At 68.3% G+C, this 40,612-nt stretch carries 32 protein-coding genes and 1 pseudogene; 19 read left to right on the forward strand and 14 right to left on the reverse strand.

Going from position 1 to position 40,612, the window contains the following annotated elements; all coding sequences use genetic code 11:
* Positions 1-1,581: ATP-dependent DNA ligase (locus IAE24_RS26310; protein WP_200016403.1), on the reverse strand; the 1,581-nt coding region annotated here is incomplete at its 3' end.
* The gene (locus IAE24_RS26315; RefSeq protein WP_199960928.1) at positions 1,578-2,618 is read right to left on the reverse strand and encodes a ligase-associated DNA damage response exonuclease; all 1,041 of its coding nucleotides are present in this window, start codon (positions 2,616-2,618) and stop codon (positions 1,578-1,580) included. The genes IAE24_RS26315 and IAE24_RS26310, both read right to left, overlap by 4 nt.
* 189 nt (positions 2,619-2,807) lie before the next feature.
* Here IAE24_RS26315 and IAE24_RS26320 point away from each other — a divergent pair, with 189 nt between their 5' ends.
* Positions 2,808-3,065, forward strand: a complete 258-nt coding sequence (locus tag IAE24_RS26320; RefSeq protein ID WP_012204886.1) for a DUF2789 domain-containing protein — start codon at positions 2,808-2,810, stop codon at positions 3,063-3,065.
* Positions 3,066-3,074: 9 nt separating this feature from the next.
* Here IAE24_RS26320 and IAE24_RS26325 read toward each other — a convergent pair whose 3' ends face one another.
* Entirely contained in the window at positions 3,075-4,037 is a 963-nt protein-coding gene (locus IAE24_RS26325) for a TauD/TfdA dioxygenase family protein (RefSeq protein WP_063326491.1), read from the reverse strand.
* Between the two features lie 186 nt (positions 4,038-4,223).
* On the opposite strand from IAE24_RS26325, the gene IAE24_RS26330 reads away from it, so the two are divergent.
* From IAE24_RS26330 to IAE24_RS26350, 5 genes are all read left to right on the forward strand, one after another.
* Positions 4,224-5,456: a SpoIIE family protein phosphatase gene (locus tag IAE24_RS26330; RefSeq protein ID WP_199960929.1), complete on the forward strand. Its 1,233-nt coding sequence runs from the start codon at positions 4,224-4,226 to the stop codon at positions 5,454-5,456.
* A 9-nt stretch (positions 5,457-5,465) separates the two neighbouring features.
* On the forward strand, positions 5,466-6,038 hold the full coding sequence (locus tag IAE24_RS26335; RefSeq protein ID WP_013802972.1) for a SiaB family protein kinase: 573 nt from the start codon (positions 5,466-5,468) through the stop codon (positions 6,036-6,038).
* A 68-nt stretch (positions 6,039-6,106) separates the two neighbouring features.
* Entirely contained in the window at positions 6,107-6,508 is a 402-nt protein-coding gene (locus tag IAE24_RS26340; RefSeq protein ID WP_012204882.1) for a DUF1987 domain-containing protein, read from the forward strand.
* Positions 6,508-7,248, forward strand: coding sequence for a GGDEF domain-containing protein (locus IAE24_RS26345; RefSeq protein WP_199960930.1), 741 nt, complete (start codon positions 6,508-6,510; stop codon positions 7,246-7,248). Before IAE24_RS26340 ends, IAE24_RS26345 begins: the two co-directional genes overlap by 1 nt.
* A gap of 28 nt (positions 7,249-7,276) precedes the next feature.
* On the forward strand, positions 7,277-9,526 hold the full coding sequence (locus tag IAE24_RS26350) for a putative bifunctional diguanylate cyclase/phosphodiesterase (protein WP_199960931.1): 2,250 nt from the start codon (positions 7,277-7,279) through the stop codon (positions 9,524-9,526).
* 52 nt (positions 9,527-9,578) lie between these two features.
* Here the strand turns inward: IAE24_RS26350 and pdxR are convergent, their stop codons facing one another.
* On the reverse strand, positions 9,579-11,066 hold the full coding sequence (gene pdxR, locus IAE24_RS26355) for a MocR-like pyridoxine biosynthesis transcription factor PdxR (protein ID WP_353175103.1): 1,488 nt from the start codon (positions 11,064-11,066) through the stop codon (positions 9,579-9,581).
* Positions 11,067-11,298: 232 nt separating this feature from the next.
* Here pdxR and IAE24_RS26360 point away from each other — a divergent pair, with 232 nt between their 5' ends.
* The 8 genes from IAE24_RS26360 (at position 11,299) to aspA (ending at position 23,093) form a co-directional block, all read left to right on the forward strand.
* Positions 11,299-12,171: a carbon-nitrogen hydrolase family protein gene (locus IAE24_RS26360; protein ID WP_199960932.1), complete on the forward strand. Its 873-nt coding sequence runs from the start codon at positions 11,299-11,301 to the stop codon at positions 12,169-12,171.
* Positions 12,172-12,261: 90 nt separating this feature from the next.
* Positions 12,262-15,165: an aminotransferase class I/II-fold pyridoxal phosphate-dependent enzyme gene (locus tag IAE24_RS26365; protein ID WP_013802976.1), complete on the forward strand. Its 2,904-nt coding sequence runs from the start codon at positions 12,262-12,264 to the stop codon at positions 15,163-15,165.
* Positions 15,162-16,619: a biotin carboxylase gene (locus IAE24_RS26370; protein ID WP_013802977.1), complete on the forward strand. Its 1,458-nt coding sequence runs from the start codon at positions 15,162-15,164 to the stop codon at positions 16,617-16,619. Before IAE24_RS26365 ends, IAE24_RS26370 begins: the two co-directional genes overlap by 4 nt.
* Before the next feature lie 10 nt (positions 16,620-16,629).
* Positions 16,630-17,631 (forward strand): C45 family autoproteolytic acyltransferase/hydolase, encoded by a 1,002-nt coding sequence (locus IAE24_RS26375; RefSeq protein ID WP_199960933.1) that lies wholly within the window; start codon positions 16,630-16,632, stop codon positions 17,629-17,631.
* A gap of 114 nt (positions 17,632-17,745) precedes the next feature.
* On the forward strand, positions 17,746-19,062 hold the full coding sequence (locus tag IAE24_RS26380; protein ID WP_065348162.1) for a dicarboxylate/amino acid:cation symporter: 1,317 nt from the start codon (positions 17,746-17,748) through the stop codon (positions 19,060-19,062).
* 21 nt (positions 19,063-19,083) lie between these two features.
* Entirely contained in the window at positions 19,084-20,103 is a 1,020-nt protein-coding gene (locus IAE24_RS26385; RefSeq protein WP_199960934.1) for an amino acid ABC transporter substrate-binding protein, read from the forward strand.
* Positions 20,104-20,229: 126 nt separating this feature from the next.
* Positions 20,230-21,660, forward strand: a complete 1,431-nt coding sequence (locus IAE24_RS26390; RefSeq protein WP_199960935.1) for an amino acid permease — start codon at positions 20,230-20,232, stop codon at positions 21,658-21,660.
* Positions 21,661-21,674: 14 nt separating this feature from the next.
* Positions 21,675-23,093, forward strand: a complete 1,419-nt coding sequence (gene aspA, locus IAE24_RS26395; protein ID WP_199960936.1) for an aspartate ammonia-lyase — start codon at positions 21,675-21,677, stop codon at positions 23,091-23,093.
* A 10-nt stretch (positions 23,094-23,103) separates the two neighbouring features.
* Here the strand turns inward: aspA and IAE24_RS26400 are convergent, their stop codons facing one another.
* Positions 23,104-24,276 (reverse strand): MFS transporter, encoded by a 1,173-nt coding sequence (locus IAE24_RS26400; protein ID WP_199960937.1) that lies wholly within the window; start codon positions 24,274-24,276, stop codon positions 23,104-23,106.
* The gene (locus IAE24_RS26405) at positions 24,273-25,541 is read right to left on the reverse strand and encodes a serine hydrolase domain-containing protein (RefSeq protein ID WP_199960938.1); all 1,269 of its coding nucleotides are present in this window, start codon (positions 25,539-25,541) and stop codon (positions 24,273-24,275) included. The genes IAE24_RS26400 and IAE24_RS26405 overlap by 4 nt, the downstream gene beginning before the upstream one ends.
* A gap of 118 nt (positions 25,542-25,659) precedes the next feature.
* Here IAE24_RS26405 and IAE24_RS26410 point away from each other — a divergent pair, with 118 nt between their 5' ends.
* Positions 25,660-26,640 carry a LysR family transcriptional regulator gene (locus IAE24_RS26410; protein ID WP_199960939.1) on the forward strand — a complete coding sequence of 327 codons (981 nt, stop codon included), beginning with the start codon at positions 25,660-25,662 and terminating at the stop codon, positions 26,638-26,640.
* Positions 26,641-26,948: 308 nt separating this feature from the next.
* Positions 26,949-29,945, forward strand: a complete 2,997-nt coding sequence (locus IAE24_RS26415; protein WP_233626228.1) for a diguanylate cyclase — start codon at positions 26,949-26,951, stop codon at positions 29,943-29,945.
* A 67-nt stretch (positions 29,946-30,012) separates the two neighbouring features.
* On the opposite strand, the gene IAE24_RS26420 is transcribed toward IAE24_RS26415, so the two are convergent.
* The 7 genes from IAE24_RS26420 to IAE24_RS26450 all read right to left on the reverse strand — a co-directional run bounded on the left by IAE24_RS26420 (position 30,013) and on the right by IAE24_RS26450 (position 36,235).
* Positions 30,013-30,690 (reverse strand): DUF1028 domain-containing protein, encoded by a 678-nt coding sequence (locus IAE24_RS26420; RefSeq protein ID WP_199960941.1) that lies wholly within the window; start codon positions 30,688-30,690, stop codon positions 30,013-30,015.
* A gap of 53 nt (positions 30,691-30,743) precedes the next feature.
* Positions 30,744-31,178, reverse strand: coding sequence for a RidA family protein (locus IAE24_RS26425; protein ID WP_012204875.1), 435 nt, complete (start codon positions 31,176-31,178; stop codon positions 30,744-30,746).
* Positions 31,179-31,238: 60 nt separating this feature from the next.
* Positions 31,239-32,513 (reverse strand): flavin-containing monooxygenase, encoded by a 1,275-nt coding sequence (locus tag IAE24_RS26430; protein WP_199960942.1) that lies wholly within the window; start codon positions 32,511-32,513, stop codon positions 31,239-31,241.
* 115 nt (positions 32,514-32,628) lie between these two features.
* The gene (locus tag IAE24_RS26435) at positions 32,629-33,327 is read right to left on the reverse strand and encodes an ABC transporter ATP-binding protein (RefSeq protein WP_016448200.1); all 699 of its coding nucleotides are present in this window, start codon (positions 33,325-33,327) and stop codon (positions 32,629-32,631) included.
* Positions 33,320-34,147, reverse strand: a complete 828-nt coding sequence (locus tag IAE24_RS26440) for an ABC transporter ATP-binding protein (RefSeq protein WP_088165169.1) — start codon at positions 34,145-34,147, stop codon at positions 33,320-33,322. The genes IAE24_RS26435 and IAE24_RS26440 overlap by 8 nt, the downstream gene beginning before the upstream one ends.
* On the reverse strand, positions 34,137-35,318 hold the full coding sequence (locus IAE24_RS26445; RefSeq protein ID WP_026062742.1) for a branched-chain amino acid ABC transporter permease: 1,182 nt from the start codon (positions 35,316-35,318) through the stop codon (positions 34,137-34,139). Before IAE24_RS26445 ends, IAE24_RS26440 begins: the two co-directional genes overlap by 11 nt.
* Positions 35,318-36,235: a branched-chain amino acid ABC transporter permease gene (locus IAE24_RS26450; protein WP_063326506.1), complete on the reverse strand. Its 918-nt coding sequence runs from the start codon at positions 36,233-36,235 to the stop codon at positions 35,318-35,320. Before IAE24_RS26450 ends, IAE24_RS26445 begins: the two co-directional genes overlap by 1 nt.
* Before the next feature lie 286 nt (positions 36,236-36,521).
* Between IAE24_RS26450 and IAE24_RS26455 the strand changes: the two genes are divergently transcribed.
* The 3 genes from IAE24_RS26455 (at position 36,522) to IAE24_RS26465 (ending at position 40,268) form a co-directional block, all read left to right on the forward strand.
* The gene (locus IAE24_RS26455; protein ID WP_013802993.1) at positions 36,522-37,670 is read left to right on the forward strand and encodes a branched-chain amino acid ABC transporter substrate-binding protein; all 1,149 of its coding nucleotides are present in this window, start codon (positions 36,522-36,524) and stop codon (positions 37,668-37,670) included.
* Positions 37,655-39,184 (forward strand): 4-hydroxyphenylacetate 3-hydroxylase family protein, encoded by a 1,530-nt coding sequence (locus IAE24_RS26460; protein WP_325100571.1) that lies wholly within the window; start codon positions 37,655-37,657, stop codon positions 39,182-39,184. The genes IAE24_RS26455 and IAE24_RS26460 overlap by 16 nt, the downstream gene beginning before the upstream one ends.
* Before the next feature lie 133 nt (positions 39,185-39,317).
* Positions 39,318-40,268, forward strand: coding sequence for a LysR family transcriptional regulator (locus tag IAE24_RS26465; RefSeq protein ID WP_016448205.1), 951 nt, complete (start codon positions 39,318-39,320; stop codon positions 40,266-40,268).
* 29 nt (positions 40,269-40,297) lie between these two features.
* Here IAE24_RS26465 and IAE24_RS26470 read toward each other — a convergent pair.
* Positions 40,298-40,489 (reverse strand): annotated as a pseudogene (locus tag IAE24_RS26470) (dihydrofolate reductase family protein); the annotation flags it as partial.
* Positions 40,490-40,612 lie beyond the last annotated feature (123 nt).

Consider the following 40,612-nt stretch of genomic DNA (forward strand, 5'->3'; position numbering starts at 1 on the left):
GCTCTTGTGGCGTGCGCTGCGCGCAATGCCCTCGAAGCCCAGCTCGAACACCAGGGTGGGCCGCACGCTGCGCACAGGGCCGAAGCTCTCCACCGTGGTCTTGCGGATGACGGCGTCCACGCGTGCCATTTCTGCATCGGTCAGGCCCGAATAGGCCTTGGCGAAGGGCACGAGGGCGCGGCCCTCGGTGCCGGGCGGCGCGTTCCAGACGGCAAAGGTGTAGTCGCTGTAGAGGCTGGCGCGACGGCCGTGGCCGCGCTGGGCGTAGATGAGCACGGCGTCCACGCTCAGCGGATCGATCTTCCACTTCCACCACACGCCGCTGTCCTTGGTGCGGCCCACGCCGTAGGCGGCATCGCGGGCCTTGAGCATCATGCCCTCCACACCCAGGGAACGGGCCTGCTCGCGAAGTTCGGCCAGGGCGGCCCAGCTGTCGCCTTGCAGCACGGGGCTGGCCAGCAGTGCCGGATGCGCCACGGTGGCCACCAGCTGATCCAGCCTTGCGCGCCGTTCATGCTGGGGCAGCGCGCGCAGGTCCTGGCCGCCCTCCTCCAGCAAGTCATAGGCCAGCAGCACCACGGGCAGCTCGCGCAGCAGCTTGGGGCCCAGGGTCTTGCGGCCTATGCGCTTTTGCAGGTCGGCAAAGGGGCGCACATGGGCGGGCGCCTCGCCCTGCTGCGCGGCCCAGACGACGATCTCGCCGTCGATCACGGTGCCCGCAGGCAAGGCATCGCCCATGGCCTGCAGCTCGGGGAAGCGCTCGCTCACCAGTTCCTCGCCGCGCGACCAGATCCAGGTGCCCAGCGCGTCACCGCTGCCGCGCCGCACGATCTGGGCGCGTATGCCGTCCCATTTCCACTCCACCACCCATTGGGACGGCGGGCCGAGCACGGCGTCGAACTGCTCCAGCGGCAACTGCAGCGGATGGGCCAGGAAGAAGGGATAGGGGTGGCCGCGTGCTTCGCCCGAATGCGCGTCATCGCCCTCTTCCTCTCCCGCCACCAGCCGCAGGTAGTCGGCCGCCCCGGGCCGCGCGCCGATGTGGGTGTAGCCCATGAGCCGCTGGGCGATGCGCTTGGCATCCACCCCGCTGACGGCCGCCAGCGCCTGCGTGACCTGCAGCCGCGACACGCCGACCCGGAAGGCGCCGGTGATCAGCTTGAAGTAGACCAGCCGCTCATCGGCCGCCAGCCGCGCCCATTGCATGCGCAGCGTGTCCGCCAGCGCCTCGGGCGCCATGCCGCGCAGCGGCAGCAGGTGGTCCGTGACCCAGGTGGCCAGGCCCAGGTCGTGCGCGTCACCGGGTGGCGGCAGCAGCAGCGCAATGGTTTCGGCCAGGTCGCCCACGGCCTCGTAGCTTTCGTCGAACAGCCATTCGGGCAGGCCGGCAGCCTCGCGCGCCAGCTCCTTCAAGACCTTGGTGGGAACCAGCTGGCGCGGCTTGCCACCGGCCAGGAAATAGACGGCCCAGGCCGCATCGGCAGGCGCGGCGGCGCGCAGATAGGCCTGCAGCGCGGCCTGCTTGTCGCGGCTGGCGGTGCTGGCGTCCAGCGCGCGGTAGAGGGCGGCGAAATCCTTCATGGAGCGGGCGCCTCGTCCGGTGCAGCCTCAGCGGCGGCAGCCTCGTCCTCATCACCGTATTCGGTCTGGAAGGCTTGCGCATCCAGGCCCTGCTCGCGCAGCCAGCGCACCAGCACCGCCACGCTGCCGTGCGTGACGAAGACACGCTCGGCTCCCGTGGCGCCTATGGCGTACTGCAGGCCGGGCCAGTCGGCATGGTCGGACATGACAAAGCCCCGGTCCACGCCACGGCGCCGGCGCGTGCCGCGCAGCTGCATCCAGCCGCTGGCAAACGCATCGGCATGGCCGGGAAACCGGCGCATCCACGGCGTGCCCTGCGCCGAAGGCGGCGCCAGCACCAGGGCGGTCTTGAGCAGTTGTGCATCCACGCCGGGGTCGGTCACGCGCAGCGTGGGCGGCAGGTCCACGCCCGCTGCGCGGTACACGGCATTGAGCGGCTCCACCGCGCCATGCACGACGATGGGGCCGATGCGGCGGTCCACCCCATGCAGGATGCGCTGGGCCTTGCCGAAGGCATAGCACAGCAGCACCGAGGGCCTGCCCTGGGCGGCGTTGGCCTGCCACCAGGCGTTGATGTCGGCCATGAGCTCGGGCTGGCGGGGCCAGCGGTAGATGGGCAGGCCGAAGGTGGATTCGGTGATGAAGGTGTCGCAGCGCACGGGCTCGAAGGGGGTGCAGGTGCCATCGGCCTCGGTCTTGTAGTCGCCCGAGGCCACCCAGACCTGGCCGCCATGCTCCAGCCGCACCTGGGCCGATCCGAGCACATGGCCGGCCGGGTGCAGGGAGATGCGCACGCCGTGGTGTTCCACGGCTTCGCCATACGGCAGGGTCTGCAGCGTGATGTCAGCGCCCAGCCGTGCGCGCAGCACGCCCTCGCTGTCGTCATGGGCCAGGTAATGGGCATGGCCGGCGCGCGCGTGGTCGGAGTGGCCATGCGTGATCACGGCCCGGTCCACGGGCCGCCAGGGGTCGATGTAGAAGTCGCCGGCCGCGCAGTACAGGCCTTCGGGGCGGGCCACGATCAGGTCGGCGGGCATGCGGAAACGGGGAAAGCAGTGATCATGTCCCCATGCTAGTGGGGCGGTCGCCGCGCGCACGCTGGCCCGGAGCGCGGCAGGCTGTCAGCCTGCACCTACCCGCTCAACGAATGACCGCAACCGGTCCGCAGGGCCGGTCAAATCGGGGAAGATAGCGCCCTCTCATCCCACACACATCCACACGCCTTCATGAACAACTCCGTCGTACGCATGTCCAATCTCTTCCTGCAGCTGGGCCTGGATGCCAGTGACCAGGCCATTGCCGATTTCATCCGCGCGCACCAGCTGGCCGCCGATGTGGATGTGGTGGATGCGCCCTATTGGAGCGATGCGCAGCGCCAGTTCCTGGCCGAGCAGCTCAAGGCCGATGCGTCGTGGTCCATCGTCGTGGACCAGCTCAGCGAGTCGCTGCACGAAGACGCGGTCAGGCAGCGCGCTGCCCGATAGCACGGGCAGTCAGGCCGCCAGCGGCTCGGGCACCGTGATGTCCACGCTGTGGCGGCCGTCCACGCTGGTGGCCACGGTGCCGGTCACGGTGACGCGGCGCACCACGCGGTGGGCATCGCCGTAGTCGTTGATGGCGTAGTGCTGCGTGGCGCGGTTGTCCCAGATGGCCACGTCGCCCTGCGCCCACTGCCAGCGCACGGTGTTCTCCAGCCGGATGATGCGTTCGTTGAACAGCTGCAGCAGCGCCGTCGATTCATTGGCGCGCAGGCCCTTGATGCGCTTGGCGAAGTGGCCCAGCAGCAGCGCCTTCTCTCCAGTCTCGGGGTGCACATGCACCAGCGGCTGCTCCGACTCGATGGTCTTGCGCGTGAACACCTTGCGGTAGCTGGCGCGGCCTGCGGTCTCGGTCTGGCTGGCCGCGTTCTGGCGGAAGTTCTCGGCGTAGTCGTAGTCGTTGCCATGCACGGCCCACAGCTGCTCGGCCAGTTGCCTGAGCGGCTCGGGCAGGCCCTCATAGGCGGCCACGGTATTGGCCCAGACGGTGTCGCCGCCATGGCCGGGCAGCGTGACGGCGCGCAGCACGCAGACCTTGGGAAAGGCCGCCTTGAAGGTGACGTCGGTATGCCAGGAATCGGCGCGGCCGCCATGCTGGGAATTGAGCTCCAGAAAGGCCGTGCCGTCCGGGGCAGGCACGGTGGGGTGCGATTCGATCTCGCCGAACAGCCGCCCGAAGGCCTGGTGCGATGCATCCGTCAGATGGTGCTGGCCCCGGAAGAACAGCACGCGGTGGCGCAGCAGGGCCGCATGGATCTGCGTGAACTGTTCGGCCGCCAGCTCGCCCGACAGCCTGGCGCCGTGGACCACGGCGCCTATGCGGCCGGACAGGGGCTGGATCTGCAGCGGCTGTTGCCGGTCCTGCTCCAGGTCTTGGGCCACGGTGCTCAGGTGGCTGGCTTCGGTGACAGCGTTCACGGCGTCTCTCCTCAGTGCTTGCATGGGTGGAAGCCCCCATGCTAGTAACCGCCCTGCCACGCCACAACGAAGCTTTTGGCGCATGGTTATGCGCCAGAGACGTGCATGCCAACCAGGGCCGTGCGCGTCACAAAACTGCAACAAGGAAAACGTAACATTCCTTAACAATTTTGCGATGTGTCTTCCATGGATGAGTCCCGCGCCTACCTGAGCGATTCCAGGCCACGTTTCCGCCCACCCAGCGCTGCGGACCTGTGTACCCCCGTTCCCTGCATGACCGCCGACGAGACCAACGAGAAGGTGCTCGAGGTCTTCACGCGCCACCGGGACCTGATCAGCCTGCCCGTGGTGGAGGGCAACCGCCCCATCGGCCTGATCAACCGCAGCATCTTCCTGTCCCAGTTCAGCAAGCCGTTTCGCATGGAGCTGTACGGCAAGAAGAGCTGCATCGCCTTCATGGACAAGGAGCCGCTGGTGGTCGATGCCTCCACCGACATCGACACCCTGACCGTGAAGACCGTGGAGTACGGCGAAAAGGCGCTGACCGATGGCTTCATCATCACGCGCGACGGCCTGTTCGCGGGCGTGGGCAACGGTCTGCAGCTGATGCGCGCGGTGGCGGACATGCAGGTGGCACGCAACCGCCAGATCATGCACAGCATCGAATACGCCAGCGTGATCCAGCAGTCGCTGCTGCGCAGCTCGCGCGAGGCCCTGGCCCGCGCCTGCCCCGGCGCCGACCTGGTCTGGGAGCCGCGCGATGTGGTCGGCGGCGACTTCTACCAGTTCAGCCAGGACGGTGATGGCTGGTTTGCCACCGTGGCCGATTGCACGGGCCACGGCGTGCCCGGCGCCTTCATGACGCTGATCGCCACCAGCAGCCTGAGCCAGGCCATCAAGGAGCACGGCCCGCGCGACCCGGCCGCGCTGCTGGGCCATGTGAACCGCAGCGTCAAGCAGATGCTGGGCCAGCTCGATGGCAAGGATGGCACGCCGGGCTCCGACGACGGGCTGGACGCGGCCTGCTTCTGGTTCGAGCCCGCGCACCGGCGCCTGCGCTTTGCAGGCGCGCGCCTTGCGCTGTTCGTGCTGCGCCCCGGTGCCGAGGCAGTGGAGGTGCTCGATGGCCAGCGCAAGGGCGTGGGCTATGTGGACAGCGAGTTCGACTTCGCCTGGAACAACATCGACCTGGAGCTGCCCGCCGCCACCCTGGTCTTCATCACCACCGACGGCCTGATCGACCAGGTCGGCGGCCCGCGCGGCATCACCTTCGGCAAGAAGCGCGTGCGCGAGCTGCTGCTGGAGCAGGCAGGCCGCATGCCCGCCGAGATCAACCGCGCCCTGCTGGCCGCCCTGCAGGCCTGGCAGGGCGAACACCACCGCCGCGACGACCTGACCTTTTTCTGCTTCAGAACCTGAATGCCTCCCATGCCCTCCGCACAGATCGCCGACAAGTACGGCAGCTTCTTCCACCTGGCGCGCCAGCACCAGGTGATCTTCTACTACGTGGGCTACTTCTCGCAGAACATCGTCGCGGCCATGGCCGAGGCCGTGCGGCTGCAGCTGGAAGTGGCCGGCGTGCCGGGCCCCACGCGGCGCAAACTGTTCTCGTCCTTTGTCGAGATGGCGCAGAACATCATCCATTACTCGGCCGATGCCCTGACCCCGCCCCACCAGGACGATGGCGAGCTGCGCCACGGCGCGGTCTGCATCCGCCGCGAGGACGACGGCAGCTTCGTGCTGCTGTGCGCCAACCCCATCGAGCCGGGCATGGGCGAGGCACTGCGCGCCAAGCTCGACGCCCTGCGCAGCATGACGCTGGACGAGATCAAGAAGGCGTGCCGCCAGTCGCTGCGCGATGACGCGCCCGAAGGCAGCAAGGGCGCGGGCATGGGTTTCCTGACCCTGGCCCGCGATGCGCGCGAGCCGCTGCAGTTCGACTTCGATCCCGCCCAGACCGTGGACGGCCGGCCCGTCTTCTACCTGAAAGCCACGCTCTGAGCCGTCGCTCCGGCACCAGGCCTGGACAGGCCCGGCCCGCAGGCACGGACAACGCACCGAGATCACGCATGGACAACCTCTACATCGCACCGACTCCCAGTTCCCCGGAAGTGGACTTCCAGTTCGACACGCACACGCTGCACCTGCGTGGCGAGTCCTATCCCGAGAACGCCGCCGCCTTCTACGGCGGCATCCTGGCCCGCCTCAAGGACTACCTGGCCCAGCCGCAGCCGGCGCAGCAGCAGGCGCGCATCGAGGTGCACATCGCGCTGGCCTACTTCAACAGCTCCAGCACCAAGATGCTGTTCAACCTGATCGAGGCACTGAGCGGCGCCGCCGAGGCCGGCCGGCCCGTGGCCCTGCACTGGTACCACGACGAGGAAGACGACACCATCTGCGAGTTTGGCGAGGAGCTGCGCGACGACTTTCCCGCCATCGCCTTCACCGGCCACCCCGTGAAGGCGGCGTGATGGACACCGTGGCCGCTCCCGCGGATCTCTTCGATGCCGAGCACCAGGCCCTTTTGGCGGCCCGCGCCGCCCACGACCGGGGCGAAGAAGCCGGCGCCCAGGCCTGCCACCAGGCCCTGGGCGTGCTGCTGACCGCCTATGAGCGCCTGCTGCGCGAAACGCGCCGGCTGGTGCGCCGCAGCGACCGGGCCGAGCTGGAGATGACCCAGCTCAACCAGCGCCTGCAGGAGCTGGCCGGCGAGCTGGAATACCGCGCCACGCACGACCCGCTGACCGGCGTGCTCAACCGCGCGGCCATCATCGAGCGCGTGAACCGCCACTTCACCCAGCAGGGGCTGGCCCTGATCGTGCTGGACATAGACCACTTCAAGCGCGTGAACGACAGCTTCGGCCACCCCGTGGGCGACAGCGTGATCCTGGGCGTGGTGCGCTGCCTCAAGGCCGCCGTGCCGGCCACGGCCCACATCGGCCGCGTGGGCGGCGAGGAATTCACCGTGCTGCTGCCCCAGCACGACAGCGACGGCGCCGTGTGCGTGGCCGAGCAGGTGCGCGCCGCCATCGAGGCCCATCCCTTCGGCCTGCCCGACGCCAGCTGCATCACGGCCAGCTTCGGCGTGAGCTGGCGCCCGAGCGGCGGCCGCTTCGACGACGCCTACAGCCTGGCCGACGAGGCGCTGTACGCCGCCAAGCGCAGCGGGCGCAACCAGGTCGTGCGCGCGGTAGACCATGCCACGGCCTGAGCGGCGCGGACACAGACAGGGCTGAGGCATGAGTTTCGTGATGCGCGCACGGGCGCCCAGGGCGCCCGCCCCTGCTTCCGCCCTCCTGCAGCCGGCTCTGCAGCCGCCCCCGCCAACGCCCGTGCCCGGGCCTGAATGGCGGGTGCTGATCGTGGACAGCGACCCCGACGTACACGCCGCCTTCCGCCTGGCGCTGGAAGGCCACAGCCTGTTCGGCCGGCCGCTGGTGTTCCTCTACGCCCGCTCCGGCACGCAGGCGCGCAACCTGCTGCGCAGCGAGCAGGACCTGGCCGTGGTGGTGCTCGACGCCGTGACCGATGGCACGGGCGCCGGGCTGGACCTGGTGGACTTCATCCGCTACACGGCCGGCCTGCGCAACAGCCGCATCGTGCTGCGCACCGGCCGCCCGGGCCAGGCGCCCGACCTGGAAACCCTGCTGCGCTACGACATCAACGACTGCCGCACCAAGACCGAACTCACGCCCGACCGGCTGCTGGCCATCGTGGTGACCGCCGTGCGCTCCTACGAGCAGCTGTGCGCCATCGAGGCCAACCGCCGCAGCCTGGAGCTGATGGTGCGCTCCAGCGCCTCGCTGCTGGAGGAAACCAATCTGCACGCCTTCGCGCGGGGCGTGATCACCCAGCTGGCCACCTTGCTGGGCGTGGCCAGCGAAGGCCTGGTCTGCTCGGAGGGCACGCACCCGGCCGAGCCCTACCGCGTGCTCGCCGCCACGGGGCCATTCGCCCGGCTCATCGACCAGCCCATCGCCACCGTGCTGGCCTCGCGCGGGCTGCGCCTGCTGCGCCAGGCGCTGCAGACCCGCCGCAACATCTACGGCGTGCAGCGCGGCGTGGCGCTGTACATCGGCCGGGGCGACGAGCAGGACATGGCCGTCTTCATCGACGCACCGGCCTCGCACAGCGCACTGGACCGCCAGCTGCTCGAAGTCTTCTGCGCCAACCTGCGCACGCTGCTGCACAACCGCGGCCTGCTGGAGCGCCTGCACCAGTCCGCCTACTTCGACCCGCTGGTCTGCTTGCCCAACCGCGCCCACTTCGTGGAAAAAGTGGACGAATGCGTGTGGCGCGGCACGCGTGACCATGTGCTGGCCCTGGTGGACATCGACGACTTCAGCGCCACCAACGACGTGATGGGCCACCGCTTTGGCGACCGCCTGCTCGAAGCCATGGCCCGCCGCCTGGCCAGCGCCCTGCCCGCAGGCGTGCTGCTGGCGCGCGTGGGATCGGACACCTTCGGCATCCTGGGCCCCACCGACGAGGTGGCCCTGGCCCAGTTGCTGGACTGCGCCCGCCAGCCGCTGGCCGTGGATGGCGTGCCGCACAAGGTCTCGCTGACCTGCGGCTACGTGTACCTGCCCCATGAGCGCCAGGCCGGCACCGACCTGGTCAAGGACGCCACCATCGCCCTCAAGCGCGCCAAGCGGGATCACCGCGGCCAGCTGCTGGAGTACTCCGAGCAGATGGGCATGGAGGCGCGCGACCGCGCCCTGCTGCTGTCCGACCTTCGCGCCGCCATCGACGGCGCCCAGCTTTTCCTGGTCTACCAGCCCCAGGTGGACCTGGAAACCCATGCCCTGGTCGGCCTGGAGGCCCTGCTGCGCTGGCGCCGGCAGGACGGGAGCTTCGTGCCGCCCGACCGCTTCATTCCGGTGGCCGAGCATTCGGGCCTCATCGTGCCGCTGGGCCAATGGGTGCTGGCCACGGCCTGCCGCACCATGCGCGAACTGCTGGACGCCGGCCGCGCCCCCAGGCGCATGGCCGTCAATGTCTCCACCGTGCAGCTGCAGGACACGGGCTTTCTGCAGACCGTGAGCAACGCCCTGGCAGAGCACGGCCTGCAGGGCTCGCAGCTGGAGCTGGAGATCACAGAATCCGTCGCGGTCCTGCCCACCCAGCTGCTGCAGGCCACGCTCAGCGCCCTGCGCTCCCTGGGCGTGACCATTGCCATCGACGACTTCGGCACCGGCTACTCCTCGCTGAGCTACCTGGAGCGCCTGCCGCTGGACCGCATCAAGATCGACCGCAGCTTCGTGCGCCAGCTTGGCGAATCACAGGAAGCGCGCATCGCCGAAATGATCGCCCAGCTGGGCCGCAAGCTCGGCCTGCAGGTCCTGGCCGAAGGCATAGAGGACGCCAGCGCCTGGCAGGCCCTGCGCGCCATGGGCTGCCAGGAGGGACAGGGCTATCACATTGCGCGGCCCATGGACAAGGCGCAGTTGCTGGGCTGGCTGGGCCAGCGCACTGGCGCACCGGAGTGAATGGTGCGCAGGAGTGAATGGTGCGCAGGAGTGAAGGCGCCCTGTCGCCCATTCACGGCAGATGGGGCGCGATCACCTCGGCCAGCAGGCCGAAGCTGTGGCGGATCTCCTGCTCCGTCACGGCTCCGTAGCCCAGCACCAGGCCCCGGGCCGGATCGGGCCTGAGCGAGTACAGGGACAGCGGCCGCGTGAGCACGCCCAGCTTGCGTGCCTGCCGCGCGATGGCGTCATCGTCCGAGCCGGGCGGCAGGCCCAGCACCAGGTGCAGCCCCGCGTCTCCGCCCTGCACGGTCACCGCCGTGCCCAGGCGCTGGCCTATCTCGTCGATGAGCACGCGCCGGCGCTCGCCATAGACCTGGCGCATGCGGCGGATGTGGTTGACGTAGTGGCCCTGCCGCATGAACTGCGCCAGCACGATCTGCTGCATGATCTGCCCCTCCCGGAACAGCTCGCTCAGCGCGCGCGCAAAGCTGTCGGCCAGGTCGCTGGGCAGCACGAGGTAGGCCAGACGCAGCGAGGGGAACATGGTCTTGGAGAAGGTGCCCAGATAGATCACGCGGCCGTGCTCGTCCAGGCCCTGCAGCGCCGGCAGCGGGCGCGAGGTGAAGCGGAACTCGCTGTCGTAGTCGTCCTCGACGATCCAGACCCGCTGGGCCACCGCGTAGTCCAGCAGCTGGCGCCTTCGGCCATGGCCCATGAGCACGCCGCTGGGGTACTGGTGCGAGGGCGAGATGAACATCAGCCGCGGCGGTGTCTTCAGTTGCTGCGGCGTGGGCGCCAGGCCCTCGCCGTCCAGCGCGATGGGCTGCAGTTGCAGGCCGGCCATGCGGAACACGCTGCGTGCGCCCCAGTAGCCGGGGTCCTCCAGCCAGACGGTGTCGCCAGGATCGGCCAGCAGCTGGGAAATCAGGTGCAGCGCCTGCTGGGCGCCGCTGGTCACCAGGATCTGGTCCGCGCTGCAGGCCACGCCGCGCGTGCCCTGCAAGTGCTCGGCAATGGCTTCGCGCAGCGCGGGGTGGCCCGCACCCGTGGCATAGCTCAGTTGCAGCGGGTTGTGATCGCGCCAGGCCTGGGCGTGCAGGCGGCTCCATAGCGCGGCCGGAAACTGGCGCAGCTCGGGCACGCCCGGCGCGAACGCGCCCCACTGCAGGTGGCTGGCCCGCGCCCCGCCCACGATGGCGCTGCCGCGCCGCGACAGCGGCGTGCCACGGCGGCGCGGCAACGGCGGCTGGCTCACGAAGGCCGGCGCCACCTCGGCCACATAGGTGCCCCGCCCCACGCCGGCCTGCACCAGGCCCTCCAGCGCCAGTTGCTCATAGACCTGGACGATGGTGTTGCGCGCAATGCCCAGCGTCTGCGCCAGCTCGCGGCTGGTGGGCAGCCGCGAGCCCGCCGGCAGGGCCTTGCGCAGGATGCCTTCCTTGACGATGCGGTAGAGCTGGCGGTGGTTGTACTCGGCATCGCTACGTTGGAAATGCCGATTGACAAAGTCCGGCAGCGTGGCACTTCCAACGCGGGAAATTGGTTCTCTTTTGTTCACGGTATTTGGTTCTTTTGTTGGGATCAATGTGAACATAGACTCGCCCCCATGTATAGCTATCGAAGGCATGAAAGCCGAATATTTTTTCAATGATCCGCCTCCAGACACTTCAAAGATCTGTGCCTACCGCCCGGTTCTCTCCGCCCCTCAGTCAGCCTATGTCCTTGAAGTTGAAAGCTTTTCGTTGCGGCACCCTGCCGGCCCGGCAAGCCGCCTGCCAGGAGGTGCAGCCATGAGCACGGCCACCACCTTCGGCATCGCCGGCATCCAGATGGAGGTTTGCGCCTTCGACAGCAACCTGGAACGCATGGCCGGTTACCTGCGCCACATCCGCTCGCGTTTTCCCTGGGTCCGCATGGTGCTGTTCTCCGAGCTGGCGGCGCTGGGCCCCAAGCACGACAGGGCCGAGCCGCTGCCCGGCCCCACCGAGGACCGGCTGTGCGGGCTGGCCCGGGAAACCGGCCTGTGGCTGATTCCCGGCTCGCTGTTCGAGAGCGTGGCCGGCCCCGATGGCACGGTGGTCTACAACACCACGCCCGTCATCAACCCGCAGGGCGAGGTCGTCACGCGTTTTCGCAAGCTCTTTCCCTTCAGGCCCTATGAGCGCGATGTGGCCGGCGGCACCGGCTTTTGCGTGTTCGACGTGCCTGGCGCGGGCCGTTTCGGCGTGTCCATCTGCTACGACATGTGGTTTCCGGAGACCACGCGCACGCTGGTGGCCATGGGCGCCGAGGTGATCCTGCACCCCACCATGACGGACACCATCGACCGCGATGTGGAGCTGTGCATCGCGCGCGCCTCGGCCGTCACCAACCAGGTCTATTTCTTCGATGTGAACGGCGTGGGCGACGGCGGCGTGGGCCGCTCCATCATCGTGGACCCCTCGGGCTACGTGCTCCACCAGGCCGACAGCGGCGCCCAGATCATGCCCATCGAGGTCGACTTCGCCCGGCTGCGGCACGAGCGCGAACACGGCCTGCGCAGCAACCTGGGCCAGCCGCTCAAGAGCTTCCGCGACCGCGACTGCGATTTCACCGTCTACCGCAAGGACGGCACCGACTTCCCCTACCTGCACAGCCTGGGAGCACTGGACAAGCCCCAATGACCTGACACGCCCTTTTCCCAGCGATCGACATCACGAGCACCACAAAGCCGCAAGCCACCGGGCGATGCGGCAAAAAACCAGGAGACAACGATGACATCCCGCCCCCCGACCGAAACGCGCGCCCGTGCCTCCCTCAGCCGCCACCGCAGCGTCTGGGAAATGCGTGCCGATGGCTGGATCAGCCTGGTGGACGATCTCAGCCGGCTGGCCATCCTGGCGCCCGAGCACCCCGAGCGTGCCAGCCGCCTGGCCCATGTGCAGACCATCATCGACGCGCTGGCTCCGGTCGAAAGCTACTGGGCCTTTCCCGGGGGCCGGGTCTTCGGCGAGCTGTGCCAGTGGATAGAGCGCGAGGAACTGGCACGCGCGCACCAGGCGGCGCGGCGCATCCACCGCGTGCTGGCTGCGCGCACCTACCGGCATGACGCCAACACGCTGGACAACGACAACGAACTGCCCTCGCAGATAGAGACCGACAGCGAGCGTCAGGCACAGTTGACGCGGCCCTACTTCGAGGTGCTGATCGTCGATGAGATGTCGGCCAGCGAGGAAGACGCGCTGCGCCGCCGCGTGCAGCGCAAGCGCAGCGCCGACGACGATTTCGTGTTCGACATCGTGGTGGTGCCCAGCTTCGAGGACGCGCTGATCGCCACCCTGGTCAACTTCAACCTGCAGGCCGTGGTGATACGCCATGGCTTTCCATTCCGCTCGGTCAACAGGAACGGCATGCTGCGCCGCTTCCTGGAAGGCATGGACGACAACAGCGAGGCCATGCCCGAGTTCGAGCGCGGCCCGCTGCTGGGCCGCCAGATCGCGCAGCTGCGCCCCGAGCTGGACCTGTACCTGGTCACCGATGTCAGCGTCGAGGAGATCGCCGCGCGCGTGGGCGAGGTCTTCAAGCGCATCTTCTTCGGCGAGGAAGACCACATCGAGCTGTACAGCGCCATCATGAAAGGCGTGGGCGAGCGCCACAGAACGCCCTTCTTCCACGCGCTGCGCGACTACGCCAAGCAGCCCACGGGCGTGTTCCATGCGCTGCCGCTGGCGCGCGGCAAGTCCATCATGAACAGCAACTGGATCGGGGACCTGGCCCAGTTCTACGGCATGAACCTGTTCATGGCCGAGACCTCGGCCACCTCGGGCGGGCTGGACTCGCTGCTGGACCCCGTGGGCCCGCTCAAGCTGGCCCAGGAGTACGCGGCCCGCGCCTTCGGCGCCAGGCGCACCTACTTCGCCACCAACGGCACCTCCACCTGCAACAAGATCGTGGTGCAGGCCCTGGTGCGGCCCGACGACATCGTGCTGGTGGACCGCAACTGCCACAAGTCCCACCACTACGGCCTGGTGCTGGCCGGCGCCCAGGTGGCCTACCTGGACTCCTATCCGCTGGACCAGTACTCCATGTATGGCGCCGTGCCGCTGCGCCACATCAAGGAGACCCTGCTGGGCTTTCGGCGCGCGGGCACGCTGGAGCGCGTGCGCATGGTGCTGCTGACCAACTGCACCTTCGACGGCATCGTTTACGACGTGGAGCGCGTGATGACGGAATGCCTGGCCATCAAGCCCGACCTGGTCTTCCTCTGGGACGAGGCCTGGTTCGCCTTCGCGCGCTGCCATCCCATCTACCGCCCGCGCACGGCCATGGCCAGCGCCGCCAAGCTGTGCGAGACCTTCAAGGACCCGGCCTACGCCAGGCGCCACGCCGAGTTCGCCGCCAGCATCGACTGGGAGGACGACCAGCAGTTGCTGGAGACCCGGCTGATCCCCGACCCCGCCAAGGCCCGCATCCGGGTCTACGCCACGCATTCCACGCACAAGACGCTGACGGCGCTGCGCCAGGGCTCGATGATCCATATCTGGGACCAGGACTTCAAGGACAAGGCCGAGGAGTCCTTCCACGAGGCGTACATGACGCACACCTCGACCTCGCCCAACTACCAGATCCTCGCCTCGCTGGACGTGGGCCGCCGCCAGGTGGAACTGGAGGGCTACGAGCTGATCCAGCGCCAGCTGGAGCTGGCCATGAGCCTGCGCGAGCAGGTGCTGCACCACCCCCTGCTCAGGCGCTACTTCCGCTTCCTGCGCATCGGCGACCTGGTGCCGCTGGCCTACCGCGAGTCGGGCGTGGACAACTACTACAACGACGAGACGGGCTGGGACAACCTGGAGGTGGCATGGCGCAGCGACGAGTTCGTGCTCGACCCCAGCCGCGCCACCCTGGTCATCGGCACCACGGGCATGGACGGCGACACCTTCAAGAACAAGGAGTTGATGGACAGGTACGGCATCCAGATCAACAAGACCTCGCGCAACACCGTGCTGTTCATGACCAACATCGGCAGCACGCGCTCGGCCATCGCCTACCTGATCGAGGTGCTGATCAAGATTGCCCGCGACGTGGACGCCCGCGTGGCCGACCTGAGCGCCATCGAGCGGCGCATCCATGAAAGGCGCGTGCGCTCGCTCACGCTGGAGCAGCCGCCGCTGCCCAATTTCTCCAGCTTCCACTTCGCCTTCCGGGGCCGCAGCGTCGAAGGCCGCGCAGGCACGCGCGACGGCGACATCCGCAGCGCCTTCTTCCTCTCGTACGACGACACCAACTGCGAATACATCGACATGGCCGAGGCCGCGCGCGCCATCGCCGAGGGGCGCGAGCTGGTGTCCGCGCTCTTCGTCATCCCCTACCCGCCGGGCTTTCCCATCCTTGTGCCCGGGCAGGTGATCAGCGCCGAGATCCTGCAGTTCATGGCCGCGCTCGATGTGCGCGAGATCCACGGCTTCCGGCCCGAGCTAGGCTTTCGCATCTTCAGCCGGGCCGCGCTGGACCGCGCCGCCCAGGCCACGGCCGCGCGCGCCGCGCTGGCGCTGTCGGGCCGCGCGGCGCAGCCGCAGGCGGGCGACGAAGGCCTGGGCCTGGTCCGACCCGAGCCCGAACCTGAACTGATCACGCTTTCCCCCACCCCGAAGAAGACCACGACGAGGAGCAAGAAGTGAACAACAAAGTCAAAAGCGTTGCCGACCTGCTGCTGATGTTCCACCGCAACGAGCGGCCCATCTACTTCATCAGCGCCACCAACTTCAACCTGCTGGGCATGGACCGCTGGGTCAACCGCTTCCGCTACATCAACTACATCGACTGCTTCGACGGCCGCCACCCCAACGCCTTCGTGCCGCAGGAGCTGCCGCACGAGCCCTTCGAGTCCATCGAGGACATCAACAACTACCTACTGCAGCACAAGGATGTGGTGGACCTGATCGAGCGGCGTGGCGGCAAGCCGGTCGCCACCTTCCTGATGTTCGACGAGAAGACCGAGGCCCTGGCCCGGGAGCTGGGCATGGAGGTCTGGTTTCCGCCAGCCGCGCTGCGCCAGCGCTGCGACAACAAGATGGAGACCGTGCGCATAGGCAACAAGGCCGGCGTGTACTCGGTGCCCAACGCGCTGGAGAAGGTGGACAGCTACGAGCACCTGATGCAGATCGCCGAGCGCCACGGCCTGGGCAAGGACCTGGTGGTGCAGTCGGCCTTCGGCGACTCGGGCCACACCACCTTCTTCATCGCCTCGCGCGAGGACTTCGACAAGCACAAGGACGAGATCGTCAACGACCCCGAGGTCAAGATCATGAAGCGCATCAACTGCCGCGGCGCCACGCTGGAGGCCTGCGCCACCCAGTCGGGCACCCTGGTCGGGCCGCTGCTGACCGAGGTGGTGGGCGCGCGCGAACTCACGCCCTACAAGGGCGGCTGGTGCGGCAACGAGGTGTTCCCGGGCGCCTTCTCCGAGGAGGTGCGCGCCAGGGCGCGCGACATGGCCGAGCGCTTCGGCAACCAGCTGCTGGCCGAGGGCTACCGCGGCTACTTCGACCTGGACTTCCTGATCGACACCGACACCGGCGAGGTCTACCTGGGCGAGCTGAACCCGCGCATCTGCGGCGCCAGCCCCATGACCAACCATGCCGCCTTCGCCTACGCCGATGCGCCGCTGTTCCTGTTCCACCTGCTCGAATTCTCGGGCGTGCCGTTCGACCTGAACGTCAAGGAGATCAACGAGCGCTGGGCCCAGCCGCATTTCATCGATTCCTGGTCTCAGGTGGTGCTCAAGTTCAACGAGGACCGCATCGACCAGGTCACGCATGCTCCGGCCACCGGCATCTACCGCATGGGCGAGGACGGCAGCGTGGCCTACCAGCGCTTCGACTACAACCGCAAGGCCATAGACACCGAGCGCGAGGCCTTCTTCCTGCGCATCACCGGCCCCGGCGACTACCGCTACGAGGGCGCCGACCTGGGCATCCTGATCACGCGCGGCCGCTCGATGGACGACAACTTCAAGCTCAACATCCGGGCGCGCGACTGGATACGCGGCATCAAGAACTACTACGCGGGCAAGCCCATCCTGGCCACCCAGCCCGGCGCAGCGCCGGCGCCGGGCTCGTTCAAGATCCTCTGAAGGCCTCCCCATGCCCCTGCCTACCCGCATCCGCTTCCAGGCCATCGCCGAAGACCTGCCCGGCCGGAAATGGCAGGCCCTGTGCGAGCAGGCCTGGCCCTACTACCGCGCCTGGTTCCTGCGCCAGGGCGCCGTGGCGCGCGCCGGCTTCCTGGAGTGCCGCCGCGCCCTGCGCCAGCACATGCCGGAGCTGGTGCCCACCTGGGAGCGGCTGGTGGAGCTGGCCGGCGGCGGCGACATCGAGGCGCGCTTCCTGTCGCTGTGGTGCCCGCCGCCCTACATCACCGGCTGCTCCCAGGCCGTCTGGCTCGATGCGGTGGGCCAGCAGGAACCCATGCTGCTGCGCAACTACGACTTCGCGCCCGCGCTGCTGGAGGGCCACTGGCTGGCCACGCGCTGGAGCGGGCAGCGCGTGGCCGCCATGGGCGACTGCCTGTGGGGCGCGCTGGACGGCATGAACGAGTCGGGCCTGGCCGCCTCACTGTCCTTTGGCGGCCGCACGGCCCATGGCGACGGCTTCGGCATTCCGCTGGTGCTGCGCTATGTGCTGGAGATCGCGCAGGACACCGCATCGGCCGTGGCCATCCTGCAGCGCGTGCCCGTGCACATGTGCTACAGCGTCACGCTGCTGGACGCCCGGGGCGAATGGGCCACGGTGTTCCTGAACCCCGACCGCCCCGTGGAAGTGACCCGGCGCCGGGCCGTGACCAACTTCCAGCACACGGTGGAGTGGCCCGAGCATGCACGCGCCACCAGCGCCTGCGAGCGGCTGGCGGCCCTGCAGCAGCAGATCGAAGCCGGCATGCCGGCCGGCGACACGCAGGCCGCGCTGCTGCGCGAGCCCCTGTACCAGCCCGCCTGGCGGCGCGGCTACGGAACGCTGTACACGGCGGCCTACGCCCCTCGGTCGGGCCGGCTCGAACTGTCCTGGCCCGGCCAGGCCTGGCCGCAGACGCTGGCGGCCTTCGAGGAGGGCCACCGGGAGATCGCCTACCTGAGCCAGGGCCCCTGAGCGCCCCGCCCCGGCATCCCGCGCCTGCATTCAGCGCTTGCATCCGACGCCCGGGACAAGGTGCCACGCACTGCCGTCCAGGCATTCCCCACAGGTTCCGAAGGAGACATGGAAATGACAAGAAGACTTCCGCCCGCCATCTGGATTCTGGTTGCCATGGTGCTGGGCATCGTGATCGGCTACATGGTGTTCATCAACTTCCCCGACAAGAAGGCGGCCGCGCAGATCGCGGGCTACATCTCCATCATGTCGGACGTGTTCCTGCGGCTGATCAAGATGCTGATCGGCCCGCTCGTGTTCTCCACGCTGGTGGTGGGCATCGCGCACATGGGCGACGCGGCCTCGGTGGGCCGGGTGTTCCTCAAGGCCATGGGCTGGTTCGTCACCGCCTCGCTGGTGTCGCTGGTCATGGGCCTGGTCCTGGCCAACCTGCTGCAGCCGGGGCACAACCTGGGGCTGCCGCTGCCGGACATCGGCGCTTCGGCCAACCTCGCCACCGCCAAGTTCACGCTCAAGGACTTCGTCAGCCACTTGGTGCCCAAGTCCTTTGCCGAGGCCATGGCCAACAACGAGATCCTGCAGATCGTCGTGTTCTCCATGTTCTTCGGCGTAGCCCTGGCCGCACTCGGTGAAAAGGGCAGGACGCTGGTGGCCGCCATCGACGAGCTGTCCCACGTCATGCTCAAGATCACCGGCTATGTGATGAAGCTCGCGCCGCTGGCCGTGCTGGCGGCCATGGCGGCCACCGTGTCGGTCAACGGCCTGGAGATCCTGCTGAAGTTTGCCGTTTTCATGGGGGACTTCTACCTGGGCCTGTTTCTGCTGTGGGGAGTGCTGGTGATCGCCGGTTTCCTGTTCCTGGGCCCGCGCATCTTCAGGCTGCTGGTGCTGATCAAGGAAGCCTTCATGCTCTCGTTCGCCACCGCCAGCTCCGAGGCCGCCTACCCCAAGATCCTGGACGCGCTGGACCGCTTCGGCGTCAAGCGCAAGATCTCCAGCTTCGTGATGCCCATGGGCTACTCGTTCAACCTCGACGGCTCCATGATGTACTGCACCTTCGCCGTGCTGTTCATCGCCCAGGCCTACGACATCCACCTGTCGCTGGGCACGCAGATCACCATGCTGCTGATCCTGATGCTGACCTCCAAGGGCATGGCCGGCGTGCCGCGCGCCTCGCTGGTGGTGATCGCCGCCACGCTCAACCAGTTCAACATCCCCGAGGCCGGCCTGCTGCTCATCCTGGGCGTGGACACCTTCCTGGACATGGGCCGATCGGCCACCAACGCCGTGGGCAACTCCATCGCCACCGCCGTCGTCGCCAAGTGGGAGGGCGACCTGCTGCCCGAGACCGAAGCCGCTGCCAATGCCGCACGGCTGGATTCGGAGGTCAAGGCCACGCTGGCCCATCCCGCCTCCCCGGCCCATTCCTGACAACCCGCACAAGGAAACGCCATGAAACCCGAACCCAGATCACGGCCCGGGCAGCCATGGGCGCTGCCGGGGCCGGCGCGGGCGGCAGCGGCAGCGGGCGTGGCGGCCCTTGCGCTGCTGGCCGCCACGGCCGGCGCCCAGGAAGCCGACACGCCAGAGCGCACCGCCGCCAGCCGCGCGCCCGCCACGCTCAGCGGCACGCTGGCCAAGGTGCGCGCCAGCGGCTCCATTGCGCTGGGCTACCGCCAGGCCTCGGTGCCGTTTTCCTACCTGAACGCGCGCAACGAGCCCATCGGCTACTCCATCGAGCTGTGCAAGGCGCTGGTGACCAGCATCGAGGATGCGGTCAACAGGAGCCTGGCCATCCGCTGGGTGCCCGTCACGGCCGACAACCGCGTGGACGCTGTGGCCAGCGGCAAGGTGGACCTGGAATGCGGCTCCACCACCAGCAATCTGGAGCGCCAAAAGCGCGTGGCCTTCTCGCCCATCATGTTCGTGGCCGGCACCAAGGTCATGGTCCGGCAGGACACGCAGATCCGCTCCTTGCGCGACCTGGCCAGCAAGAAGGTGGCGGTGACGGCCGGCACCACCAATGAAAAAGCCATGCGCGACCTGGACCGCAAGTTCCACCTGGGCATGCAGCTGCAGGTGGTGCCCGACCACTCCCAGGGCTTTGCCCAGGTGGCCGGCGGCCAGTCCGACGCCTTCGCCACCGACGACGTGCTGCTGTACGGCCTGATCGCGGAGAACGCCGGCAAGGCGGAGGGCAACGGCGGCACGGGCGCGAGCCAGGGCGCCAGGCTCCAGGTGGTGGGCGACTACCTCTCCTACGACCCCTACGCAATCATGTTCCGCAAGGACGACCCCCAGCTGGCCCAGGTGGTGAGAAGCAGCTTCCAGGCGCTGGCCGAGGACGGCGAGATCGAGCGCCAGTACAGGCGCTGGTTCCTGCGCCGCCTGCCCTCGGGCACCAGCCTGGACCTGCCGATGAGCGCCCAGTTGCAGACCCTCATCGAGACCCTGGCCGCCCAACCCCGTTGAGGCGGTTGCTTCCTGCACCTGCACCCATTGCGCGCCGGATGGCGCCTCGCCCGGCTTTGCTCTGCGCAAGGCACGCAGCACGCGGGTCGCGCCCACTTTGCAACAGCAAATACAAGGAGACAGGAAATGAGTCAGCAACTCGAAGGTGGGCTGAAGCCGCGGCACCTCACCATGCTATCCATTGCGGGGGTGATCGGCGGTGCGCTGTTCGTCGGTTCCGGCAAGGTGATTGCCAGTGCCGGCCCCGCAGCCATCCTGGCGTACATGGGCGGGGGCATCCTGGTGGTGCTGGTCATGCGCATGCTGGGCGAGATGGCCGTGGCGCAGCCTGACAGCGGCTCGTTCTCCACCTACGCAGACCGCGCCATCGGGCGCTGGGCCGGCTTCACGATCGGCTGGCTGTACTGGTGCTTCTGGACACTGCTGATGGGCTGGGAGGCCTATGTGGCCGGGGCCATCCTCAACGCCTGGATGCCGGCCGTTCCCATCTGGGGCTACATGCTGGTGGTGGTCTTCGGCCTGATGGCCGTCAACTTCCTGCCGGTGCACAACTCTGGCGAGTTCGAGTTCTGGTTCGCTCTGATCAAGGTCGTGGCCATTGTGCTGTTCATCGCCATCGGAGCGCTGGCCATCGCCAGGCTCTGGCCTGCGGGCGATGTCGCAGGCATGGCGCACCTGACCAGCAAGGGCTTCATGCCCAACGGCCCCGGCGCCGTGGTGGTGGCGCTGCTGGGCGCGATGTTCGCCTTCATCGGGGCCGAGATCGTCACCGTGGCGGCGGCCGAATCCCAGGACCCGGGCAAGGAAATCGTGCGGACCACCCGGTCCGTGGTCTGGCGCATTTCGCTGTTCTACGTGGGCTCCATCTTCATCGTGGTCTGCCTGATTCCGTACGACACCCCGGGCCTGATCCTCTCCACCGAAGGCACCTACGCCGTCGCGCTCAAGCACCTGGGCATTGCCTTCGCCGGCCAGATCGTCAACTTCGTGGTGCTGACTTCCGTGTGCAGTTGCTTCAACTCGGCGCTCTACACCTCCAGCCGCATGCTTTTCTCGCTGGCGCGCCGCGGCGACGCCCCCCACCTGTTCACGACCCTGGGCCGCAGCACCAGCGCGCCCTACATGGCCGTCATCGCCTCCAGCGCGCTGGCCCTGCTGACGGTCGCCCTCACCGCCACCGGCCAGATGGACGTGTTCGATGTGCTCATGGCCGCGACCGGCTCCATCGCGCTGCTGGTGTACCTGTGCATCGCCGTGTCGCAGTTGCACATGCGCCGCAAGCTCGAAGCCAGCGGCACGCCCATCCGCCTGAAGATGTGGTGCTTCCCGGCGCTGACCTACGCCACCATCTTCTTCATCGTCGCCTCCATGGTGGTCATGGTGGCCGAGGGCACCTACCGCAAGGAAGTGCTCTACACCAGCGTGCTGGGCGGTGCATTGGTCGCCCTGGGCATGCTGGCGCAAAAGCTCCACTGGGGCCGCCCGAAACCCGGCCGCGTGGAACAGGAGCAGGCCGCTCAGGAAGGCCTGGGTCCGTTGATCGTCAAGTCCGAATAAATGGAGACACAAGCATGAGCACCGATCCATCCGTCCGCATCGAACACGACCTGCTGGGGGACCGCGAGGTTCCCGCCGACGCCTACTACGGCGTGCACACCCTGCGCGCCCGGGAGAACTTCGGCATCACCGGCACGCCCATCTCCATCTACCCCGAACTGATCCGCGCCCTGGCCAGCATCAAGCAGGCGGCGGCCCTGACCAACCATGAGCTGGGCCTGCTGGACCAGCGGCGCTGCGATGCCATCGTGAGCGCCTGCCAGGAGCTGCAGGGCGGGCGGCTGCACGAGCAGTTCGTGGTGGACGTGATCCAGGGCGGTGCCGGCACCTCGACCAACATGAACGCCAACGAGGTCATCGCCAACCGCGCGCTGGAGCTGCTGGGCCACCACAAGGGCGAGTACCAGTACCTGCATCCCAACGAGCAGGTGAACATCGGCCAGAGCACCAACGATGTCTACCCCTCCGCGCTCAAGATCGCCACCTGGTTCGGCATCCACGGGCTGATCGACGCCATGGACACGCTGCGCCTGGCCTTCGCGCAAAAGGCAGAGGAGTTCCAGGATGTGCTGAAAATGGGCCGCACCCAGCTGCAGGATGCCGTGCCCATGACGCTGGGCCAGGAATTCAGCACCTATGCCGTGATGATCGAGGAGGACCAGGCGCGGCTGCGCGAGGCCGTGCTGCTGATCTGCGAGATCAACATGGGCGCCACCGCCATAGGCACGGGCATCACCGCCCATCCCGACTACGCGCCCCTGGTGCTCAAGCACCTGCAGGAGATCACCGGCATTGCGCTGCAGACCGCGCCCAACCTGATCGAGGCCACCCAGGACTGCGGCGCCTTCGTGCAGCTGTCGGGCGTGCTCAAGCGCGTAGCCGTCAAGCTGTCCAAGACCTGCAACGACCTGCGGCTGCTGTCCAGCGGCCCGCGTGCCGGCCTGGGCGAGATCAACCTGCCGGCCATGCAGGCGGGATCGAGCATCATGCCGGGCAAGGTCAACCCCGTGATCCCCGAGGTGGTGAACCAGATCGCCTTCGAGGTCATCGGCAACGACATCACCGTCAGCTTCGCGGCCGAGGCCGGGCAGCTGCAGCTCAATGCCTTCGAGCCCATCATCGCCCACAGCATCTTCAAAAGCGTGAGCCACCTGCGCAACGGCTGCCTGACGCTGGCCGAGCGCTGCGTGCAGGGCATCACCGCCAACCGCGAACACCTGCGCGCGGCGGTGGAGAACTCCATCGGCATCGTGACCGCGCTCAACCCCTACATCGGCTACGCCAACGCCACTTCCGTGGCCCAGCAAGCCCATGCCAGCGGCGGCAGCGTCTACGACATCGTGCTGGCCCGGGGCCTGCTGAGCAAAACGCAGCTGGACACCATCCTGCGGCCCGAGATCCTCACGCGGCCCTCGGCACTGAAACTCGGATGACCGGTCTGCCCTACCTGCACACCGCAGGAAAGCCATGCCGCCTGGCCGCCCACACCACGGCCAGCGATGCGCACAGCAGCGCCAGCAGCACGGGCGTGAAGGCGCCCACGCCCATGCGCGCCAGCAGCAGGCCGCCCACGATGCCGCCGCCGGCAATCGCCATGTTCCAGGCCGTGACCAGCATGGACTGCGCCACGTCGGCGGCCTCGCCCGCCGTGTGGGCAATGGCGGTCTGCAGCAGCGTGGCGGCACCACCAAAGGCCAGGCCCCAGACGGCCACCGCCGCATACACCAGGGCCGGTGCATCCCCGGCCACGCCCAGCATCAGCGTGGACAGTGCAAACAGCGCAATGCTGGCCAGCGTGAGCGCACGCAGGTGGCGGTCGATCAGCACGCCGGTGATCCAGATGCCCAGCACGGAGGTGGCGCCGAACACCAGCAGCACCAGGTCCGTGCGCGCGGCCATGCCCGCCACCGCCAGGAAGGGCGCGATATAGGTGTAGAGAATGTTGTGCGCCAGCACGAAGGCCAGCACCACGAACAGCACGGGGCGCACGCCCGCCAGGGTGAACACGCGCCGCAGCGGCAGGTGGCGGCCTGCCGCCTGCCCTGCAAAGTCGGGCAGGCGGGCGCGCACCCAGACCATGAGCGCCAGCGCCAGCACGCTCATGAGGCCGAAGCACAGCCGCCAGCCCACCCACTGGCCCAGCACGGTGCCGGCCGGCACGCCCAGCGACAGCGCCAGCGGCGTGCCCACCATGGCAATGGCGATGGCGCGGCCCTTGAGATGGCCGGGCACCATGCGCGCCGCGTAGCCGGCCAGCAGCGCCCAAAGCAGCCCGGCCGAGACGCCCGCCAGAAAGCGCGCCACCAGGGTCAGCGCAAAGTGCGTGGACAAGGCCGTGACCGTGTTGGCGACGACAAAGCCCGCGATCGCCGCCAGCAGCAGGGGGCGGCGGCGCATGCCCTGCGTGGCGGCCGTCAGCGGTATGGCGGCCACCAGGGAACCTATGGCGTAGAGGGTGACGGTCTGGCCCACCCAGGCCTCGGTCACGGCCAGGCCCTGGGCCATCTGCGGCAGCAGGCCGGCCGGCAGCGCCTCCGTCAATATGGTGATGAAGGCTGCCATGGCCAGCGCCAGCAGGGAGGCAACGGGCAGGCGGTCCTGGCGTGTTCCGTTCATTGCGGCGCTCCCGAAGCCCCGTGGACCTCACAAACCCCGTAGACCGCGTCGCGCAAATCGTTGACGAAGCGCCCCGACATGCCCTCGTACAAGGTGTTGGTGAAGGCCACGACACTGAGCTCCTGCGCCCGGTCCACGAACCAGGAATGCCCATAGGCCCCGCCCCAGCGCCAGGTGCCCACCGACTCCGGCGATGCCGCCTGCGACGCATCGCGCAGCACGGAAAAGCCCAGGCCAAAGCCGAAGCCCGGCGCATTGGGCAGGGCCAGCCCGCCGGTCTGGTCCCGCGCCATCTCGGCGACCAGGGCGTCGGGCAGCAGGGTGTTGCCGCCCTGGCGCAGGGCTTCCAGCAGCCGCAGGAAATCGCCTGCCGTCCCGGCCATGCCGGCGCCGCCGGAGGCAAAGGCCTGGGCGTCAAAGATGCGCGAAGGGCTGAAGGCAATGCCGATGCTCCCCTCGAAGGGCGACACGGTCTCGCCCTCGGCCAGCGGATGGGGCTGCGGCACATCGCTGACATAGGCCGTGGCCACGCGCTGCGCGGCCAGCGCATCGGTGACGGCAAAGCCGGTATCGGTCATGCCCAGCGGCCCGGTCACCAGCTCGCGCACGGCCTGGTCCAGCGGCCTGCCGTGCACCTGCTCAATGAGGGCGCCCAGCACATCGGTGGCCAGCGAGTAGCCCCAGGCCGTGCCCGGCGCGTACAGCAGCGGCACGCTGGCGATGCGCTCCAGGTTCTCTGCCAGGCCGATGGCCTGGCGGTCCATGCCGTCCGATACGCCCGCGCGCGCATAGGGGCCTTGTGCATCGGCCTCGAAGAAGCGGTAGCCCAGCCCCGCCGTGTGGCTGAGAAGCTGCCGCACGGTGATGCGGGCGGGCCCGCCATCGGCCAGCCGGGGGCGGAACCGGGGCAGCCAGCGCTCCACACCCTCGTCCAGCGCCAGCAGTCCCCGTGCCACCAGCACCAGCGCGGCAGCCGAGACGATGGGCTTGCTGGCCGAGGCCAGGCGGAACACCGCATCCACGGCCATGGGCAGCCCGCGCTCGCGGTCGGCCCAGCCTGCGGCCTGGCGGTGGACCAGCGCGCCGCCACGCGCCACCAGCACCACGGCGCCGACCAGGCGCTGCGCCTCAAGCGCCTGCCGGACCACGGCCTGGATGCGGTCGGACAGGGGCGAGGACGACAGGGTCGCAGGCAGCGCAGCGGGCGCAGCGGGTGCAGCGGGTGCAGCAGGTGCTGAAGGCGCTGCAGAAAGGGCAATCTTCATGGGAATTCCCGGGATCAAATGAACAGGGTTCCGACGATAGAAAGCCCGCGATTAAAGAAAAAGTGGGGTAGATTTCCGGTTTATGCGGAACTGGATGTCCGCAATGAAGGAGCGGCGTTTGGACAGCCTCAACGGGTTCGTGGTGTTCGTGCAGGTCGCCGAGACCCGCAGTTTCGTGGCGGCCGGCAGGCTGCTGGGCATCTCGGCATCGGCCATCGGCAAGAGCGTGGCAAGGCTGGAGGACCGGCTGGGCGTGCGCCTGTTCCACCGCAGCACGCGCAGCATCACGCTCACGGCAGAGGGCGCGCTGTTCCTGGAGCGCAGCCGGCGCATCCTGGCCGAGATCGAGGCCGCGCAGCTGGAGCTGTCGCAGGCCAGCACCGCGCCGCGCGGCCGGCTGCGGGTCAGCCTGCCCCTGGTCAGTTCTCTGGTGCTGCCGGTGCTGGGAGAGTTCATGCGCGCCTATCCCGAGATCGAGCTGGACCTGGACTTCACCGACCAGCTGGTCGATGTGATCGAGGAAGGCTTCGACGCCGTGGTGCGCACGGGCGCGCCCGCCGACTCACGCCTGTCCGCGCGCCGGCTGGGTGCCTTCGGCTACCTGCTGGTGGCCTCGCCCGGCTACCTGGCGCAGCGCGGCACGCCCCGGGTGCCCGAGGATCTGCTGCAGCACAGCTGCCTGCACTACCGCTACCCCCACAGCGGCAAGCTGGAGCCCTGGGTGCTGCGGCGCGCAGCGGGCGCGCCCGAACTGCAACTGCCCACCTCCATGATCTGCAACAACATCGAAACCCGGCTGTGCTTTGCGCTGCAGGGCCTGGGCATCGCCTACTTGCCGGAGTTCTCCATCCGCGAGCCGCTGGCCGACGGCCGGCTGCAACCCGTGCTGGCGGACTGCATGGAGCACACCAACGTCTTCCACGTGCTGTGGCCCGCCAGCAAGCACCCCTCGCCCAAGCTGCGGGCGCTGGTGGACTTCCTGTGCGCGCGGGTGTTTCCGCAGGAGCAACCCGGGCAGGCCCAGGACGCTGCCAGGACCGCGGCGCCCAAGACACCCAAGACACCCAAGACACCCCAGACATCCGGGACGCGCAGATAGGCTGCGCGCCGGCTGCTGCAGCCTGCAGGCCCCCGCCCTGCCTTGCTGGCTATCGCGCAGGCCTCCATCTGGGTTAGCATGCTTACAGAGCAGCGTATTCACAGAGTCATATCGGTTGCTCTGGCCCACCGGCAGGCAGGACCTGCGTCTCGAGCGCTGTGGCGTGCAGGGGCGCTATATCGGTGGGCCATTGCGGTTGACGGCTGGCGTTGCAGATCTCTTTTCTTGTCTCGCTGCGTTGCATGTCTTCTCGTTCCACCGCTATCCATCGTCCCGCCCTTTCCTCGCGCTCGCACGCAAGAACATCATTGGCCATCATCGTGGGCGTCTGCTTCATGGTGCTGGCAGCTGGGCTGTACTGGGCCGCGTTGCTGACCAGCCACCAGTACATGCAGCGCTACACACGGGATCAGGCATGGCTGCGCGTCTCGCAGATGTCCCAGGCGGTTTCCGCGCAGGCCGGGACCATGCTGTCGGGCCTGAACTATTCCCTGCGGGACCTGGCCCGGGACTACGAGTCGGGTGACTCGCAGGCATTCGGGCGGGCCGTCGCCAGCGTCCAGGAGGCCTATCCGCCCGGCACCATCGTCCAGGTGGCCGTGGCCGATGCGAACGGCCAGGTGGTGTATTCGAGCCTGGCAGCCTCGGAGCCGCCTGCGCAGAGCGTGTCCATTCTCGACCGCGAACATTTCCAGGCGCATCTGAAGGGCCTGACGCAGGGAACCTTCATAGGCCGTCCGGTGCAGGGACGGGTTTCCGGGCAATGGGGTATCCAGCTGAGCCGCGCCCTGCACCACCGAGGCGCGTTTGCGGGCGTGCTGGTGGTGTCGCTGTCGCCGCAGTACCTGTCGCGGCAGCTGCAGGCCATCTTCGACAGCCCGCGCGACGTGATCTTGCTGCTGCGCGAGGACGGCACCTATCTTGCACGCTCGCAGAACCAGGATCGGGTGCTCGGGCGCCAGTTGCCCGCGACGCGGGTGGCGCTGTTTGCCCCCGACGTCACGCATGGCACCTACGAGGCGCTGGCGAGCACCGACGGCATACAGCGCATGTATGCCTGGAGCCGCGTGAGCGGCTTTCCGATCCTGGTGAGCACGGGGCTGGACCACGAGGCCGTGTTCGGCCCGCTCAACGAGACCATACGGCAGAGCCTGTGGCGCAACGGGATAGGCACGCTGCTGATTTTCCTGGGCGGGATGCTGACGGCCTGGCTGGCGTTCCAGCGCTGGCGGGAGGAGGACCAGCGGGTCCAGTCCGAAGAGCGCTTTCATCTCCTGTCCGAGGAAGTCCCGGGCGGCCTGTTCCAGTACAGCTGGGACCCTGCCGGCCACTACGCCCTGTCGTTTGCCAACCCCGGCTTTTATGCCATGCACTGCATCGATGCGGATACGGCAGGCACTGCCTTGCAGGACCTGGCACAGCGGGTTCATCCGGAAGATATCTCGGCGCTCAGGCAGTCCATCGACGAAGCGATGCGCAGCCAGGGGGACTGGGCCTGCAAGTACCGCATACAGTCCGCCGATGGCTCCGTGCGCTGGCTGCAGGGCCATGCACGCCCGCAACGCACCGAAGACGCAACCGTGCTCTGGCATGGATACATCCTCGATGTCACCCAGGACGAAGGCCTGCGCAAGGCGCTTCACGAGAGCGAGGAGCGTCTGCGGCTGACCATCGGCGCCGTGCGTGACGGACTTTGGCAGTGGGACCGCGAACAGGACCAGGTGCTGTGGGATGCCCGCTGCTACCAGATGCTGGGCATGCCGGACCAGGCACTCGGCTCGTTCACCGTGGCCGGCTTCATGCATCTGCTGCACCCACTGGACCAGCCTCGCGTCCAGGAACGGCTCAGGCGCCACCTCGAACACGGCGACCCATTCCGTGTCGAGATGCGCATAAGGCAGGCCGATGGCTCCTGGCGATGGATCGAATCGCGCGGGGAAGTCACCCTGCGCGATGCCGACAACAAGGCACTGCGCATGCTGGGAATGCACACCGATATCCAGGAACGGGTGGAGCAGACCCATATGGTGAGCGCCCTGCTGGAGCGCGGAAGCGCCCTGGTGCTTGTCGCCAGCCATCGCCGCAGCATCGTCTACGCCAATGCCCAGGCAGCCAAGTGCTTTGGCCTTGCGGCGGGCGCACTGGAGCCGCAGTGCTCATTCCAGCAACTGCATCCGTCCAGCGACAGCTTCCACAGCTTCGCATCGCTGTATGAGCGCCTGAGCCTGAAGGGCACGGTGCGTACCGAGTGGGCACTGAAGGTCAAGGGCGGCCACATGCGCTGGTTCGACATGCAGGGCGCACTGCTGGACCCCGAAGATCCCCAGGGCAATGTGATCTGGACCCTGTTCGACGTAGATGCCCGCCATCAGGCGGAGAGTGCATTGCACGAGGTCCAGCAGCGGCTGGAGGCCATCATCGAGAAATTTCCGTCGGGCATCCTGGTGACCGACGATGCGGGGCAGTGCATCAGGGCAAGCAACGCAATGCTGGTGGACCTGTTCGAGCTGCCGCTGTCCGCCGCGTGCCTTGTGGGGAAAAGCCTGCAGACATTGCTGTCCTATTTGCCCCCGGCCATGGCAAGGGCCTTGCAACCTGCGCCGCAACCGGGGGCAGGTGCCCTGTCGCAACGAACGATCTTTGCCCTGTCCAACGGCCGCCATATAGAAACGGAGCTGCTGCCGCTTCGCAGGCAGGAGCGGCTGCTTGGCTACTGCTGGGTATTCCACGACGTGACGGACTACAAGAGGCGCGAAACGCAGCTCGAAGCCCTGGCATTGACCGATGCGCTCACGGGTGCCAGCAACCGGCGGGCCTTCATCACGCGCATGGAGTCGGAGCTGGAGCACCTGCGCCTGGGACTGAGCCATCCGTCGGCACTGATCATGCTGGATATCGACCATTTCAAGCGCGTCAACGACAGCTTCGGCCATGGCGTGGGCGACGAGGTGCTCAGGCATCTGGTGATCGCGGTGTCCAAGGAGCTGCGCCAGGGCGACATGCTGGGCCGCCTGGGCGGCGAGGAATTCGCCGTCTTGCTGACGGACGTGGACGCCCCGACCGCACTGCGGCGCGCGGAGAACCTGCGTGAGGCCGTGGCGGCGCTGGCCGTGTCCGTACAGGGCCAGGACAGCCCGATCCGCTTCACCGTGAGCCTGGGCGTATGCCTCATGGACGAGGGCGAGGCATCGGTCGAGCGCTGCCTGGAGCGGGCCGACGCCGCCATGTATTTCTCCAAGCGCAATGGCCGCAACCGCACCACGTGCTGGACGCCCGATACCCCCGTGATTTCGGACGCCAAGTGAGCGCCATGCCAGTGCCGCGACACGCCCGTGCGCCCGGGCAAGGCGATGTGCCGGCTACCCGGCCGCCTCACTCATCGCCGGGCACTCCGTAGCTGGGCGCGGCCGTGGGATCGATGGCGCGCGTCTGGTAGTCCTGCATCTGCGGCGCGTAGGCGACCCAGAGGCCTTGCAGCGCGCCGATGGGATCGTGCTCCGACCAGTCCACGCGCAGGTCCGCCATGGGCCAGCTGTGCTCGCCCGCCACCTTGAGCGCGGCCGAATGCACGGGCCCGGCCTCGCCGCCCGCGGCCATGGCGGCCTGCATGGCGGCCAGCAGGCGCTCGGCCAGCGGCAGCGCCGCGCTGCGCTCGAAGGCCGGCACCATGGCCTCGATGGTGCGTTCGCTGGCCAGCAGGTTGCCGGCCGCCACGCACTGCCGCCCCACGGCGCTGGTGAAGATGCCCAGGGCTTGGCTGCCGCTGAAGACGCCGGTGCGGCCCTGTGCGTCCACCACGGTGACCTGGCGGTACTGGGGCCAGCTGCCGTCGTCCAGCGCCTGGCGCAGCGCGGCCTGGGGGTCGGCGCCCTGCTCCAGCAGGTCCAGCACGCGCGGGCCCAGGGCGGGCAGCGTGATGTTCTGCGTGGACACCACGCCCACGCCCGCGCGCACCCAGGGGCAGCGCGCGCCCACCGCAATGCTGGACGAGCTGATGGCCACGCCCAGCTGCCCGGTGCGCTCGCAGCGCCCCACAATCGAAAAAGTCATGGTTTCTGCCTCCTGCCTATGCGGCTGTACCAGGTGCTTGCTGTGGTCGACGTTCAGGCGCTGGCCGGCGGCTGCCAGTCATCGGGAATGACCGCGATCACGTCGATCTCCATCAGCCACTGCGGCTGCCCCAGGGCCGAGATGCACAGCCCCGTGGAGATGGGAAACACGCCCTTGAGCCACTTGCCCACTTCCCGGTAGACGGGCTCGCGGTAGCGCGGATCGATGATGTAGGTGGTGGTCTTGACGATGTGCGACAGGTCGCTGCCCGCTTCCTCCAGCAGCTGCTTGACGTTCTTCATCGCCTGCTCGGCCTGCTTTTGCGGATCGCCCAGGCCGACCAGGTTGCCCTCGAAATCGGTGCCGATCTGGCCGCGCACATAGACAGTGTTGCCGGCGCGCACGGCCTGGCACAGGTCGTTGTCCAGCGACTGGTTGGGATAGGTGTCCTTGGTGTTGAACATGCGGATGCGGGTATGGGTGGGCATGGTCTGGCTCCTGCAGGGGGTGGATGGGAAGGTGTCTCAGAGCGCGCTACCTGCTACCTGCTACCTGCTGCGGGCGGCGGCGTCGTAGTCGCTGTAGCGGCGCTGCTTGGCGATGTGGTCGGCCACGAACTTGGCGTCATGCCACACGCCCCAGATGAAGGACGAGCCACGGCGCGACAGCCAGGGCAGGCCCAGGAAGTAGATGCCGGGCTCATGGCCCACGCCGCGGTGGTGGCGCGGCTTGCCGCCGGGCTCGAAGCTGTCCACCTGCAGCCAGCTGAAATCCACCCTGTAGCCCGTGGCCCAGATGATGGAGGTGATGCCTGCGGCGGCCAGGTGGAGTTCGCGCAGCGGATGGGTCACGCACTCCGGATCGGGCAGGCGCCTGCGCGCCTCGGGCTCCTCGGGCAGGTCCAGGCCGTTGCGGCGGATGTAGTCGTCGGCCGCATCGAGCATGGCCAGGTAGTTGGCGTCGCCGTTGGCGATGTTCTCGGCCAGGTCGTCCCGGAAGCGCACCCGGCCATCGGCGAAGGACTCGGTCAGCCCCACCAGGGTGATGCCCTGGTGTCCCAGCGCGCGAAAGTCCACGGTGTGGCCGCCGCGCGCGCCGCTGACGGCAATGGTCACATGCTCGCGGCCGGGCTTGGCAATGGCCGCATCCCATTCGCCCAGCACGCCCAGCCACCAGCAGAAATCACGGCCGCGATAGGCGCGCGGCGGCCGGTCATGGGCGCCCACCGAGAGAAACACCTTGCGGCCCGCGCGCTGCAGTTCATCGGCGATCTGTACGCCCGAGGAGCCTGCGCCCACCACCAGCACGGCGCCTTCGGGCAACTGCGCGGGGCGGTGGTAGTGCGCGGAATGGATCTGCAGCAGGCCGCCATCGGCGGGCGCAGCCGGCGCTATCGGCGGGATCACCGGCACCTGGAACGGCCCCGTGGCCGCGATCACGTTGCGGGCCTCGATCACGCCCTCGGACGTTTCCACCGTGAAGCCCGGCCGGCCCTGGTTGCGCGTGACCCGCCTGACCTCCACGCCGGTGCGCACGGGCGCCTTGATCTGGCGGACATAGTCCTCGAAGTAGTCGGCCACCTCGTCCTTGCCGGGAAAGCCGTCGCGGTCGCCCTTGAACTCCAGGCCCGGAAAGCGGTCATGCCAGGCCGGCCCGTTGGCCACCAGCGAGTCCCAGCGCCCCGTGCGCCAGGCCTGGGCGATGCGCTGGCGCTCCAGCACCAGGTGCTCTACGCCAAGCTGGCTCAGGTGTTCGCTGGCCGCAATGCCGGCCTGCCCGGCGCCGACCACGAGCGTGTTGATGGTTTGGATTTCAGCTGTCATGGTGTGGGTCTCTCAGGAAAAAAAGGCGCAGGCCGTCCCGCATCGGCGCAGTGCCGACTGCCTTGGTGTGGTCCGCAACAAAAAAGGAAAGAAGGTGAAGGCCGCCCGTGCGGCGCTACAGGTACAGGTGCTTCACCACGTCGTTGGCCAGCAGCTCGCTGGCCGTGCCCGATGCCACCAGTTGGCCCTTGAGCAGCAGATAGCCGGTGTGGGCGATGGACAGCGCCGCCTCGGCGTTCTGCTCGATGAGCAGCACGGTGATGCCTTGGCTGTGGATGCGCTGCACCGTCTCGAAGTACTCCTCGATGAGCTTGGGCGACAGGCCCAGCGTGGGCTCGTCCATCACCACCAGGCGCGGCTCGCCCATGAGCACGCGGCCCAGCGCCACCATGGCCTGCTCGCCGCCGGACAGGGTTCCGGCCGCCTGCGACAGGCGCTCGCCGACCCGGGGGAACAGGGCCACCACGCGCTCCAGCGCCTGGGCAAAGCCCTGCTGCGGGCGCAGCGCGTCGTGGCCGATCTTCAGGTTCTCCTGCACGGTCAGCTCGGCAAACAGGCGCCGCCCTTCGGGCACGAAGCCCACGCCCAGGCCAGCCAGGTCTTCGGTGCGCATGCGCGCCAGCGGCTGGCCCATGACGCGGATGGCGCCGTGGTGCACGGGCAGCAGGCCCGCAATCGCCTTGAAGGTGGTGGTCTTGCCCGCGCCGTTGGGGCCCAGCAGGCAGACGATGCTGTGCTCGGGCACCTGCAGCGAGACCTGGTTGAGCATGTTCACCACGCCATAGCGCGTGCTGATGGAGTCCAGTTCAAGCATGGCTGGCCTTTCTGCCCAGATAGGCTTCCTGCACGCGCGGCAGCCGGCGCACCGCCTCGAAGCTGTCGTCGCCGATCTTGCGTCCGTAGTCCAGCACCATCACGCGGTGCGGCAAGGTGGCGATGAGCCGCATGTCGTGCTCGATGATGATGAAGCCCAGCGCCGGATTGCCTTCGCGCAGGCGCTGGATGTCGGCGATCAGCGCATCGGTGTCGCGGTCGTCCATGCCGCTGGAGGGCTCGTCCAGCAGCACGATGCGGGGCTCGGCGGCCAGGGCGCGCGCAATCTCCAGGCGGCGGCGGTCGGCCTGCGGCAGGCTGCTGGCCAGCACGTTGCGGCGCTGGTGCAGGTCGCTGGACACGCTTTGCAGCAGCGCGCAGGCGCGCTCGGCGCAGCGCTTCATCTCGGCGCGCGATACGGCCGGGCGCAGCAGCGCGGTGAGCACGCCGCAGCGGGTGCGCGCGTGCATGCCGATGATCACGTTGTCCAGCACGCTCAGCGAGCCGAACAGCCGGCTGGTCTGGAAGGTGCGCGCAATGCCGGCGCCCGCGATGTCGTGCGCGGCCATGCCCTTGAGCGAGCGGCCTTGCAGCAGCACCTCGCCCTCGGTGGGCTGGTAGATGCCGGTCAGCAGGTTCAGCAAGGTGGACTTGCCCGCGCCGTTGGGCCCGATGATGCCCAGCACCTCGCCCGCCGCCAGGTGGATGTCCACGCCCTGCACCGCCGTCAGGCCGCCAAAGCGCATGGTCAGGCCACGCCCCTCCAAAACCCGCGGGCCTGCGGGCGCGGCATGGTGGGTGGGATGGGAATCAATGCTCATGGTTGCGCACCCGTTGGGGGAAGATGCCGCGCGGGCGGATGATGAGGAAGGCGATCACCACCAGGCCGTAGAACAGGATGCGGTAGTCGGAAAACGCCCGCAGCTTCTCCGGCAGCATGGTCAGCAGGAAGGCGCCGACGATCACGCCCAGCGTGTTGTCCATGCCGCCGGCAATCACCAGGGTCATGATGGTCACGGACACCAGGAAGGTGAAGTTGTCCGGCGAGATGAAGCTCACATAGAACGCATACACCGTGCCCGCGAAGCCCGCCAGGAAGGCGTCCACCGCAAAGGCCTTGACCTTGAACCAGGTGACGTTGATGCCGCAGGCGCGCGCGGCGATCTCGTCGTCGCGCAGGGCATTCCAGGCCAGTCCCACGCGCGAGCTGTGCAGGCGCTGCGCCGAGACGATGGCCAGCCCCAGCAGGGCGACGGCCACGTAGTAGAAGTTGGCCTGGCCCGGCAGGCTGTGGCCCCACAGCGTGATGGGGTCGTTGAACGAATGCCCGAACAATGTCGGCGAAGGAATGCCCACCAGGCCGTTGGCGCCGCCCGTCCACTCCAGGTTCATCAGCAGCTGGTGCACGACGATGCCGAAGGCAATCGTCACCAGCGCCTGGTAGCTGTCGCGGGTGCGCATGGACGGCAGGCCCAGCAAAAAGCCGAAGACCGTGGCCACGGCGGCGGCCACCAGCAGGCAGATCCAGAAGCTCACGCCGAAGTGGATGGCCAGCAGGGCCGACGCATAGGCGCCGATGCCGTAGGACGCGCCGGTGGCGAAGTTCGGTATGTTGGCGCTGCCCAGCTGGAAGTTCAGCGCCAGCGCCAGCACCGCGTACAGGCAGGCGATGATCATCAGGTGCATGGCATAGCTGTCACCGCCCAGCACCCACGGAAACACCAGGGCCAGCACCACGCCCGTGCCCACGGCCAGCGGCCTGCACTGGCCGAAGGCGGCCACGATGCGGTCCTCCACCAGCGGGCGTTTCTGCACCGCGACCAGGGCCACGGCAAAGCAGGCCAGCAGCGCCAGCACCGTGATCCAGCTTTCGGCCAGCAGGAACTGGCGCAGCAGCACGGCGCCCGCCAGGGCCACGCCCAGCACGATGGCGGCCGAGCCCGCACTCCGTGGTGCCGCCTGCGGCGGCGCCTGTATCGTCGTTGTCTGCATCACACCTTCTCCATTTTTTGAACGCCGAACAGGCCGGCGGGGCGAAAGATCAGCACCAGGATCACCAGGGCGAACACGAACACCAGCCGGTACGAGGTGCCGTTGGGCACATAGCCCTGCACGATGGTCTCGATGGCCGCAATCAGCAGGCTGCCGACAATGGCGCCTCCCAGCCGCCCCAGGCCGCCGACCACCGCGGCGGAAAAGCCGATCAGTCCCGCCTGAACGCCGAAGTCAAAGCGCACCACGCCCGCATAGCTGGCCAGGAAGATGCCGCCCACCGCGCCGGTGGCCGAGGCAATGAAGAAGGTGTTGCGAAACACCGGCCCCGGCGCAATGGAGAACAGCCGCGCGGTTTCGCGGTCCTGCGACACGGCGCGTATGCGCATGCCCATGGGCGTGTGGTGCAGCACATAGAGCAGCACGCCCACCAGCGCCACCGCCACCAGCACCGAGACCACGCTGATCAGGGGCAGCGGCCCGAACGGGGTGGGAACGGCCCCCTGCGCAATCGCCGGGAACGCGTGCGGATTGCTGCCCTGCGGATACAGGTGGCGGATCAGCTCGCGGATCACGATGCCCAGCGCCACCGTGGCCACCAGCGGCATCATGGCCGGCGCATTGCGAAAGCGGCTGATCACCAGCCGGTCCAGGGCGACGCCCAGCCCTCCCACCGCCGCAATGGCCACCAGGCAGGCCAGGCCCAGCACCAGCCAGGGGGCCGAGCCGCCCAGCGCGGCGGCCAGGGCCTGCACGGCCGCCAGGGCGATGAAGGGGGCGACCATGGCCACGTCGCCATGGGAAAAGTGAATCACCTGCAGCACGCCAAACAACAGGCTGAAACCCAGGGCAAGCAGGCTGTAGATGCAGCCCAGGGTCAGCCAGTTGATGAGTTGCTGGAACAGCGCGTCATGCATCGATAGGGTTCCTCTTGTGTCGGGTTCGGCCGGGTTGGCGGGGCTTCGCTTGTCTCCATGTCACGCAGCCATTGAAGCAAGAAACCGCGCAAAACCTGCGTCGCTTTTGCCGAGGCGCTGCTTCGGAAAACGCGATCCAGTCCCGGGCAGGTGCGGCGATACATTGATCCGGCGGCGTTGCCAGACAGCGCCGGCCAGCCCGCCACGCACCGTGGCGCCCCGCCGCCCCGGCCCCCCGGGCCGCCATGGCTGCCCCTCGTCTTCACCTGAACAGGACCGACCGACCATGCAAGCCTTCACGACAACCACCGCCCTCCTGCCATCGCGCCGGCGCCTTGCCGCATCCGCCCTGGCGCTGGCCGCCGCCACGCTGGCCTGCGGCGCGGCCTGGTCCCAGTCCACCGTGAAGCTGGGCTTCATCGGCCCCGTCAGCGGCGGCAACGCACAGCAGGGCCTGGGCGCGAAGAACGGCTTCCTGCTGGCCATCGACCAGTGGAATGCCACGGCCGGCGTGCCGTTCAAGGTGGAGGGCGTGGTGCTGGACGATGCCTCCGACCCGCAGACCGGCGTGTCCGCCGCGCTCAAGCTGGTCAACGACCGCGACGTGGTGGGCGCCATCGGCCACTGGAACAGCCCCGTGGCCCTGGCCACGCTGCCGGTGTTCAACCGCGTGCAGATGCCCTTTATCGTCTGGGGCGCCATCGGCCCCAAGATCACCGACCAGAACTTCGCCAACACCACGCGCGTGACGCCCACCCTGGTCAACGAGAACAAGCCCCTGGCCGCCTGGGCCGCCACGGGCCTGGGCGCAAGAAAGATCGCCATCATTGCCGACACCAGCGACTACGGGCGCGCCAACCTGGCCTCGTTCGGCAGCTTCTACAAGGCAGAAAAAGGCAGCGTGGTGGCCGAGGAAAGCTACCCCGTGGGCACCACGGATTTCCGCTCCATCCTCACTAAGATCAAGAGCCTGAACCCCGACGCGGTCTACTTCGGCGGCGTGATCACCGAGGCCGGCATCGTGCGCAAGCAGATGGCCGAGCTGGGCATGAAGCAGCCCATGCTGGGCATCAGCGGCATCTTCGACCCGCAGCTCATCCAGATCGCCGGCCCGGCCGCGGACGGCACCATCGTCGGCACGCCCAAATCGCAGACCAACCCCCGGCTGGACGCCATGAGCCGCGCCTATGCCGCCAAGGGCTATGCCGACTCCGAGAGCCCGTACACCAAGTACGCCTACGACGCCACCGGCATCCTTTTGCAATCGCTCAAGACGGCCGGCACCAAGGACCGGCAGGCCGTGGCCAAGGCCATCCGCGCCATACGCTACGACGGCGTGACCGGTACCGTGACCTTCGACGCCAACGGCCAGACGCAGGTGCCCGTGGAGCTGCAGCTGCACGAGGTCAAAGACGGCAAGTGGGCCAGCCGCTGATGATCAGGACAGGCAGCCAGTACCGCGACTCCATCCGCGATGGCCGGCGGGTCTGGATGAACGGCGAGCGCGTCAAGGACGTGACCACTCACCCCATGTTCAAGCCGCTGGTGGACATCCGCGCGCGCATGTACGACCTGCAGCACGAGGCCGCGCTGCGCGACGCGCTCACCTACGACGAAGGCGACGGCGAGCGCCACTCCATCGCCCACAAGCTGCCGCTGACGCGCCAGGACTGGTGGGACAAGCGCCGCGCCACCGACCTGCTGCTGGAGGACATGGGCGGCGTGGTCATGCGCGTGGGCGACGAGAGCGTGGGCGAGATGTGGTCGCTGTTCGACGGCCAGGACGTGCTCAACGAGCTGGACCCGCGCTTTTCCGCCAACATCCGCACCCACATCCGCCGCGTGGTGCGTGGCGACCTGTTCCACGTATCGGCCAACACCGACCCCAAGGGCGACCGCTCGCGCCTGCCGCAGGACCAGGACCCCGACGTGCTGCTGCATGTGGTCAAGGAGACCGATGCAGGCGTCATCGTGCGCGGCGCCAAGTACGAGACCGCCGCCGCCTATGCCAACCAGGCCTTCACCAAGCCGGGGCTGGCGCACTGGGGCGACGCTGCGCAGTCCGAATACGCCATAGGCTTCATCTGCGACCTGGGCGCGCCCGGCCTGCGCTTCATCTGCCGCCCGGGCCTGGCCGCCCGCGCATCGGCCCAGGACCATCCGTTGAGCCATCGCTTCGACGAAGTGGACGCCATCGTGGTCTTCGACGACGTGCTGGTTCCCTGGGAGAACGTGCTGTTCTACCGCCACACCCGCGCCGCCCATTTCCTGCGCGACACCCTGCACCGCTACTCGGCCTTCACCTTCCTGCAGCGCAGCCTCAAGCTGGCCGACATGCTGATAGGCACGGCCCTGCACAACGCGCGCCAGACCGGCGTGGAGAAGCTGCAGGCCGTGCAGGACAGGCTGGCCGGCCTGGCCTGCTACCGCGAAGGCATCAACGCCCACCTCACGGCCGCCATCGCGCTGGCCGAGCGCAGCCCGGCCGGGCTGATGATGCCCAACCAGTCGCTGCTGTTCACGGGACGGTCTCTGGCCACCAGCCAGCTGCACCACATGATGAACACCGTGCGCGAGCTGTGCGGCGGCCAGGTCTGCCTGACGCCGGACCACGCCAGCTTCGAGAACGAGGAAACCGGCCCCTGGCTGCGCAAGTTCTATACGCTCGGGCCGCAATCGCAGGCCGACGACCGCCGCAGGCTGCTGGCCTATGCGCGCGACCTGCTCGACTCGGACCACGCCGGCCACCGGCTCAGCTTCCAGCTGTTTGCGCAATGCCCGCCCTACGCCCAGACGGCGGCCGTGTACCGGCATTTCAACTGGGATGCGCCGCTGGACTTCGTGGGCAAGTCCGCCGGCCTGACGGACCGCGTGAAGGCCACGCAGGCGCCGGCCCAGGGCGACGGTGCGGTGGCGCAATGGTTTCGCAATCACAACGCCAGCGACTGAAGGCTGCCGGGGCCCGACCGCCGCACAATGCAGGCGCCTTGCGGGAAGGGCCTCTTGCAGCGCGGTCCGCCGCTTGGTCAACTACGCGGCAGGTCACCCTGGCCGCCCTCCCCCTCTCCACCTCTTGCACACCGTGCTGACACGACTGACCTTCAGACAATTGGAATACTGCGTGGCAGCGGGCGAATTCGGCAGCATTGCCGAGGCCGCCAACCGCATCCACGTCTCGCCCTCGTCCATCTCATCGGCCATCACCCAGGTGGAGGCCGAGCTGCAGGTGCCGCTGTTCGTGCGTCACCATGCGCAAGGCCTGTCCGTCACGCCCGCAGGCGCCGAAGTCCTGCGGGAAATCCGCAGCCTGCTCGACCAGGCCATGGCCTTGTACGACGTGGCCAGCAGCGCGCAAAGCCAGGTGCGCGGCCCCGTGCGCGTGGGCTGCTTCACCACGCTGGCGGCCATGGTCGCCCCCGAGCTGTGCCAGGGATTCGCGCGCGCCCACCCCAAGGCCACGGTCACCCAGATCGAGGACCACCAGGAAGGCCTGATCCACAAGCTGCGCACCGCGCAGATCGATGTCGCCATCACCTACGACCTGCTGGTGGCCGAATCGGACATCTGCTTCGAGCCCCTGGCCCAGCTGCCGCCCATGGTCATCGTCAGCGAACTCAATCCGCTGGCCAACCACCGCTCCACCACGCTGGAGGCGCTGGCCCAGCTGCCCATGGTCCTGCTGGACCTGCCCCTGAGCCGTGAATACTTCATGTCGCTGTTCCGCGAAGCCGGCGTCTCGCCCCTGATCGCGGCCCGCAGCGCCAGCCCCGACGTGGTGCGCTCCCTGGTGGCCAACGACGTGGGCTACTCCCTGGTCAACGTGCGCCCGCGCAACTCCCACGCGCTGGACGGCAAGAAGATCGTCAACCTGCACCTGAACGGCAACCACCGCCCCATGAAACTGGGCCTGGCCTGGGCCCGCGAACAAAAGCCCCGCCATGTGGTGGAAGCCTTCATGCACCGCTGCCGCAGCTTCATCTCCAATGAATACATTCCGGGGATGACGGCGCCTGGGCGCGGGGAGGCGAACTGAGCGGCGCGCAGACCGAATCAGGGAGCCCGTCAGCCAGTGCTCTTGCGCACCTCGTAATGCAGCACCGCCATGCCCTCGCCAATCTGCCGAACCGACAGCAGGCGCAGCACCGGATGCAGCACGCGGCGCGGAAACAGCGGCTTGCCCCGGCCCAGCGTGGCCGAGCCCACGCTCAGGATCATCTCGTCCAGCAGGCCCGCGTCGTAGAACTGGCCCACTAGGGCCTGTTCACACTAATGTGGGGTCGCGAAGCTACCTGCCAGCCCGCCAATCAAGGCGCGCGACGCCGTGCGTGTGCTCACACGCACAAGGAGCGCAACGCCGAGTGGCGGGCTGGCAGGCAG

This window comes from Delftia sp. S65, from assembly GCF_016516495.1.
Taxonomy (GTDB): domain Bacteria; phylum Pseudomonadota; class Gammaproteobacteria; order Burkholderiales; family Burkholderiaceae_C; genus Comamonas; species Comamonas acidovorans.

Excerpts from the sequence above, each read along its gene's own strand:
- IAE24_RS26315 (WP_199960928.1), bottom strand. The coding sequence starts at position 2,618 with ATGCCCGCCGACCTGATCGTGGCCCGCCCCGAAGGCCTGTACTGCGCG.
- IAE24_RS26320 (WP_012204886.1), top strand. The coding sequence starts at position 2,808 with ATGAACAACTCCGTCGTACGCATGTCCAATCTCTTCCTGCAGCTGGGC.
- IAE24_RS26330 (WP_199960929.1), top strand. The coding sequence starts at position 4,224 with ATGGATGAGTCCCGCGCCTACCTGAGCGATTCCAGGCCACGTTTCCGC.
- IAE24_RS26335 (WP_013802972.1), top strand. The coding sequence starts at position 5,466 with ATGCCCTCCGCACAGATCGCCGACAAGTACGGCAGCTTCTTCCACCTG.
- IAE24_RS26340 (WP_012204882.1), top strand. The coding sequence starts at position 6,107 with ATGGACAACCTCTACATCGCACCGACTCCCAGTTCCCCGGAAGTGGAC.
- IAE24_RS26345 (WP_199960930.1), top strand. The coding sequence starts at position 6,508 with ATGGACACCGTGGCCGCTCCCGCGGATCTCTTCGATGCCGAGCACCAG.
- IAE24_RS26350 (WP_199960931.1), top strand. The coding sequence starts at position 7,277 with ATGAGTTTCGTGATGCGCGCACGGGCGCCCAGGGCGCCCGCCCCTGCT.
- IAE24_RS26360 (WP_199960932.1), top strand. The coding sequence starts at position 11,299 with ATGAGCACGGCCACCACCTTCGGCATCGCCGGCATCCAGATGGAGGTT.
- IAE24_RS26365 (WP_013802976.1), top strand. The coding sequence starts at position 12,262 with ATGACATCCCGCCCCCCGACCGAAACGCGCGCCCGTGCCTCCCTCAGC.
- IAE24_RS26375 (WP_199960933.1), top strand. The coding sequence starts at position 16,630 with ATGCCCCTGCCTACCCGCATCCGCTTCCAGGCCATCGCCGAAGACCTG.
- IAE24_RS26380 (WP_065348162.1), top strand. The coding sequence starts at position 17,746 with ATGACAAGAAGACTTCCGCCCGCCATCTGGATTCTGGTTGCCATGGTG.
- IAE24_RS26385 (WP_199960934.1), top strand. The coding sequence starts at position 19,084 with ATGAAACCCGAACCCAGATCACGGCCCGGGCAGCCATGGGCGCTGCCG.
- IAE24_RS26390 (WP_199960935.1), top strand. The coding sequence starts at position 20,230 with ATGAGTCAGCAACTCGAAGGTGGGCTGAAGCCGCGGCACCTCACCATG.
- aspA (WP_199960936.1), top strand. The coding sequence starts at position 21,675 with ATGAGCACCGATCCATCCGTCCGCATCGAACACGACCTGCTGGGGGAC.
- IAE24_RS26400 (WP_199960937.1), bottom strand. The coding sequence starts at position 24,276 with ATGAACGGAACACGCCAGGACCGCCTGCCCGTTGCCTCCCTGCTGGCG.
- IAE24_RS26405 (WP_199960938.1), bottom strand. The coding sequence starts at position 25,541 with ATGAAGATTGCCCTTTCTGCAGCGCCTTCAGCACCTGCTGCACCCGCT.
- IAE24_RS26420 (WP_199960941.1), bottom strand. The coding sequence starts at position 30,690 with ATGACTTTTTCGATTGTGGGGCGCTGCGAGCGCACCGGGCAGCTGGGC.
- IAE24_RS26425 (WP_012204875.1), bottom strand. The coding sequence starts at position 31,178 with ATGCCCACCCATACCCGCATCCGCATGTTCAACACCAAGGACACCTAT.
- IAE24_RS26430 (WP_199960942.1), bottom strand. The coding sequence starts at position 32,513 with ATGACAGCTGAAATCCAAACCATCAACACGCTCGTGGTCGGCGCCGGG.
- IAE24_RS26435 (WP_016448200.1), bottom strand. The coding sequence starts at position 33,327 with ATGCTTGAACTGGACTCCATCAGCACGCGCTATGGCGTGGTGAACATG.
- IAE24_RS26440 (WP_088165169.1), bottom strand. The coding sequence starts at position 34,147 with ATGAGCATTGATTCCCATCCCACCCACCATGCCGCGCCCGCAGGCCCG.
- IAE24_RS26445 (WP_026062742.1), bottom strand. The coding sequence starts at position 35,318 with ATGCAGACAACGACGATACAGGCGCCGCCGCAGGCGGCACCACGGAGT.
- IAE24_RS26450 (WP_063326506.1), bottom strand. The coding sequence starts at position 36,235 with ATGCATGACGCGCTGTTCCAGCAACTCATCAACTGGCTGACCCTGGGC.
- IAE24_RS26455 (WP_013802993.1), top strand. The coding sequence starts at position 36,522 with ATGCAAGCCTTCACGACAACCACCGCCCTCCTGCCATCGCGCCGGCGC.